56 protein-coding genes (1 of these 56 only partly in view) are annotated in these 55,163 nt (G+C 67.1%); 27 read left to right on the top strand and 29 right to left on the bottom strand.

Annotation, left to right across the window (positions count from 1 at the left end; genetic code table 11):
- Positions 1-135: 135 nt before the first annotated feature.
- The 3 genes from SB771_RS17730 to SB771_RS17720 all read right to left on the bottom strand — a co-directional run bounded on the left by SB771_RS17730 (position 136) and on the right by SB771_RS17720 (position 2,720).
- Complete coding sequence (locus SB771_RS17730; RefSeq protein ID WP_011659101.1) at positions 136-342, bottom strand: hypothetical protein; 207 nt, start codon at positions 340-342, stop codon at positions 136-138.
- A 326-nt stretch (positions 343-668) separates the two neighbouring features.
- Positions 669-1,274 (bottom strand): alpha-ketoglutarate-dependent dioxygenase AlkB family protein, encoded by a 606-nt coding sequence (locus tag SB771_RS17725; RefSeq protein WP_011659102.1) that lies wholly within the window; start codon positions 1,272-1,274, stop codon positions 669-671.
- A 294-nt stretch (positions 1,275-1,568) separates the two neighbouring features.
- Positions 1,569-2,720, bottom strand: coding sequence for a metallophosphoesterase (locus tag SB771_RS17720; protein ID WP_175659015.1), 1,152 nt, complete (start codon positions 2,718-2,720; stop codon positions 1,569-1,571).
- A gap of 472 nt (positions 2,721-3,192) precedes the next feature.
- Between SB771_RS17720 and SB771_RS17715 the strand changes: the two genes are divergently transcribed.
- From SB771_RS17715 to SB771_RS17695, 5 genes are all read left to right on the top strand, one after another.
- Positions 3,193-3,486 (top strand): hypothetical protein, encoded by a 294-nt coding sequence (locus tag SB771_RS17715; protein ID WP_041491666.1) that lies wholly within the window; start codon positions 3,193-3,195, stop codon positions 3,484-3,486.
- On the top strand, positions 3,483-4,532 hold the full coding sequence (gene mdtN / locus SB771_RS17710; RefSeq protein ID WP_126225647.1) for a multidrug transporter subunit MdtN: 1,050 nt from the start codon (positions 3,483-3,485) through the stop codon (positions 4,530-4,532). Before SB771_RS17715 ends, mdtN begins: the two co-directional genes overlap by 4 nt.
- Positions 4,513-6,600, top strand: a complete 2,088-nt coding sequence (locus SB771_RS17705; protein ID WP_410721809.1) for an FUSC family protein — start codon at positions 4,513-4,515, stop codon at positions 6,598-6,600. The genes mdtN and SB771_RS17705 overlap by 20 nt, the downstream gene beginning before the upstream one ends.
- Positions 6,587-8,146, top strand: a complete 1,560-nt coding sequence (locus SB771_RS17700; protein WP_175659013.1) for a TolC family protein — start codon at positions 6,587-6,589, stop codon at positions 8,144-8,146. The genes SB771_RS17705 and SB771_RS17700 overlap by 14 nt, the downstream gene beginning before the upstream one ends.
- A 353-nt stretch (positions 8,147-8,499) precedes the next feature.
- A complete protein-coding gene (locus SB771_RS17695; RefSeq protein WP_011659108.1) occupies positions 8,500-9,207 on the top strand; it encodes an MgtC/SapB family protein in 708 nt (235 codons plus the stop codon).
- Positions 9,208-9,264: 57 nt separating this feature from the next.
- Here the strand turns inward: SB771_RS17695 and SB771_RS17690 are convergent, their stop codons facing one another.
- Positions 9,265-9,984: an autoinducer binding domain-containing protein gene (locus tag SB771_RS17690; RefSeq protein WP_105833366.1), complete on the bottom strand. Its 720-nt coding sequence runs from the start codon at positions 9,982-9,984 to the stop codon at positions 9,265-9,267.
- Positions 9,985-10,057: 73 nt separating this feature from the next.
- Between SB771_RS17690 and SB771_RS17685 the strand changes: the two genes are divergently transcribed.
- The 4 genes from SB771_RS17685 to SB771_RS17670 all read left to right on the top strand — a co-directional run bounded on the left by SB771_RS17685 (position 10,058) and on the right by SB771_RS17670 (position 12,887).
- Positions 10,058-10,501, top strand: coding sequence for a DUF4902 domain-containing protein (locus SB771_RS17685; protein WP_105833365.1), 444 nt, complete (start codon positions 10,058-10,060; stop codon positions 10,499-10,501).
- A gap of 206 nt (positions 10,502-10,707) precedes the next feature.
- Positions 10,708-11,316, top strand: coding sequence for an acyl-homoserine-lactone synthase (locus tag SB771_RS17680; RefSeq protein WP_175659012.1), 609 nt, complete (start codon positions 10,708-10,710; stop codon positions 11,314-11,316).
- Positions 11,317-11,366: 50 nt separating this feature from the next.
- Positions 11,367-12,128: a hypothetical protein gene (locus SB771_RS17675; protein ID WP_175659011.1), complete on the top strand. Its 762-nt coding sequence runs from the start codon at positions 11,367-11,369 to the stop codon at positions 12,126-12,128.
- Between the two features lie 372 nt (positions 12,129-12,500).
- A complete protein-coding gene (locus SB771_RS17670) occupies positions 12,501-12,887 on the top strand; it encodes a VOC family protein (RefSeq protein WP_175659738.1) in 387 nt (128 codons plus the stop codon).
- A gap of 569 nt (positions 12,888-13,456) precedes the next feature.
- Here SB771_RS17670 and ribA read toward each other — a convergent pair.
- Positions 13,457-14,107 (bottom strand): GTP cyclohydrolase II, encoded by a 651-nt coding sequence (gene ribA / locus SB771_RS17665; RefSeq protein WP_011659115.1) that lies wholly within the window; start codon positions 14,105-14,107, stop codon positions 13,457-13,459.
- A 177-nt stretch (positions 14,108-14,284) separates the two neighbouring features.
- On the opposite strand from ribA, the gene SB771_RS17660 reads away from it, so the two are divergent.
- On the top strand, positions 14,285-14,746 hold the full coding sequence (locus SB771_RS17660; protein WP_175659010.1) for a CBS domain-containing protein: 462 nt from the start codon (positions 14,285-14,287) through the stop codon (positions 14,744-14,746).
- A 152-nt stretch (positions 14,747-14,898) separates the two neighbouring features.
- Here SB771_RS17660 and SB771_RS17655 read toward each other — a convergent pair whose 3' ends face one another.
- Positions 14,899-15,228, bottom strand: coding sequence for a DUF4148 domain-containing protein (locus SB771_RS17655; protein WP_105833350.1), 330 nt, complete (start codon positions 15,226-15,228; stop codon positions 14,899-14,901).
- A gap of 512 nt (positions 15,229-15,740) precedes the next feature.
- Here SB771_RS17655 and SB771_RS17650 point away from each other — a divergent pair.
- Complete coding sequence (locus tag SB771_RS17650; protein ID WP_006752579.1) at positions 15,741-16,139, top strand: GreA/GreB family elongation factor; 399 nt, start codon at positions 15,741-15,743, stop codon at positions 16,137-16,139.
- Positions 16,140-16,326: 187 nt separating this feature from the next.
- Here the strand turns inward: SB771_RS17650 and SB771_RS17645 are convergent, their stop codons facing one another.
- Entirely contained in the window at positions 16,327-17,445 is a 1,119-nt protein-coding gene (locus SB771_RS17645; protein WP_011659117.1) for a porin, read from the bottom strand.
- A 608-nt stretch (positions 17,446-18,053) separates the two neighbouring features.
- Between SB771_RS17645 and SB771_RS17640 the strand changes: the two genes are divergently transcribed.
- A complete protein-coding gene (locus SB771_RS17640) occupies positions 18,054-18,428 on the top strand; it encodes a YXWGXW repeat-containing protein (RefSeq protein WP_175659009.1) in 375 nt (124 codons plus the stop codon).
- 312 nt (positions 18,429-18,740) lie between these two features.
- On the opposite strand, the gene SB771_RS17635 is transcribed toward SB771_RS17640, so the two are convergent.
- Positions 18,741-18,953: a hypothetical protein gene (locus SB771_RS17635; RefSeq protein ID WP_175658688.1), complete on the bottom strand. Its 213-nt coding sequence runs from the start codon at positions 18,951-18,953 to the stop codon at positions 18,741-18,743.
- 79 nt (positions 18,954-19,032) lie between these two features.
- Between SB771_RS17635 and soxR the strand changes: the two genes are divergently transcribed.
- Positions 19,033-19,509 carry a redox-sensitive transcriptional activator SoxR gene (gene soxR / locus SB771_RS17630; RefSeq protein ID WP_006752588.1) on the top strand — a complete coding sequence of 159 codons (477 nt, stop codon included), beginning with the start codon at positions 19,033-19,035 and terminating at the stop codon, positions 19,507-19,509.
- 46 nt (positions 19,510-19,555) lie between these two features.
- Here soxR and SB771_RS17625 read toward each other — a convergent pair whose 3' ends face one another.
- Entirely contained in the window at positions 19,556-20,317 is a 762-nt protein-coding gene (locus SB771_RS17625; RefSeq protein ID WP_175659008.1) for an SDR family NAD(P)-dependent oxidoreductase, read from the bottom strand.
- 113 nt (positions 20,318-20,430) lie between these two features.
- Here SB771_RS17625 and SB771_RS17620 point away from each other — a divergent pair, with 113 nt between their 5' ends.
- Complete coding sequence (locus tag SB771_RS17620) at positions 20,431-21,342, top strand: LysR family transcriptional regulator (protein ID WP_175659007.1); 912 nt, start codon at positions 20,431-20,433, stop codon at positions 21,340-21,342.
- Positions 21,343-21,377: 35 nt separating this feature from the next.
- Here SB771_RS17620 and SB771_RS17615 read toward each other — a convergent pair whose 3' ends face one another.
- On the bottom strand, positions 21,378-22,031 hold the full coding sequence (locus tag SB771_RS17615) for a TetR/AcrR family transcriptional regulator (RefSeq protein ID WP_175659006.1): 654 nt from the start codon (positions 22,029-22,031) through the stop codon (positions 21,378-21,380).
- Between the two features lie 148 nt (positions 22,032-22,179).
- Between SB771_RS17615 and SB771_RS17610 the strand changes: the two genes are divergently transcribed.
- Positions 22,180-23,481: an NAD(P)/FAD-dependent oxidoreductase gene (locus tag SB771_RS17610; RefSeq protein WP_175659005.1), complete on the top strand. Its 1,302-nt coding sequence runs from the start codon at positions 22,180-22,182 to the stop codon at positions 23,479-23,481.
- Positions 23,482-23,512: 31 nt separating this feature from the next.
- Positions 23,513-23,902 carry a DUF3331 domain-containing protein gene (locus SB771_RS17605; protein ID WP_175659004.1) on the top strand — a complete coding sequence of 130 codons (390 nt, stop codon included), beginning with the start codon at positions 23,513-23,515 and terminating at the stop codon, positions 23,900-23,902.
- Here the strand turns inward: SB771_RS17605 and SB771_RS17600 are convergent.
- Positions 23,899-25,227, bottom strand: a complete 1,329-nt coding sequence (locus tag SB771_RS17600) for a dicarboxylate/amino acid:cation symporter (protein ID WP_011659127.1) — start codon at positions 25,225-25,227, stop codon at positions 23,899-23,901. The two genes, SB771_RS17605 and SB771_RS17600, sit on opposite strands and share 4 nt — an antisense overlap.
- Before the next feature lie 175 nt (positions 25,228-25,402).
- Positions 25,403-27,154, bottom strand: coding sequence for a gamma-glutamyltransferase (ggt, locus tag SB771_RS17595; protein WP_175659003.1), 1,752 nt, complete (start codon positions 27,152-27,154; stop codon positions 25,403-25,405).
- Positions 27,155-27,485: 331 nt separating this feature from the next.
- Here ggt and SB771_RS17590 point away from each other — a divergent pair, with 331 nt between their 5' ends.
- Complete coding sequence (locus tag SB771_RS17590) at positions 27,486-28,364, top strand: MurR/RpiR family transcriptional regulator (protein ID WP_011659129.1); 879 nt, start codon at positions 27,486-27,488, stop codon at positions 28,362-28,364.
- Positions 28,365-28,438: 74 nt separating this feature from the next.
- Here SB771_RS17590 and SB771_RS17585 read toward each other — a convergent pair whose 3' ends face one another.
- The 3 genes from SB771_RS17585 to SB771_RS17575 are packed head-to-tail and all read right to left on the bottom strand — an operon-like array spanning position 28,439 to position 31,741.
- Positions 28,439-29,785 (bottom strand): AAA-associated domain-containing protein, encoded by a 1,347-nt coding sequence (locus tag SB771_RS17585; protein ID WP_175659002.1) that lies wholly within the window; start codon positions 29,783-29,785, stop codon positions 28,439-28,441.
- 11 nt (positions 29,786-29,796) lie between these two features.
- Positions 29,797-31,551 (bottom strand): ABC transporter permease, encoded by a 1,755-nt coding sequence (locus SB771_RS17580; protein ID WP_175659001.1) that lies wholly within the window; start codon positions 31,549-31,551, stop codon positions 29,797-29,799.
- A 52-nt stretch (positions 31,552-31,603) separates the two neighbouring features.
- Positions 31,604-31,741, bottom strand: a complete 138-nt coding sequence (locus tag SB771_RS17575; RefSeq protein WP_175659000.1) for a hypothetical protein — start codon at positions 31,739-31,741, stop codon at positions 31,604-31,606.
- Positions 31,742-31,996: 255 nt separating this feature from the next.
- On the opposite strand from SB771_RS17575, the gene SB771_RS17570 reads away from it, so the two are divergent.
- The 3 genes from SB771_RS17570 to SB771_RS17560 all read left to right on the top strand — a co-directional run bounded on the left by SB771_RS17570 (position 31,997) and on the right by SB771_RS17560 (position 34,561).
- On the top strand, positions 31,997-32,941 hold the full coding sequence (locus SB771_RS17570) for a metallophosphoesterase family protein (RefSeq protein ID WP_175658999.1): 945 nt from the start codon (positions 31,997-31,999) through the stop codon (positions 32,939-32,941).
- 23 nt (positions 32,942-32,964) lie between these two features.
- The gene (locus tag SB771_RS17565; RefSeq protein WP_165753423.1) at positions 32,965-33,306 is read left to right on the top strand and encodes a cupredoxin family copper-binding protein; all 342 of its coding nucleotides are present in this window, start codon (positions 32,965-32,967) and stop codon (positions 33,304-33,306) included.
- Positions 33,307-33,421: 115 nt separating this feature from the next.
- The gene (locus SB771_RS17560; protein ID WP_175658998.1) at positions 33,422-34,561 is read left to right on the top strand and encodes a patatin-like phospholipase family protein; all 1,140 of its coding nucleotides are present in this window, start codon (positions 33,422-33,424) and stop codon (positions 34,559-34,561) included.
- 48 nt (positions 34,562-34,609) lie between these two features.
- Here the strand turns inward: SB771_RS17560 and SB771_RS17555 are convergent, their stop codons facing one another.
- A complete protein-coding gene (locus tag SB771_RS17555) occupies positions 34,610-35,314 on the bottom strand; it encodes an SDR family oxidoreductase (protein WP_175658997.1) in 705 nt (234 codons plus the stop codon).
- 121 nt (positions 35,315-35,435) lie between these two features.
- On the opposite strand from SB771_RS17555, the gene gcvA reads away from it, so the two are divergent.
- Positions 35,436-36,335 carry a transcriptional regulator GcvA gene (gene gcvA / locus SB771_RS17550; RefSeq protein ID WP_175705322.1) on the top strand — a complete coding sequence of 300 codons (900 nt, stop codon included), beginning with the start codon at positions 35,436-35,438 and terminating at the stop codon, positions 36,333-36,335.
- A gap of 88 nt (positions 36,336-36,423) precedes the next feature.
- Here gcvA and SB771_RS17545 read toward each other — a convergent pair whose 3' ends face one another.
- A complete protein-coding gene (locus SB771_RS17545) occupies positions 36,424-37,311 on the bottom strand; it encodes a LysR family transcriptional regulator (RefSeq protein ID WP_165753702.1) in 888 nt (295 codons plus the stop codon).
- Positions 37,312-37,452: 141 nt separating this feature from the next.
- Here SB771_RS17545 and SB771_RS17540 point away from each other — a divergent pair, with 141 nt between their 5' ends.
- From SB771_RS17540 to SB771_RS17525, 4 genes are all read left to right on the top strand, one after another.
- Positions 37,453-38,724: an MFS transporter gene (locus SB771_RS17540; protein WP_175705330.1), complete on the top strand. Its 1,272-nt coding sequence runs from the start codon at positions 37,453-37,455 to the stop codon at positions 38,722-38,724.
- Between the two features lie 64 nt (positions 38,725-38,788).
- Positions 38,789-39,682 carry an amidohydrolase family protein gene (locus SB771_RS17535; protein WP_175658995.1) on the top strand — a complete coding sequence of 298 codons (894 nt, stop codon included), beginning with the start codon at positions 38,789-38,791 and terminating at the stop codon, positions 39,680-39,682.
- Positions 39,683-39,869: 187 nt separating this feature from the next.
- Positions 39,870-40,178: an ArsR/SmtB family transcription factor gene (locus SB771_RS17530; protein WP_175658994.1), complete on the top strand. Its 309-nt coding sequence runs from the start codon at positions 39,870-39,872 to the stop codon at positions 40,176-40,178.
- 71 nt (positions 40,179-40,249) lie between these two features.
- Positions 40,250-41,311 carry an alkene reductase gene (locus SB771_RS17525; protein ID WP_175658993.1) on the top strand — a complete coding sequence of 354 codons (1,062 nt, stop codon included), beginning with the start codon at positions 40,250-40,252 and terminating at the stop codon, positions 41,309-41,311.
- A gap of 15 nt (positions 41,312-41,326) precedes the next feature.
- Here SB771_RS17525 and SB771_RS17520 read toward each other — a convergent pair whose 3' ends face one another.
- On the bottom strand, positions 41,327-41,854 hold the full coding sequence (locus SB771_RS17520; protein WP_175659737.1) for a GNAT family N-acetyltransferase: 528 nt from the start codon (positions 41,852-41,854) through the stop codon (positions 41,327-41,329).
- An 83-nt stretch (positions 41,855-41,937) separates the two neighbouring features.
- Here SB771_RS17520 and SB771_RS17515 point away from each other — a divergent pair, with 83 nt between their 5' ends.
- Positions 41,938-42,549 (top strand): LysE family translocator, encoded by a 612-nt coding sequence (locus tag SB771_RS17515; RefSeq protein WP_006753652.1) that lies wholly within the window; start codon positions 41,938-41,940, stop codon positions 42,547-42,549.
- A 93-nt stretch (positions 42,550-42,642) separates the two neighbouring features.
- Here the strand turns inward: SB771_RS17515 and SB771_RS17510 are convergent, their stop codons facing one another.
- Both SB771_RS17510 and SB771_RS17505 read right to left on the bottom strand, forming a co-directional pair.
- Positions 42,643-43,071 carry a hypothetical protein gene (locus tag SB771_RS17510; RefSeq protein WP_175658992.1) on the bottom strand — a complete coding sequence of 143 codons (429 nt, stop codon included), beginning with the start codon at positions 43,069-43,071 and terminating at the stop codon, positions 42,643-42,645.
- Between the two features lie 269 nt (positions 43,072-43,340).
- Positions 43,341-44,261: a phosphatidylinositol-specific phospholipase C gene (locus SB771_RS17505; RefSeq protein WP_175658991.1), complete on the bottom strand. Its 921-nt coding sequence runs from the start codon at positions 44,259-44,261 to the stop codon at positions 43,341-43,343.
- A 6-nt stretch (positions 44,262-44,267) separates the two neighbouring features.
- Between SB771_RS17505 and SB771_RS17500 the strand changes: the two genes are divergently transcribed.
- Positions 44,268-45,290: a LacI family DNA-binding transcriptional regulator gene (locus SB771_RS17500; RefSeq protein WP_175658990.1), complete on the top strand. Its 1,023-nt coding sequence runs from the start codon at positions 44,268-44,270 to the stop codon at positions 45,288-45,290.
- A gap of 9 nt (positions 45,291-45,299) precedes the next feature.
- Here the strand turns inward: SB771_RS17500 and SB771_RS17495 are convergent, their stop codons facing one another.
- The 9 genes from SB771_RS17495 to SB771_RS17455 form a co-directional block, all read right to left on the bottom strand.
- Positions 45,300-46,160 (bottom strand): carbohydrate ABC transporter permease, encoded by an 861-nt coding sequence (locus SB771_RS17495; RefSeq protein WP_175658989.1) that lies wholly within the window; start codon positions 46,158-46,160, stop codon positions 45,300-45,302.
- A complete protein-coding gene (locus tag SB771_RS17490) occupies positions 46,157-47,026 on the bottom strand; it encodes a carbohydrate ABC transporter permease (protein ID WP_105833311.1) in 870 nt (289 codons plus the stop codon). The genes SB771_RS17495 and SB771_RS17490 overlap by 4 nt, the downstream gene beginning before the upstream one ends.
- A 34-nt stretch (positions 47,027-47,060) precedes the next feature.
- A complete protein-coding gene (locus tag SB771_RS17485; RefSeq protein WP_175658988.1) occupies positions 47,061-48,299 on the bottom strand; it encodes an ABC transporter substrate-binding protein in 1,239 nt (412 codons plus the stop codon).
- 186 nt (positions 48,300-48,485) lie between these two features.
- Complete coding sequence (locus SB771_RS17480; protein WP_175658987.1) at positions 48,486-49,694, bottom strand: porin; 1,209 nt, start codon at positions 49,692-49,694, stop codon at positions 48,486-48,488.
- A gap of 171 nt (positions 49,695-49,865) precedes the next feature.
- Positions 49,866-50,804: a helix-turn-helix domain-containing protein gene (locus tag SB771_RS17475; RefSeq protein ID WP_175658986.1), complete on the bottom strand. Its 939-nt coding sequence runs from the start codon at positions 50,802-50,804 to the stop codon at positions 49,866-49,868.
- 60 nt (positions 50,805-50,864) lie between these two features.
- Positions 50,865-51,455 (bottom strand): DUF3156 family protein, encoded by a 591-nt coding sequence (locus SB771_RS17470; protein WP_175658985.1) that lies wholly within the window; start codon positions 51,453-51,455, stop codon positions 50,865-50,867.
- Entirely contained in the window at positions 51,452-52,954 is a 1,503-nt protein-coding gene (locus SB771_RS17465; protein WP_175658984.1) for an APC family permease, read from the bottom strand. Before SB771_RS17465 ends, SB771_RS17470 begins: the two co-directional genes overlap by 4 nt.
- A gap of 276 nt (positions 52,955-53,230) precedes the next feature.
- Positions 53,231-54,571, bottom strand: a complete 1,341-nt coding sequence (locus tag SB771_RS17460) for an aspartate aminotransferase family protein (RefSeq protein WP_175658983.1) — start codon at positions 54,569-54,571, stop codon at positions 53,231-53,233.
- Positions 54,572-54,643: 72 nt separating this feature from the next.
- Positions 54,644-55,163, bottom strand: the 3' end of a protein-coding gene (locus SB771_RS17455) for an aldehyde dehydrogenase family protein (protein WP_175658982.1). The gene runs 983 nt beyond the window's last position; the window shows 520 of its 1,503 coding nt (coding positions 984-1,503); its start codon lies beyond the right edge, outside the window; the stop codon is at positions 54,644-54,646.

Raw genomic sequence — 55,163 nt, 5'->3', positions numbered from 1 at the left:
GGCGAACGCGAGCGCACCGCACGCGATGTCGCATACGGATGGATTCGGGCAAGTCGGAAAGGAGGGAAAAGGAACAGGAAGACGCGTGAAAACGGACGACCACGCCGATCCGCGAACGGGATCGGCGCGACGGCGTCAGGCCGTCACGGTGTCGGCATACTCGGCGCGCGCGCGCTGACCGGCGGCATAGGCGTCGGCTTCACCGCGAAAGCCGTCCGTGCTGAATGCGACGACTTTCACGCCAACGCCGGACGCCCGCTTTACCGTCAGCGCCCATTGCCATCCGCCGTCTTGTTCAAAGACGTGCAGCGAGGATTCGAGGGATGAGTCCAGTACGGTCACGGGTTATGCTCCTGCCTTACGCGTCCCTTTGGCTACGCGTCGGGCATGTCGAAAAAATGCGCCGGTTCGCGGCGCGTTTCAGCTATTCGACAGTCTAGTCAAGGAATGTTGCGACGCACCATCAGGGCTTACACTCGCCTATCGGAACCAGGCGGTCGATCGAATCCGCCTGAAACCCTTATCGCACGGGCCTCTCCGGGATATTTTCGCCACCCGATACCCCACTCGTGCGGCAACGTGCCGCATGGACGACTGAGGGATCGTATCGGTCGAAAAACGGGTCACGATCGAACGCGTGCGCGTCACTCGGCCGACATGGCCGCCGATTAACGAGTCGCCGCCGCCGACACCACCCGCCGGAACGTCAGATTGATACGCTCGCCCTGCACGGCCGGCGCCTTCGGCACGCGATGCTGCCATTCGGCCTGCGTGCGGCCGCGCATCACGAGCAGGCTGCCGTGCGTCAGCCGGTACGCATGCACGACGCCGGTCGCGCGATGACGAAGATCGAACACGCGCATCGCACCCAGGCTGACCGACGCGATCACCGGGGCGTCGCCGAGTTCCGGCTCGTTGTCCGCATGCCAGCCGAGGCTGTCCTGTCCGTTGCGGTAACGATTGAGCAGCACGCTGTTGAAAGTCTCGCCGCACGTGAGCTCGACTGCACGCTTCAGATCGAGCACGGCCGCCGTCCACGGCGCGGGCACGTTGCGGATTCCCGAATACACGTAGACGGCGTCCGGTTCGCCCTGCCACGCGGTGAGCCGCGGCAGCGGAATGCGGCCGCGCGGCGTGCGGATCGTGTCCTGTTGCCATGCGACTTCATCGATCAGCGCGGCCAGCACGCGATCGGCGTCGGACGGCGCGAGCCAGTCCGGGTACCAGTCCACGTCGGGCGCGGGCGCATCGGCGAAAAGATCGGGCGTCGACATGTCGGAATCAGGCGGAAAGTGGGCGGTGCGGATGGAGCATGTCTGCATGGTAGACAACGGCGACACGCGCCGCCATGCGCTGTCATTCCGCCGCGTGACGCGGACGCCCGCGCGAGCGGCGAGCGGCGAGCGGCGAACGGCGAGCGGCGAACGGCGAACGGCGAACGGCGAACGGCGAACGGCGAACGGCGAACGGCGAACGGCGAACGGCGAAGCATTTGCAGCGTGTCATACCGTCATCGCGGCGCACGTCGATTTCGACGCTATCGCGCGCCCGTCACCCTGTCGCGCCCATCACCCAGTCGCGCGCGTCAACCGGATCAGCGTGATTTCGGACGGCACGCCGAAGCGATTCGGCGGCCCCCAGTAGCCGGTGCCGCGGCTCGTATAGAGCCACATCGCGCCGAACCGGTTCAGCCCGCCGATCACCGGCTGCTGCAGACGCACGAACGGCGGCCACGGCAGGAATTGGCCGCCGTGCGTGTGGCCGGACAGCTGCACGGTGAAGCCGGCGCGGCTCGCCGCTTCCGCGCTGCGCGGCTGGTGCGCGAGCAGGATCTTCGTCGCCACGTCGGGCGGCGCGCCCGCCAGCGCCTGCTCGGGGTCGCTGCGATGCGCGGGATCGAACCCGCCCGCCGTGAAATCGGTGACGCCCGCGAGCACCGCGCGCGCACCATCATGCTCGATCAGCACGTGCTCGTTGAGCAGCACCGTCAACCCGATTCGCCGGAATTCGTCGATCCACGCGTGCGCGCCGGCGTAGTACTCGTGGTTGCCCGTCACGAGGAAGCTGCCGTGCCGCGACTCCATGCGGCCGAGCGGCGCCGTGTGTTCGCGCAGCCGCTTGACCGAGCCGTCGACCACGTCGCCGGTGATGACGACCAGATCCGCATCGAGCGCATTGACCGCCCGCACGATCCGCTCGATATAAGGCCGCTTGATCGTCGGCCCGACGTGAATGTCCGACAGTTGCACGATCGTCAGCCCGTCGAGCGCGGCCGGCAGCCCGTCGAGCGGAATCGACACGCGCTTGACCGCCGCCGTGCGGCGCGCGCCGACGAAGCCGATCGCGGTGACCAGCACCGCGGCCACCAGCACGCCGAGCGCCGTGTCGGCGCTCGCGCCGCTCCACGCGCCGTCATGGCCGAGATGCCGCAACGCGACGACGCCGAGCAGCACCAGCTCGCGCAGGAACGTCAGCACCAGCAGCGACGAGAAGAAGCCCATCGCGAGCGCGCCGGCCCAGCCGACGAGCGTCGCGGCCCAGCCTTCGTCGAAGCGGCGCGAGAACATGCCGACCGGGATCAGCACGACGAAGCTCGCCAGGACCAGCGCCGCGATCGTGCGCGCGAGCGGCGACGCGAATGCGCCGGGAATGATCCGCATCCCGACATACAAATGGAACAGCACGCCGATTGCGATGAACCGGACAAAGAAACTTCGCATGGAACACTCATCCTCGTTGCGCTACCACCGTCGCGCGGCGCGTCGGCCGGGATCGTGACGTCAAGTCTCGTCATGCCCCGCGCCACGCACCGCGTCCTTCGCACGATGGTACACAGATACCGGCCGACTCGACCGGACGCGGATTCGCAACCGCTCGCACAGCAATCCGGCGATCCCTGCCGCGATTCCCGCCCATCGGCGAACAAACGTGGGCGGCGGGCTTCCGTCTGACGATGCTTTACAGTCCGTCGGCACCCATGCGAAAGCATGCGCTGGCAGAATCGCGGACCGCGCCACGACCGTCCCGAGCACCTGCCGGACGCCCGGCGCGTGCTGCGGGCGCGTGCCGCATCGCTGGCGGTCCGCATCGCGCTGATTTATGATCGGCTCCGTATCGCGGAATCGTCGTCGCGGCAACGAACCGCATTGCGCCGTGCCCGGCATCAACCCCAACGTCGAGCTCGTCCACACCATAAGAAAAACAACGCCGCGCGTACCCCTGCGCGCCGCCGCCGTCCTGGTGCCAGCCCTGCCGCTCGCGGGCTGCACGTCGCGCGGCGCACCGTCGTACGTCCTGTTCGGCGCGTATTTCCCGCTCTGGCTCGTCAGCGCGATCGTCGGCATCGTCGGCGCGATCGTCGCGCACCGCGTGTTCGTCGCGACCGGCTGGGCCGCCACGGTGCCCTACCAGCTCGCCGTCTGCACCGCGATCGGGCTCGTGGTCGCCGTGATCGTATGGCTCACCGGCACGGGGCCGTTTGCATGAAGGCCGCCGGCATCACCCGCCCCTCCACGAAAGGCCGCGTGATCGCGCTGGCGATCGTCGCGCTCGGCATCGCCGCGCTCGCGTACGCGTACCACCGCACATCGGCCTACCCGTCCACCGACGACGCGTCGATCGACGCGGACCTCGTCCACGTCGCGTCGCCCGTCGGCGGCCGCATCGTGCGGCTCGCCGTGCACGAGAACCAGCGCGTCGCGAAAGGCGATTTGCTGTATGAAATCGATCCGGTGCCGTACCGGCTGACGGTCGCGCAGGCGCAGGCCGATGTCGAGCTCGCGCGCGCATCGCTCGACACGCGCCGCCGGTCGCTGATCGGCGAGCATTCGAACGCGGCGGTCGCCGCCGAGCAGGTCAAGCGCGCGACGCAGAATTACGACCTCGCGACGCGCGACGTGAACCGCCTCGCGCCGCTCGCCGCGCAGGGCTACGTGAGCGCGCAGCAGTTCGACCAGGCGAAGGTGCGGCAGCGCGATGCGGCCGTGTCGCTCGCGCAGGCCAAGGAACAGCAGCGATCGTCCGCGCAGACGATCGGCGACGATGCCGACGCGATCGCGACGCTGCATGCGCGCGAAGCCGCCCTCGCCCGCGCGCAGCACGCGCTCGACGATACGGTCGTGCGCGCGCCGCACGACGGGCTCGTGACGGGCCTGACCGTGCTCGCCGGCGAAACCCTCGCGCCGAACCAGTCGATCTTCACGCTGATCGACGCAAGCGAATGGTTCGCGGTCGGCAATTTCCGCGAGACGTCGCTGAATCGCATCGCGGTCGGCGATTGCGCGACCGTCTATTCGATGATCGACCGCAGCCGTGCGCTGACCGGCAAGGTCGTCGGCATCGGCGCGGGCATCGCGGACAGCGATCGCATCAACCTGCCGCGCGCGCTGCCGATCGTGCAGCGTTCGGTGAACTGGGTGCATGTCGCGCAGCGCTTCCCCGTGCGCGTGAAGCTCGACGAACCCGACGGCAAGCTCGTGCGTGTCGGCGCGAGCGCGATCGTCGAGGTCCGGCATGGCTCAGCCTGCCGCTGACGTCCGCGCGCCGGGCCCGCGCGAAATCCTGCGACTGCTCGCGCCGTTTCCGGGGCGCACGTCGATCGCCGTGCGGGTCGCGCTGATCTGCGCGCTGACCGTGCTCGTGACGAGCGCGTACGGTACGCCCGAAGCCGCGCTGTCCGCCTACGTCGTGTTCTTCATGATCCGCGCCGACCGCGTGACGAGCATCGTGCTGGCGGCGGCGCTGCTGCTGATCGTCACGATCGTGATCGGGCTCGTGCTCGGCATCGCGATCTTCAGCATCGACTATTCGATCCTGCGGGTCGCGTGCATGGCCGTGCTGTCGGTCGGGCTGCTGTACCTGACGTCGGCCAGCAAGCTTCGCCCCGTGGGCGCGATCCTCGCGATGATCGTCGGCTTCGGGCTCGACCAGCTCGGCCTCGCGCCGTTCGGCGAAGCCGCGACCCGCGCGCTGCTCTATATCTGGCTGACGATCGCGATCCCGGCCGGCGTCGCGATCGTCGTCAACCTGCTGATCGCGCCGTCGCCGCGCCGGCTCGCGCTCGCGCAGATCGCCAAGCGCCTGCGGCTCGCCGCGCGGCGGCTGCGCGACGACGACGCGCGCGCAGCATTCGACGCCAGCCTGCGCGAAGGCGACAAGCAGTTGCTGACGTGGCTCAAGCTGTCGAAACTCGAAGGCTCGTCGAGCGCCGCCGACGTTGCGGCACTGCGCCAGACGATTGCGTCGAGCACGGCGCTGATGGTCGGCGTCGCGCTGGCCGATCGCGAACCCGACGCACGCCTGCCCGCTGCGTTCGCCACACCGATCGCGGCCACGCTCGACGAGATGGCGGCCATTCTCGAGCGCGGCGGCTATCCGGTCGACGTGACGCTCGCGCTGCCGCCTGCCGATGCGCTGCCGCCGCTCGCGCGCGTCGCCGCGACCGATCTCCATGCGGCGATCACGCGCTTCGCGGAACCGGGCGCGACGGCCGATACGACTGCAGCCGCGCCGGCGGCGCACGTCGGCGCGTCCGCTGCCGCTCGCCCCGAGCCCATCGCATCGCCCGCACCGGCGCCGCGCGGCGGCTTCTTCCTGCCGGATGCGCGCAGCAATCCCGATCACATCCGCTATGCGCTGAAGACGACCGCCGCGGCCATCTTCTGCTACCTGCTGTATTCGCAGCTCGACTGGTCGGGCATCCATACGTGCGTCGTCACCTGCTACATCGTGTCGCTCGGCTCGACCGCCGAGACGGTCGAGAAGCTCACGCTGCGGATCGTCGGCTGCATCGTCGGTGCGCTGCTCGGCACCGCGGCGCTCGTGTTCGTCGTGCCGGCGCTGTCGTCGGTCGGTGAGCTGATGGCGCTGGTGTTCGCCGGCGCGTGGCTGTCCGCGTGGGTCGCGTTCGGCTCGCCGCGCATCGGGTACGCGGGCTTCCAGATCGCATTCGCGTTTTTCCTGTGCGTGATCCAGGGCGCCGGCCCCGGCTTCGACCTGACGATCGCGCGCGATCGCACGATTGGCATCCTGCTCGGCAACGTCGTCGTGTATCTCGTATTCACGCGCATCTGGCCCGTCAGCATCGGCAAGCAGATCGACGTCGCGCTCGCCGCGCTGCTCGAGCAGTGGCGCCGCGTCGTGCAGATCGCGCAGCCGGCCGAACGCCGCACGCTCGCCGCCGAAGCCTTCGCGCGCCACGGCGCGATCGCGCAGGAGCTCGGCCTCGTCCACTACGAACCGTCGTGGGTACGCCCCGCCGCGACGTGGCTCGCCACCCGGCGCCGCGCGCTCGCCGAACTCGGCGCGCTCGAAGGCCCGCTGTTCCTGCTCGCCGAGCGCGCGCCGGGCGACGCGGCGATCGGCGCGCGGCTCGCGCGCGTGGCCGCGCTGCGTGACGGCGACCCGGCTGCCGACACCGCTGCGCCAGCGCCGCCGTCGACAGCAAGCGCGGCAACCATGCCGGCCGCGCCACCGGCCGCCGCACCCGCCGACCCTGCACGCGACGCGCTGCTGAACCTGATCGACATGCGGCTCGCGCACATCGCCGACGCCGCGCGTCACGCCACCCCGAAGGAGCCTGCCCCTCATGCGCGTCCCTGAACCGCCGGCCGCGTCGATCGCCGCCGCCGCGCTCGCGACCGCCGTCGCGCTGGCCGGTTGCGCAACGTCGTCGATCGATCTGGCGCCGGACGCACCCGATCGCCCGTGGCAGCCGCAAACGTCGGCCGCGGGCGACATCGTGCCGGCCCCGCCGCTCGCGTCCGCGCAACGCGCACCGCACGACTACACGCTGCCGGCCTCGCCCGCGCTCGCATCGGTGTCGCCGCCCGTCGCGCTCGATACCGCGCATTCGTACACGCTGCCCGAGTTGATCGATCTCGCCGAATCGACGAACCCGCTGACCCGCATCGCGTGGAACGACGCGCGCAACGCGGCGCTCGCGGTCGGCATCGCGAAGGCCGCGTACCTGCCGAACCTGTCCGCGACCGCGATGGGCGCGTACCAGACGAGCCACGGCTCGACATCCACGATCCTCGGTGACGCGTCGAGCAACACGACCGTGCACGGCACGATCTCGGCGCTGTCGCTGCAATGGCTGCTGTTCGATTTCGGCGGCCGCGCGGCGCGCGTCGAGGCGGCCGAGCAGGCGTCGGTCGCGTCGAACGTCGCATTCACGGCCGTGCATCAGCAGGTGATCCACGACGTGACGGTCGCGTACTACCGCTACGAAGCCGCCCGCTCGCGCGCGGCCAGCGCGCAGCAGGGCCTGACGAACGCCGATGCGATCCTCGCGGCGTCCCGCGCACGGCTCAAGCAAGGCGTCGGCACCGTCGTCGAACTCGCGCAGTCGACGCAGAACCGCGCGCAGGCGAATCTCGCGCTGGTGCAGGCGAACGGCGCGCAAAGCGACAGCTACCTCGCGCTGGTTTCCGCGCTCGGCATCTCGCCGCTGTCGAAGCCGTCGATCGCCGCGCTGCCGAAGCGGCTGCTGCCGCCCGCGCTCGCTTCGTCGGTCGACGCGATCGTGTCGGACGCGATCGCGCGCCGTCCCGACCTGCAGGGCGCGTATGCGCTCGAACAGGCCAACCGCGCGAAGATCAAGGCCGCGGAAGCCGCGTTCATGCCGAAGGTCTTCCTGTCCGCGTCGACGTCCTATGCCAGCGGCGGCACGGCGATCACCGCGCTGCCCGCGATCGGCGACCAGGCGCCGACCGTCAACCTGAACGGCAGCCGTTACGGCGGCGGCGTGTTCCTCGGCGTGACGATCCCGCTATACGATGGCGGCCTGCGCTCGGCAGTGCTGATGCAGGCGCGCAACGATGCGCAAAGCGCGTCCGCGCGCCTCACGCGGACCAAGGAGGAAGCCGTCCGCCAGATCGTCGCCGCGCAGAATGCGGTGCAGACGAGCCTCGCGTCGCACGATGCGGCGAAGGCGCTCGTCGATGCCGCGCAGACGAGCTACGACGCGGCGCTGACCGCGTACCGGAACGGCGTGGGCTCGGTCACCGATGCGACGATCGCGCAAAGTCAGCTGCTCGCGGCCCGCAACGCGGAGGTCGACAGCTACGCCGGCGCGCTGTCGGCCGCCGCCGCGCTCGCGCTCGCGACGGGGACGATCGGGTCGTCGCAGGCACCGTCGCAGTAACCGTCGCGGTAGCGTGCAGTCACCGTCGCAGTGAGGCGCCGGCCGTGCGCGGCCGGCCGCCCAGCCGGTTGACGGGTGCGCGGGCGGCCGACTAGAATGCCGCCCATTCTTCCTTCAGGAACCATCGTGGACAGTTGCAGCACTCCGTTGCGTGCGCCGCTTGCCGCCTGAACGCCTGTCCGACGCAGTTCTCCTGCCGCGGCTCGCGTTCCGCGAGCCCGCACGCCTCCCGTTTCACACTGAATGACGCATTCGCGCGGTACAGTGCCGCGCGATGACGGCCATCGTGCCGCGTTCGGCATCGCGCCGACGCGACGCGGGCCAGCATGCGCTCATTGCACGGCAGGACACTCATGACTCTCGATTTCGCACTCCGTCTTTTCGTCGCGTTCGCCTGCGGCGTCGCGATCGGCCTCGAACGCCAGATGCGGCAACGCACGGCGGGCCTGCGCACGATCACGCTCGTCGCGAGCGGCGCGTGCCTGTTCGTCACGCTCGGCGTGCTGACCGGCAACGGCGTGGCCGGCGTCACGCAGATCGCCGCCTACGTCGTGTCGGGCGTCGGCTTTCTCGGCGGCGGCGTGATCATGCGCGACAAGGGTTCGATCCAGGGCATCAACACGGCCGCGACGCTGTGGTGCTCGGCCGCCGTCGGCGTGCTGGCCGGCTCCGGCCACTTCGTGCCGGCGCTGGCCGGCACGGGCGTGGTGCTGCTCACCAACACGGTGCTGCGCGGCGTCAGCCAGGCGATCAACGCGACTCCCGTATCGAATGCCGATCTCGTGCGCGAATACCAGATCACCGTGATCTGCCTCACCGCGGACGAAGTGCACATCCGCACGCTGCTGTCGAATTCGATGTATGCGAAACCGCTGTCGTTCCAGAGCCTGACCAGCGAGGACGTGCCCGAGCAGCCGGACCGGCTGAAGGTGACCGCGACGCTGAAGCTGCATCCGAAGGATCAGCAGAAGCTCGAGCAGATCGCGAGCCGGATGAGCATGGAGAAGAGCATTTCCAGCGTGAGCTGGACCGCGAAGGAAGCGGAGCCGCTGATGGAGTGAGCGGCAGCAGCCGCGCGTGCGATCCGGCGGCAGGACCGCCCTGCCGCCGGTGCCACGTCAGGGCGTGTCGATGAGTCCGGCCCCGATCGCCTTGACGACCGCCTGGACCTTGTTCGTCGCGCCGAGCTTCTCGAGAATGTTGTTCACGTGGAAGTTGACCGTGCGCTCCGAGATGCTGAGGATCTGGCCGATCTCGCACGCGGTCTTGCCTTCGGCCGTCCAGCGCAGCACCTCGCGCTCGCGTGCGGTCAGCGTGACGCTCGACTCCGGCGACAGCTTCGGCACCATGAAGCGGCTCATCAGCGAATGCGACAGGTTCGCGAGCCAGTTCGTCTGCAGCGTCAGCATGTTGATCTCGGCCGGCGTGAGCCGGTCCGCATGACGGGCGATGCTCAGCAGCCCGAACGCGCCGCGCGCCGCCCAGCTCGACTGCGCAACGCCCACCGACAGCCCGTAGTCGCGCGCGTCCTGCCACAACGGGCACGGGTCGATCCGGTCGACGTCCGGCCACACGATCATGTTGGTGCTCATCGCGCCGTCGCGGACCGTCGAATCGATCTCGATGTAGTTCTGCGCCTGGTAGCGCGCCATCCAGCCGTCCGGATAGGTATTGAAGATCGCGACAGCCGGCTTCGATACGGGCAGCGGCACGCGAATGCCGTAACAGCAATATTCGAAGCCGAGGCGTTTAGAATAGGCAGCGATCCGCTGGAAGAGCTGCTGCTCGTCTTCCGCGGCACTGAATTGTTGGTAGGCATCCTGCCAGCGTAATTCCATTATTTCTCCGACAACGTCACGCTGTCATACCTGTCAGGTGCCAGCGCCGGTTCGGGGCTGATACATTCCGCGCATGACTTCACCTTTGTTGCACCCGGTCCGCGGCCCGTCTCCGGACGGCTACGTACGGCTGTCCGAAAACGCACTGGCCGCGCTTGCGCTCGACCATGTCGCCAGCGACCTCGATGCATCGCTGCTCGCGGAACTGCGCGACAGCGCCATCGACGCGCGCCTGGCCGGCTATACCGAATGGCACCGCCCGGCCAGTGCCGGCGTCGCATACCTGACGGTCGGCTGGGACTGGTATCTCGAACGTGCAACGGGCACGTTCGTGATCGCGGGCGGCGACGTCCGCAGCAACATCATGGCTGTGGACGCCAACGGCGCCGACCTCGGCATGTTCCGCACCGCCGCCGCGCTCGTCGCGCGGCTCGCTGGCATCGACTGGCCCGCCGCCGTCGCATCGTCGCTGCTCGGCCGCAATGACACCTATCATGCCGGTCCCACGCTCCAGTGACAATCTGCCACGCTTTCCTCTGACATTTCCTCAAGACTGGCGCTCTTTATAAGCAAAAGCCGCCCGTATTTCAATCCCGCCGATCAAGAAACCGTTACCACCGGTCAAATCGCGTCGGCGCACGTCTACCTGTAAGAGTTACCAGTTACCGCCTCCTCGGGACGCGCGCTGTAATGCGTGCATACAAAGATCAATCCGAGGACACCATGCGAACCTTCGTTCACGAGGAAGGGCGGTTGCCGCACGAACTTGCAGCGGATTTAGGGCGCTATCGGCGCCGTGTATTCGTCGAACAGCTCGGTTGGGCGCTTCCGTCGGCGAACGAGAGTTTCGAGCGCGATCAGTTCGATCGCGACGATACCGTCTACGTGTTCGCGAGAAACGCCGGCGGCGACGTGTGCGGATGTGCGCGCCTGTTGCCGACCACCCGCCCGTATCTGCTGAAGTCGCTGTTCGCCGACCTGATCGCCGAAGACGTCCCGCTGCCGCAATCGGCCGCCGTCTGGGAGCTGTCGCGGTTCGCGGCGACCGGCGACGAAGGCGGTCCGGGCAATGCCGAGTGGGCCGTCCGCCCGATGCTCGCCGCGGTCGTCGAATGCGCGGCGCAGCTGGGCGCGCGGCAGCTGATCGGCGTGACGTTCGCGAGCATGGAGCGGCTGTTCCGCCGGATCGGCGTGCACGCGCACCGGGCAGGACCGCCGAAGCAGGTGGACGGTCGTCTGGTTGTCGCGTGCTGGATCGACATCGATCCGCAAACGTTTGCTGCACTTGGAATCGAGCCGGGACGGGCCACCCGGCAAGCCATCGCCGCCTGAGCCGGAACGCGCGTAGTCCGGCCGCGGCATCGTAACGAAGGAGAACCACCTTGGACCAGTCTCAGGTCTTTCGCGCGATGATGCCCGGCTTGACGGGTGCCAGCGGCGCCCGCATCGCAGTCGCCTACCCGTCGTTCCCGCGGCCGCTGCCGCTCGTGCGGCTCGATCGCCGCGGCCTCGTGTTCCGGGCGGCCGGCGCCGCACCACTTGTCTGCGGGCTGCCGCGCGCGGCGACGCTGCTGGTCGCCGACGAGCCGCTCTGCTCGCTGCGCCTCGTGATCCGCGACATCGCCGCGGTCGGCGACAGTCGGCACGACCTCACGATGCAGCCGTCCGGGGCCGCCGGCGACGAACTGCTGTGGCACGCGTTACGCGAGCGCGAACCGTACCGGCAGATCGGGCAGCCGCTCGCGCCCGTCGATGCGGCGGTCGCACCGATCGGCGAGCCGCAGGCTGCGGGCGACACCGCGCAGCGTCCGTCGCGCAGCGCGGCGTTCCGTCTGCGCAGCCACAGCGATGCGCTGTTCTTCGCCGACTGGCTCGAATATCACTTCGACGAGCTGCGCGCGCTGTCGCAGCGGCATGGGCCACAACTGCAGCTCAACCAGTTGCAGCGGCAGGTCGCCGACGACGAGGTTGGCGTGCGCTTCCTCTACGACATCGATGGACACGCGACGCGGCACGCGCTGACCGACTGCGCGCGCGAAGCCTGCGCGTGGATCGAGATGGAAATGCGCGACAAGTACGCGGTGCCGGTTGCGCAGGAGCGGTTTAGCGCATTTGCTGCGCATGCGCGGGCTGGCGGCATGTGAGCAGGTGAGAGTGGCGGGAGCCCGCGGATACGCGTCGATCGGTGGGTTGAACGGCAAATGTGCCGGGCAGGACATGGCGGAATGCCGGATCGCGGGAAGAGCCGCGATACGCAGTGCTCTCCTCTTGCCCGGAAAGCAGTTCGCGCTGCGTTGCACAATTACAACTAGGGCTTGCCATCCCTCGGGTTTTCCCTTAAAGTTACATCTGTCTCCTCCATGTCTCCAAACATGGATTCAGCCCGCTCCCAGGAGCGGGCTTTTTCTTGCCTGCGTGGTTTAGCGGGGACATATCAAAATTCCGTGCTTGCGGCACATTCACCGTGGGCCCTGCGGCTTATCATCGGCGAACCGTTACGCACCGCCGACGTCGTCATGCACGCCCATCTGCGCATCGCCCGCCCCGTCGCCGATCTCGCCCGAACCGAGCGCATGTACCGCGACGCGTTCGAATTGTCGGTACTCGCGCGCTTCGACGATCACGACGGCTTCTCCGGCGTCATGCTCGGACGCGAAGGGCTCGACTACCACTTCGAATTCACGCGCTGCCCGGCGCATCCGGTCGCACCCTCCCCCACGCCCGAAGACTTGATCGTCTTCTATCTGCCCGACCACGGCGCCTGGGAAGCCGCATGCGCACGCGCAGCCGCGCACGGCTTCATGCGCGTGGCGTCGTTCAATCCGTATTGGGATGCATCCGGACAGACTTTCGAGGACCCCGATGGCTACCGGATCGTCCTGCAGAACGCGGAATGGCGTTGACGGGCAGGCATGCCAGAACCGTTACGCGCTGAGATCGGCGGCGGGACGAATAGTCAGCACGTGCGACAAACGCGAGCATATGCCGTCGCAGCGCATGTCCTTGCGGCTACGCAGGATGACTGCCGAGATTGCTCGCGTGCGTCGGATTGCGCTTCGAAGCGTGCGATGGTTGCCCGTGCATCGGCAGGCAACCCAGATCGGCCACGCGCGAGCCATGCGGTCACGGCGCGATCTGAACGCATCGCCACCAGCGCGCCAGCATCGTCCGAGCGTCGGCGACACAACGTCAAACGTTCGGTTTCGATCTTCGACGAAGCGGTCAACCGTGATCGGGATGTACAGGGAGCGCGGGATGCGTCAGCCCGCACGGGTGCGCTTTTGATAGCGCAGTAACGAGCCCGAATGCAAAGCGAAGGAGTGACGCAATCGCGATCGTTGCCTGAACCGGCAAGAAGCGTCGACGGCCACCAGCACCGACGACGAGAATTGAATGCAGCGGGACGCATCGCCCTGCCCGGCGCTCGCAGAATGCGCGCGGCGTCCGTCGGGGACCCGCGCGTCGAACACGCTTATTCGTTCTCTTCGAAGTAATGCCCGAACTTCGCCTGCTTGGTGCGGATATAACGCTCGTTTTCCTCGCGCATCGGCACCGCGAGCGCCACGCGTTCGCAGACGGGAATGCCGTGCTTCACGAGCGTGTCGAACTTCTTCGGGTTGTTGCTCATCAGACGCACCGACGTCACGCCGAGGATCCGCAAGATCGCGGCGGCCGAGTCGTATTCGCGGGCGTCGTCGGGCAGGCCGAGGTCGAGATTGGCCTCGACGGTATCGCGCCCTTGCTCCTGCAGCGCGTATGCGCGAATCTTGTTGCTCAGGCCGATGCCCCGTCCTTCGTGGCCGCGCAGATACAGCAGCACGCCGCGGTCTTCCGCCGCGATGTAGCGCAGCGCGAGATCGAGCTGCTCGCCGCAATCGCAGCGGTAGGAGCCGAACACGTCGCCCGTCAGGCACTCGGAATGCAGCCGCGCCAGCACGGACTGTTCGCCGGTGACGTCACCCATCACGAGCGCGAGATGTTCGGCATCGCTGCCCGATACGCGGAAAGCGTACGACGTGAACGTACCGTAGCGCGTGGGCAGCGACGCGGTGGCGACGAGCGTCACGCACTCGTCGGCCTGGCCATTGCCCGGCGTGGGCGATTGGGGACGCGAAGACATCATGAATTGAGTCGAAACGATCAGGAATGTAGGAGTTGTGTGGATAGTGCGTGACCGGAGTTTACCGCTAATCTGGAAACGTCACGCGACTGCCTCAGTCGGCCCGGCTATACTGGGCCCATCGGGTGCCGCGCATCACGCCCTGCCTTCCCTGCATCGTCCCGCACACGGAGAAAGCAAATGAGCACGACTGTCGCGCAAATTCTCAAGGCCAAGCCGGATTCCGGCCGCACGATCTACACCGTCACGAAAAACGATTTCGTCTACGACGCCATCAAGCTGATGGCCGAAAAGGGAATCGGCGCGCTACTGGTCGTCGACGGTGACGACATCGCCGGCATCGTTACCGAGCGCGACTACGCGCGCAAGATCGTGCTGCAGGAGCGTTCGTCGAAAGCCACCCGCGTCGAGGAAATCATGACGGCCAAGGTGCGCTACGTCGAACCATCGCAATCCACCGACGAGTGCATGGCGCTGATGACCGAACACCGGATGCGCCACCTGCCCGTTCTGGACGGCGGCAAGCTGATCGGCCTGATCTCGATCGGCGACCTCGTGAAGAGCGTGATTGCCGACCAGCAATTCACGATCAGCCAGCTGGAACACTATATCCACGGCACCCCGTCGGTCACGTCCGTCTGATCCACTCCAGCGAAAAAGGCCCAAACGCGCGAGCGTCTGGGCGGGAAAGCCGCCGGAGTGCGGCGACGGAGGTTCTGCTCTGCTGACGCGGACGCGCGCTAGCGGCGCGCGCCCCGTCGGTCACATGCTGTGCTCGGGCAGACCCGGGATGTTCAGTTGCCGAAGTAGACGGAGTTCACGGGATTCGGGGCTTCACGCGTGACGCGGCGGCCCGACTGGCCTGCGCTCATCGCCACCGCACCGTAGCCGCTCGTATCGGCTTGGGCGAGCATCGGCTGGCTCGGCTGAATCCGTCGTTCCGCGGCCTGGATGTCCTGCGGATATTGCGAATCGCTCGCGACCGGCTTGTAGCCGTTCTGTTCGAGTTGCACGAGATCGGCCCGGACCTGCTCACGGGTCAACCCCTGCTCGGACTGTGCGAACGATGCGATCGGGGCGGCAAGGACGGATGCAGCGATCGCTGCGTAGATGATCGACTTCATGATGGACCTCCGAAATATGTTCTCTTTTGGCGTCGCTCCCGGCAGGACTGTCTGAAGCGATGGAAACAAGTGTAGTGCTCGCGATACCAAGGGGAAACCCTTGGTTTGAACATACAGCGTTGCGTTTTTGGAAAAAATCCATCGATGTCGCGTCACTGCATCGCCATCACTTAAAGCATTTCCACAACAATGCCTGACGGAAGGCCGACAGCCTAATCGCCGATCCGAAGGTTGTGTTGTAGAATCGTAAGGCTTTATTCATCCGTCGGTACCCTATCCACCATGCACGCGCCCACGCCTCTTTCGGTTTTGCCGTCCGGCCCCGCCGGCGTGTGCATGCGCGCCGGTCAGCCGGCGCCCACCTGCGTTCGACGCACGGCCCAGGCACCGCTCGCCCCTGCCCGGCGCCTGATCTGACGGCACGGTCTCCTCCCGGAGCCAGGTCAGACAGGCTCCGGGCGATCCTCATAGGCATGCCACGCCTGCCCCCGCCGATCATTTGGAGAACTGCCATGAAACAACGCCTTTACCAGCTGAGCGAAGTCGACGTCGCTCGCCTCGAGAAGCACGCCGAACACAACCCGCGCTTCCAGGCGATGCTCGACACGCTGCTCGAGCGCGCGGACATCGTCCAGCCCGACGCCATCAAGGCGAACGTCGTCACGATGAACTCGCAGATCACGCTGCTCGACGAAGCATCCCAGGAACAGGCCACCTGGACGATTGTTTATCCGGATGCCGCTAATCTCGAACTCGGGCGCCTGAACGTGTTCTCGCCCGTTGGCATGGCGCTGCTGGGTACGCAACGAGGTCAACTGGTGAAGGTGCTGCAGCCGAGCGGCGCCGAAAAGCTGATGAAGGTTGCAGCGATCGTGTTCCAGCCGGAAGCCAACGGCGAATACACGCGCTGACGCCGCTGCGGGCCGGCAGCGTGCCTCGGCCATATCAAACAAAAAGCGAGGCCCTGAGCCTCGTTTTTTTGCGCCCGGACGATACGCACCGTCGTCGCGACCCGCATAGCCGCATTCGACAGGCGAAAAAAAGGCGCCCGAAGGCGCCTTTTCGATACTGCGAAGCGGGTTACCCCGCTTGTCACGCTTAGAAGCGGTGACGCAGACCAACCGTTGCTGCGGTTTGGTTGATCGACGAGCTCGGCAGGTTGTTGCTGAAGCTGTCGCCGTTGTAGATCGATGCGCCAATGCCGTTCTTCGCTGCACGCTGGTACACAGCTTGTGCGTAGACGTCCGTGCGCTTCGACAGCGAGTAGTCAGCTTGCAGGCCGAACTGGTTCCAGTGCGTGCTGCCGTTGTTGATCTTCGCGTTCGTGTACGTGTAAGCAGCACCCAGGCCGAGAGCCGGCGTCAGGTTGTACTTTGCGTTGACTTCGTAGTTGTCGGTGCGCAGCGTGCCCAGACCAACTGCGTTGTTGTCGAGACGTGCTTGCGTCCATGCAGCGCCGACTTGTGCCGGGCCGAATGCGTAACCAGCAGCAGCACCGTACGTGCGGACGCGGCCTTGGCTAGCAACGCCACCGATTGCCGACGACGTCGCGCCGTTTGCGTTCGTACCGTCACCCAGGTTCGCTTGCGAGTATGCACCCGCCAGCTTCAGGCCTTGGAACTGGTATGCAACGCCTGCGCTGTACGCACGGTTGTTACCGAAGTTCGTGTTGTTCGAGAACGAGTACGTGCCGCCGAATTGCAGGCCAGCGTAGTTCGCGCTCGTGAACTTGATGGTGTTGTTCGCTGCGACGTCACCGGTCGTGCTCAGACGGTCGAGGTTCAGCGGGTGCGCGAAGTACGTGCCGCCCCACGAGCCCGTTGCCGTCAGCGGCGCCAGGTAGTCTTGCGTTGCGTCATACTGCTTACCCAGCGTGACCGTGCCGTACTGGCTCGACAGACCGACAAATGCTTGACGGTTGAACATGCCGCCGTTGTTGCCCAGCTTGCCGTTACCGATGCCGAAGCCGCTTTCCAACGTGAAGATTGCCTTCAGGCCGCCACCCAGGTCTTCCGAGCCACGCAGGCCGAAACGGCTCTGGTCAATGCCCGAACCCATCGCCCAACGCGACTTGCCAGCTTGGCCGAGTGCCGGCTGGACGTTGCTCGTGTAGGTGATGCCTGCGTCCAGCACGCCGTACAGCGTGACGCTGCTTTGCGCGTGAGCGACGGTAGCGAACGATGCTGCAGCTGCTGCAACGATCAGAGTCTTGTTCATTCGTGGAGCTCCCTTCTAAAAAGAGGCAGGTCTCGCGACCTTGTTCATAAACGGTCTGCAACCGCCCGGGAGCGCCATCGGTCCTGCTGGCGGCGCCCGGATAGTTGCCCGTTTGGGAACCGTGAGTTTAGGGGTGTACCCTAGGGGCGCGATCTGCAAATAAAGAAATAAGCTTTTCCATAACTAGAAATAATGAAAGTGGGGACGAGTTATAAGTATTTGTTTTTACGTATTTTTTTGACTTCTTGACGACGGTTTTTTGGACCCTTCTATCCCACCATTCCTTCGTGTCAGCGTCTTGACGGTTGCATAGAAACAACAAGCGGAATCCGTAAATCGCCCGAAATAGGTAATTTTTACCTAAACAAATCTCAAATACCGGGCCGCGCCGCCTAAAAACCAACCGGCCAAACGGTAAACACACATCCGCGCGGCCGTTGCTGGTGCCTGCGCCGTCGGCACGGGGCTGCAACGGGAGATCGCCCGCTCCAGCGGACGAACAACGTGCCCTCGTGACATGCAGTAACAGCCTTAACGGCCTGCGTAACCCGGCCACGAGACCGGGAGGCTAATGTACGGCGGACCAACTACATATAAGAGGACCCGCCATGAATCGACGCTCGTTGTTGCGCGCCATCGGACTGACCGCCGCCGTCGCGGCCACCGGCGGCTGGCTGCGTACCGCTTCGGCCCAGCCAGCACCGCCGGGATACCGGCCGCCCGGACCGAACCAAGGGCCCGGCAGGCCGCCTTATCCCGATCGCCCGGGCTTCGCGCCGCCGGCCCCGCGGCACGATCGCCGTCCGCCGCCGCCGCGGCCGCACGGCTATGTCTGGACCGATGGCTACTGGCGCTGGCAGCGCGGCCACTATATATGGGTGTCCGGCCGCTGGGTCGCGCGACGCCCGGGGCGTCGGTGGGTGCCCGGCTACTGGCGGCGCCAAGGGCCGGTGTGGATCTACGTCGACGGCACGTGGCGATAGACGGACGCCCGCGCCGGCTTTCGGTCGGCGCAACGCCGTACGGCGGACGACCCGGCGGCGGTCGACGATAGAAAGACGGCGCGCCGGCGTGCGAGGTGGCTAATCGGCGCCCGAATCGGCCCCGGACCGCAGCCGATCTCAGTTGCCCCGCTCGCGGCGGATCGCTCGCCTCAAGTCCCGATCGTCCCGTGCTGTTCCTCGCATCCGACGAATCCGCGTACTGCACGGGCGCGGAATTCATCGTCGACGGCGGGATGCTCGCGGGCAGCACGTTTCACTGATCCGTACCGCAGCCGACATGCGACGCGGTGCTCAGTGCCCATTCGGCTGGATCACCGGGGCGCCGACACCGCGCGCCACCTGCTTGCCACCGCGCACAAGGAAGCGGCCGCGCGATGGGCTGTATACGCCTTGCGCTTCCGGGTACACCGTCAGGAGCACGAAATACAGCAGCCCGAATAACGCCAGCAGCAGTGCGCAGGCCGCACCCAAAGGCGACGTCCTGCGTAGGGATAAGAGAAGCATGACGCCTCGCGACGGGTTAAACTGCCGCGCAGCATAAAAGTTTAAGTTAACTTGAAGTCAAGCTTTCCCGGAGGGCATCATGGGTATAGACGAAACCCCGCAATGGCCGCTGATGTCGATCCGCGAAGTGGCCGCGCGCAGCGGCGTGCCGGCGTCGACGCTGCGCTTCTACGAGATGCGCGGGCTGATCAAGTCCCACCGTAACGGCTCGAGCCATCGCCACTATTCGCGCGCGGTGCTGCGGCTGATCGCATTCATCGTGTTCGCGCAGAAGATCGGCTACTCGCTCGACGAGATCGCCGAGCAGCTCGTGAGCCTGCCGGAAGACACCGCGCCGACCAACAAGGACTGGCAGCGGCTGTCACGCGGCTGGAAGCAGCGCGTCGCGAACCGGATCGAGGAGCTGCAGCGGCTCTACATCAACCTCGACGAATGCATCGGCTGCGGCTGCCTGTCGCTGAAGCGCTGCAAGTTGACCAATCCCGAGGATCGCGCGGGGCGCAACGGCCCCGGCGCGCGGCGCTGGCTCGGCGATACGCCGCCCGATCTCGACTGACGCATGCGGCCGGCGCGACGCCCCGCCGCCGCGCTGCCGTTCCGCGTCATCCGACGCGCCAGCCGCCGTTCACCGCGATCGTCGCGCCGGTGACGAACGACGCGCGCGGCCCGGCGAGCCACGCGACCGCGTCCGCGATGTCGTCCGGATGGCCGGCGCGGCCCACAGGCGTCTGCTCGCGGATCGTCGCCGCGATGGCCGGTGCGACGCCGGCATCGCCGAACAAGCGCGTATCGGCGATATAGCCTGGCGCGACCGTATTGACCGTGACACCGCGCGGCCCGAGTTCACGCGCCAGCGCGACGGTAAACCCTTCGACGCCCGCCTTCGCCGCCGCATATGCGAGGCCGCCCGGTAGGAGGCTGCCGGCGCGCGCCGCGATCGATCCGATGTTCACGATCCGCGCGGCGCGCTCGGCCAGGTGCGGCAGCACGGCCAGCGTCGTGATGAACGTGCTCTTGAGGTTCGCGGCGAGGACGGCATCCCATACGGTTTCGGCGTCGCCCGCTTCGGTGTCCGCGCCGACCCGCCCCGTCTGCCCCGCGTTGTTGACCAGCATGTCAATGCGCGGCCACTGCGCGACGATCGCCGCGACCGCCGACGCCGCGTCGCGCCGCACGCTCAGGTCGGCCGCCTGCCCGATCGCCGCGGTGCCGAGCCGCGCGACGGCCGCCTCCAGCCGCCCCGCGTCGCGCCCGACGATCGCGACGCGATACCCGTCCTCCACCAGCCGCCTCGCGATCGCGAAGCCGATTCCGCTCGACCCGCCCGTGACGATCGCCGTACGTTGCTGTTCGCTGCCTGTCATGTGCTGCCCTCCTTCCTCGGTGTTGACGATTGATGACATTGGCAGTCTGGACAATGCACGGCGATAGGTAAAATACGAATTCGATGACCATCCGATACGCGAAAGGTATCGCAATGATCGATTTGCGCCAGTTCCGGCAATTCATTGCCGTCGCCGAAACGCTCAGCTTCCGGCGCGCCGCCGAGCGCCTGCACATGGCGCAGCCGCCGCTCAGCGCGGCCATCCGCAAGCTCGAGGAAGAGTTGGGCGTCGCGCTGTTCGAACGCGACAACCGCGGCGCGACGCTCACGCCGGCCGGCGATGCCTTCCTGCTCGAAGCGCGCCGCGCGCTCGAGCAGGCCGAGCGGGCGGTCGCCGTGGCGCGACGCGCCGGCGCCGGCCTGGGCGGCACGCTGCGGCTGCGGTTCGTCGACAGCACGGTCAACGCGCTGCTGCCGCTGATCCTCCGCGCGTTCCAGGAGCGGCATCCGGACGTCGATTTCCAGCTGGAAGAAGGCACGACCGCCGAGCAGGTGCTCGCGCTGCGTCAGGACCGCACAGACGTCGGCCTCGTCGTGCTGCCGGTGGCCGATGCCGGCGACGTGCACGTCGAGCCGCTGCTGCGCGACCGGATGGTCGCCGCGCTGCCCGACGGCCACCGGCTCGCGCGCCGCCGCCGCATCGCGCTGGCCGAGCTGGCGGCCGAACCGTGGGTGCTGTTTGCCGCGCATCACGGGCCCGGCATGCATGCGCGGATCGTGACGGCGTGCGCGCAGGCCGGCTTCGCGCCGCGGGTGGTCCAGCAGCCGCGTCAGATGCAGACGACCGCCGGACTCGTCGCGGGCGGCATCGGTGTCGCGCTGATGCCGCGCCTGTTCGTGCCGATGCAGCCGCAAGGCATTACGTTCTGCGAACTGACGGGCGCGGGCAGCCCGCTCGCGTACGAACTGGCGATCGCGTACCGGACGCCGTCGCCGCTCGTCGACGCGCTGCGCGACAGCGCGCGGCACGCGGTTGGCACGCTGGGGCTGGTGGCTGCGACGTGACGGCGACGTGATCGCGCGCGTCGCGCCCACGGCGCTCAGTCGAGCAGGAAGTTGAGCGCGACGTCGAGCACGGCCTGCCGGAACGCATCCTGCCGCGTGGGCAACGACGTGAACTCGAGAATCAGGTGGCTATACGACACCGTCGTGCCGACCGCGCTCGCGATCATGAAGAACAGCACATCCGGATCGACCGGGCGGATCGCGCCGGCGTCGACGGCCTCCGCCAGCAGCGGAAACATCGCGTCGTGATACGGCCGCACGAGCCGCTCCCGCAGCCGATCGAGCCGCGCGCCCTCCTCGGTCGCTGCCGTCGAGAAGAACATGCCGATGTCCGGCTCGTCGAATTCGTGATCGACGCACAGCTCGATCGCGCGCCGCATGCGCTCGCGATGCGGCAATGACGACGCGCGCAGCGCACGCAATGCATCGAACATCGGCTGGGCCAGCTCGGCGATCTGCTCGACGACCGCCAGCCACAGCGTTTCCTTCGTGCCGAAATGATGGGCGATCAGCGCCGCGTCGATGCCCAGCTCGCGCGCGACCTCACGCACGCTCGTCGCATCGTAGCCGCGCTTCGCGAACGTGCGGCGCGCGGCTCGCAATATCACGTCCGGACCGACGGACGCGTCCGCCAGCGGCCGCCCGCGCGTGCGTCGCTTCGACGGCGCGCACTCAGTGACTTCAGCCACGTTTTCCTGCTCCTGTTGATTGATTCGAATGCCCATGTTCGTGCCCCGGTTTCGCGTCGCCCGGGCCGGGCCGCCTGCCCCGCTCCGTTGACACGCGAAGCCGGGAAGCGCTAGGATCATACCTTATTCATCACGTGATGATTTATCCATGACAACCCTTACTCGCCCTGCCCGCATCGTCATCGTCGGCGGCGGAATCGCCGGCTTGCAGCTCGCGACCCGCCTCGGTGAACGCCTCGGCCGTAGCGGGCGCGCGCAGGTCACTGTCGTCGACCGCAGCCCGACCCACGTGTGGAAGCCGATGCTGCACACGATCGCGGCCGGCACACGGGACGTGCAGCAACAGCAGGTGATCTTCCTCGCCCACGCGCGCGACCACGGCTACACGTACCAGCCCGGCGAACTGAAGGGGCTCGATCGCGCGCGCCGCCGCGTGCAGCTCGCCGAGATCCGCTCGCCGGACGGCGAACTCCTGCTCGACGCGCGCGAGCTCGAATACGACGTGCTGATCCTCGCGCTCGGCAGCCAAGCCAACGATTTCGGCGTGCCGGGCGTGCGCGAGCACTGCTACTTCATCGACAGCCAGCAGCAGGCCGAAACCTTCAACGAAGCACTGCGGATGCGCGTGTTCCGCAGCATCGCGCGCGACGAGCCGTTTCGCGTCGCGATCGTCGGTGCGGGCGCGACGGGCGTGGAGCTGGCAGCGGAGCTGAGCCGGCTGCTGGAAGTCGCGCAGGCGTATGGCGATGCGACGGTGCGCGAACGGCTTCAGCTGACGCTGCTCGAAAGCGGCCCGCGCATCCTCGCCGCGTTTCCGCCAAGGATTTCCGCGTCCGCGCAGCGCCGGCTCGAACAGATCGGCATGCACGTGCTGACGTCGACGCGCGTCACGTCGGCCGATGCGAACGGCTTCCACTATGGAGACGGTTCGTTTGCCGAAGCGGATTTGATGGTGTGGGCGGCCGGCGTGAAGGCGTCGGATTTCATGCAGGCGCTGGGCGGGCTCGATACGAACCGTGCGAACCAGATCATGGTCGGGCCCACGTTGCAGGCCACGGCCGATGAACACGTGTTCGCGATCGGCGATTGCGCGAGCCTGCAACCCGACGGCCAGGAGCGGCCGCTGCCGCCGACCGCGCAGGTCGCGACCCAGCAGGCCGAGCATCTCGCGAAACACCTGCCCGCATGGCTCGACGGCAAGCCGTTGCCGCCGTTCGCGTTCCACGATTTCGGCGCGCTCGTGTCGATCAGCGACTACGACGCATTCGGGACGCTCGGGCAATTCGGGTTCTTCCGCGGCGGCTTCATCCAGGGGCGTTTCGCCCAGTTCAGCCATCTGATGCTGTACCGGCGGCACCAGCAGGCGCTGCACGGATTCTCCAAGGCGACGCTGCTGTGGATCGCCGAACGGATCAACGGCTGCGTGCAGCCGCGCATCCGCCTGTCTTGATACATTGCGTAACGTTTCGAGGAAAGCAGACATGAGCAACAGTGCAGCCGCCTGGCTCAGGACCGTCGCCGCGATCGGCAGCTTCGACATGCCGTCCGTCTCATGGGCCGCGCCGCGCAGGCGCAGCGTCACGCGCGACCGCTTGCCGTCGTGGGACGCGACGAGCCAGCCGACCATCAGCGTGCTCGAGCGGCCCACCGCCGACACCGTGATGATTTCGTGGCGCGACGCGTGCACCGGTCACTACGGTTACCAGAAGTGGCGGCTGTTCACGACGCGCAAGCGCGGCGTCTGCGCGCTGTCGGGGCGGCCGATCGCGCCCGGCGACAGCGTCTATGCGCCGCAACTGCTCGGCTCGGCGCCGGGCAACGCCGCCGCGATGGTGCTGGCGGCGTCCCTCGACGCGGCGTACGCCGCTTAAGCGGACGTCGCCCGACCGGCGCCATAGGCCGGATCGCCGTTCTGCCGTTCCAGTTCCGCGTCGAGATGCGCGGCATGCGCCTTCGCTTCGGACTCCGACATCAGCTCGCCTTCCCACTTCGCGACCACCGCGCTGGCGATCGAGTTGCCCACCGCATTGGTGGCCGAGCGCCCCATGTCGAGGAACGTGTCGACGCCGAGAATCAGCAGCAGCCCCGCTTCCGGAATGTCGAACTGGTGCAGCGTCGCCGCGATCACGACGAGCGATGCGCGCGGCACGCCGGCCATCCCCTTCGACGTCAGCATCAGCACCAGCAGCATCGTGATCTGCGTGCCGAGCGACAGATGGATGTTGTACGCCTGCGCGATGAACAGCGACGCGAACGTGCAGTACATCATCGAACCGTCGAGGTTGAACGAATAGCCCATCGGCATCACGAAGCTCGAGATCTTGCGCCGCACGCCGAACCGGTCGAGCGCGTCGAGGATCTTCGGGTACGCGGCTTCGGAGCTGGCAGTCGCGAACGACAGCATGAACGCTTCCTTGATCAGCGCCAGCAGCTTGAACACACGACGGCCGAGGAACAGCAGGCCGGCGGCCACGAGCGTGCTCCACAACAGGAACAGGCTCACGTAGAAGTCGCCCATGAACACCGCGAACTTCAGCAGGATCGACAGCCCGTTGATCGCGACGGTCGACGCCATCGCGGCCAGCACCGCGAGCGGCGCGAGCTTCATCACGTAGCCGGTGATCTTCAGCATCACGTGCGCCAGTTGGTCGATCGCGGCGACGAGAATCTTGCCGCGCTCGCCGAGCGCCGACAGCGCGACGCCGAAGAACATCGAGAACACGACGATCTGCAGAATCTCGTTGTTCGCCATCGCCTCGGCGATCGACTTCGGCACCATGTGACTGACGAAATCCTTCAGCGTGAACTTGGACGTCGCGAGATGCGCGGATGCGCCAACATCCGGCAGCGGCAGGCCGAGGTTTTCCCCGGGGCGCAGCAGGTTCGCCATCAGCAACCCGAGCAGCAGCGAAATCAGCGATGCGGTGACGAACCAGCCGAACGCCTTCACGAACACGCGCCCCACCGACGATGCGTCGCCCATGTGCGCGATGCCGACGACCAGCGTCGAGAACACCAGCGGGCCGATCACCATCTTGATCAGGCGCAGGAACACGTCGGACACGAGCGAGATGTAGCCGGCGATTTCCGTCGCGGACTGCTTGTCCGGAAACTGCGTGTAGATCATGTAGCCGATGAAGATGCCGGCCGCCATTGCGAGCAGGATCCAGACTGCCGCGGACATTCGTTTGTTCATAACGGTACTCGACGCACGGTGCAGGAATGGAAGAAAACGCCGCGCCGGTGCCGTGCCACGGTGCGCGTTGCGGGCCGGTCATGCGCCCTGTCGCTGCTCCGGCGCTCGCGCGATGGCGAACGCCGGTTGCAACGGTTCAATGTGATGCGATCAAACCGGATCGGTGAGTACCCGATCAGTAGCCGATCGCCGACCCCGCCGGGCGGCGCGGATCGTTGACGCCATAGATGTAACCGACGCGTACATTGCCGGATACCGACGAGTCGTTACCGGAACTCTGGTGGCTCGTCGCTTCGGTGCCGGGCAGGCCGACCATGATCAGCTCGGCGGCGCCCCACGGCGTCTGCTCGACCATCTTGTAGCCCATCTTGTGCAGGATCGCGAGCGTGTCGGGCGACAGGCCGCGGGTCTCGTAATAGACCTGGTCCGGCAGCCATTGATGATGGACGCGCGGCGCGCCGACCGCATCCTGCGGCGTCATCCCGTAGTCGATCACGTTCAGCACGGTCTGCAGCGTGATGGTGATGATGCGCGAGCCGCCCGGCGAACCGACCACCATGAACACCTTGCCGTCCTTCTTCACGATCGTCGGCGCCATCGACGACAGCGGGCGCTTGCCCGGTGCGATCGAGTTGCGCGTGCCCTGCACGAGGCCGAACAGGTTCTGCGCGCCGACCTTCACGGTGAAGTCGTCCATCTCGTCGTTCAGGAAGAAGCCCGTGCCCGGCGCGATCACCACGGCGCCGAAGCGGCCATTGACGGTGTATGTGGTCGACACCGCGTTGCCGTCGTGGTCGACGATCGAATAGTGGGTCGTCTCCGGCTTCTCGTGCACGCCGACGCCCGGCTGCACGTCGACCGACGCAGTCGCCGTCTCGCCGCTGATCTGCTTGCGGATCTCGGCCGCATACGCCTTGCTCGTCAGCTTCGCGACGGGATTGTCGATGAAGTTCGGATCGCCCAGCAGCGTGTTGCGATCCTCGTACGCATGGCGCATCGCCTCGGTCATGTAGTGGACCACCGACGCCGACTGGTAGCCCATCTTGCGCAGGTCATAGCCTTCGAGGACGTTCAGCGTCTCGCACATCGTCACGCCGCCCGAGCTCGGCGGCGGCGCCGACACGAACTCGTAGCCGCGATACGTACAGGTCAGCGGCGTAACGTCCTGCGCGCGATACGACGCGAAATCGGCTGCCGTGATCAGGCCGCCGCCGCGCTTCGCGGCCGCTTCGACGATCTTCGGGATCTCGCCGTGATAGAACGCCTCGGGGCCCTGCTCCGCGATACGCTCGAGCGTGCGCGCCAGGTCCTTCTGCACCAGGCGGTCGCCCGGCTGCAGCGGCGTGCCGTCCGGGCGCAGGAAGATGCGCGCGGCTTCCGGATCCTTCTTGAAGCGCTCGATCGTCGTGTCGAGGATGTCCGTGTCGCCGCGCGTCAGCACGAAGCCGTCGCGCGCGAGCCGGATCGCCGGCTCCATCACCTGCTTGCGCGTCAGCTTGCCGTACTTGCGCTGCGCGAGGTCGAGACCGGCGACCGTGCCCGGCACGCCGACCGCGCGATAGCCGTACAGGCTGTCGTCCGGAATGACGTTGCCCTTCGCATCGAGATACATGTTCGCCGATGCCGCGGCCGGCGCCGTCTCGCGGAAATTGATGAAGCGGTCGCGGCCATCGGCCAGGTGCACGGTCATGAAGCCGCCGCCGCCGATGTTGCCGCAGCACGGATTGGTCACCGCCTGCGCGTAGCCGACCGCCACCGCGGCGTCCACCGCGTTGCCGCCCTTCTTCAGAATGTCGACGCCGATCTGCGACGCGTAATGCTGCGACGACACGACCATGCCGTTCTTCGCTTCCACCGCGGGTTCCGAAGCGGCGAGCACGCACGCGCTCATGGCAGACAACAGGGTGAGTACTACGAGCCGCCTCATGACGGAATCCTCCAGACAATAACCGGGCCATGCGGATGCGATCCGACATGTAATGAACAGTACATTCCAGCGAGGCCGCGATCATATCACCGGGGTTTTTATTCAAAAACCTAGGGTTATCACTGAATTATTCCGCTATATCGGAAGGATTCGCCGTCGCTTTGAATGTTTGTTTTATTACACATGTGAATGATCGGAGCGGAGGCGATGCGGCCCTCTAATCTGGAGTCGCACACGGCCCGCGGGCCGTCGATCGGCTAACATGCGTGGAGTCGCCGGCAGACACAGGTCTGCCGTTTGTCATTCAGATACGAGCAAGCCGGAGTGCCCGATGGGGACAAGCATCAGGGCGTTGCTGCTATCCCAGATGGATAGCTTCACGCCGTCGGAACAGAAGGTCGCGCATGCGCTGCTGGATCGCTATCCGAGCCTCGGTCTCGGGCCGATCGCCAGTTTTGCGAAGCAAGCCGAAGTCAGCGACCCGACCGTGTTTCGCTTCGTCGTGCGGATCGGCTTTCCGAACTACTCGTCGTTCCAGCAGGCGTTGCACGACGAGATCGACACCGCGATGAATTCGCCGCTCGCGCGGATGGATGCGTTCCACTCGGAATCGGGAATGCGCGACAGTCATTCGGCGATCTTCCAGCGGCTCTCGCAAGCGCTCGCCACGACGATCGACGAGCTCGACGCGGCGGCGTTCGACGAAGCGGTGACGCTGCTGGCCGATCCGGATCTCCGCGTGTTCTGCGGCGGCGGGCGTTACACCGCGCCGCTCGCGTCGCTGTTTTCCTTCACGCTCGCGTATGCGCGCCCGCATGTACAGTACGTCGAGCCGAACGTGAATCTCGCGTCGGTCACGCTGACGGACATGGGGCCTGCCGACGTGCTGGTCATCTTCGATTTTCGCCGCTATCAGAAGGACAGCATCCGGTTCGCGCAGGCTGCGCACCAGCTCGGCGTCAGGGTGCTGCTGATCACCGACGAATGGCGCTCGCCGATCAGCGCGTTCGCCGAGATCGTGCTGCGGATCCAGGGACGCCCGTTCGCGATGCTGCAGACGAACGTGCCCGCGCTCGCGCTCGCCGAAGCGCTGGTGATCGGCGTGACGAACCGGCTTCCCGAGCTGGCGCGGCAGCGGATGGAGAAAATCGAGCGGCTGAGTACGGGTGGGGTCGAGCGGGATGCGAATCAGTGGGATTTGCCGGAGTGACGGTGATCGTCATTCGGGCATGAGCTTTCAGCTATCGACGTCGTCGGGCACCCGTACGTGTCTACTCGCAGTCTTCACGACTCCACATCCTCAAGACTAAACACCTCCGTCTTGTCGTTATACGAAAAGACTTCGCCGTAACGCCCCCAGTCGATCACCGCGTCGAGCGTCTCCTCGGCCGCACCGTCCGACAGAAAATCCTCCAGCTCCTGCTCGAAGCGCACGCGCGGCGCGCGATGGCCCGGGCGCTCGTTCAGCACCTTCTTGATCCGCGCGGCGAGCGGCACGTGCTTGAGCAGGTGATCGGCGAACATCAGCTTGCGCTCCTGCGTGCCGAACTCCGCGAACACGCGTGCAGGCGGCGTCAGGAACACGTCCCCTTCCCGCACATCCGCAAAACCAAGGTACTGCAGCACTTCGGCGATCGGGAACAGCTCGTCCACTTCCAGATGCAACGTACGCGCGATTTCCGGCATGTCGGCGCGGCCGTGGTACGGCGCCATCGCGAGCGTCTCGATCAGGCCGGCCATCAGGTTGGTCGACACCCGCGGCAGCCAGCTGCCAAGCTCCAGCCCCTTCTTCGTCGCCTCGCCGGTCTGGCGCGCGGTCATCTTCGCGTAGATGTCGTCGACCAGCTTGCGGAACTCGGTGTCAAGCCGGTTGCGCGGATGCTTGAACGGCACCTTGATCTCGGCGATCACGCGGCCCGGGTTCGACGACAGCACGAGGATCCGGTCGCACATGAACACCGCTTCCTCGATGTTGTGGGTGACGATCAGCACCGACTTGATCGGCATCCGGCCTTGCGTCCACAAATCCAGCAGGTCGGTACGCAGCGTTTCGGCCGTCAGCACGTCGAGAGCCGAAAACGGCTCGTCCATCAACAGGATCGTCGGATCGACGACGAGCGCGCGCGCGAAACCGACGCGCTGGCGCATGCCGCCCGACAACTCGCGCGGATACGCGTTCTCGAAGCCGTCGAGACCAATCAGGTCGATCGCGGCGAGCGCGCGTTCGCGCCGCTCGCGTGCGCCGACACCCAGCGCCTCCAGCCCCGCTTCCACATTCTGCAACACGGTCAGCCACGGGAACAGCGCGAAGGTCTGGAACACCATCGCGACGCCTTCGGCCGGGCCGCGCAGCGGCTTGCCGAGATAGGTCACTTCACCGCCGGTCGGCTCGATCAGCCCGGCGATGATCCGCAGCAGCGTCGACTTGCCCGAGCCCGAACGGCCGAGCAGCCCGACGATCTCGCCTTCGCGCAGCGACAGGTTCGCATCGTCGAGCACGAGCAACTCACCCTGCGTCTTGTTGAAGCCGCGGCAGACGTGATCGACACGCAGGATTTCCTCGCCGAGGCGCGGCGGCTGCAACGGCTGGGACGTCTTGACGGGGGCGTTGATAACGGTCGAATTTTGCATCGCGCTTACTCTCAATCGAGACGGAGCCGGGATTCCGCATAGGCGTACATCGGACGCCACAGCAGACGGTTGAACAAGGTAACGAACAGGGACATCACGGCAATGCCCAGGATGATCTTCGGGAAGTCGCCAGCGGCAGTAGTCTGCGCGATGTACGAGCCGAGGCCGTGCGCGACGACCTTCGTGTCGCCCCACTGCACGAACTCGGACACGATGCTCGCGTTCCACGCGCCGCCCGACGCGGTGATTGCGCCGGTCACGTAGTACGGGAAGATGCCGGGCAGGATCGCCTGGCGCCACCACTGCCAGCCGCGGATGCGGAAATTCTTCGTCGCTTCCTTGTAGTCGTTCGGATAGGACATCGCGCCGGCGATCACGTTGAACAGGATGTACCACTGCGTGCCGAGCACGATCAGTGGCGACAGCCAGATGTCCGCGTTCAGGTGGAAGTGGACGATGACGATCACGAACACCGGAAACAGCAGGTTCGCCGGGAACGCGGCGAGGAACTGCGCGAGCGGCTGGATCTTCTCGGCGAGCGCGGGGCGCAGCCCGATCAGCACGCCGAGCGGCACCCAGACCACCGACGCGATCGCGATCAGCACCAGCACGCGCAGCAGCGTGATGAGACCGAGCACGAGTACGTGGCCGACGTCGGCCATCGTCACGCCGGTCGCGACGAAGCTGACGACGCGCCATGCGACATACACCGTGATCAGGATGACGAACGTTCCCCACACGATATCGCCGATGCGCGACGAACCGCGCATCGACGCAGCGCGCGAGCGAGCGCCGTTCCGCGACGGCGCGCGCAACGGAATCCGCGCGGCCTGCGACAGCAGCCAGCCGGCGGGCACCAGCAACTGATGGATCAGGTGCGTACGACGCATCATGTCGAGCAGCCACGATTGCGGCGCATCGCCCGACGCGGTGTTCTCCATCCGGAACTTGTCGGCCCACGCGACGAGCGGACGGAACAGGAACTGGTCGTACGCGAGAATCACGACCGACATCGCGACGATCACCCAGCCCACCGCGCCGAGGTTCTTGTCCGAGATTGCCTGCGCGAGATATGCGCCAATTCCCGGCAGCGTGATCGTCTGGTTGCCGACGGTGATGGCCTCCGATGCGACGACGAAGAACCAGCCGCCCGACATCGACATCATCATGTTCCAGATCAGCCCGGGCATCGAGAACGGCACCTCGAGCTTCCAGAAGCGCTGCCACGACGTCAGGTGAAAGCCGCGCGACACTTCGCTCAGGTCGCGCGGCACCGTGCGCAGCGACTGGTAGAAGCTGAATGTCATGTTCCACGCCTGGCTCGTGAAGATCGCGAAGATCGCCGCGAGCTCGGCGCCGAGCACGCGGCCCGGGAACAGCGCGAGGAAGAACGTGACCGTAAACGAGATGTAGCCGAGCACCGGCACCGACTGCAGGATGTCGAGGATCGGGATCAACACCATGCCGATGCGGCGGCTTTTCGCGGCGAGCGTGCCGTAGACCAGCGTGAACACGAGCGAGGCCACCATCGCGGCGAGCATGCGCAGCGTGGTGCGCAACGCGTATTCGGGCAGGTTCGACGGATCGAGCGAGATCTTCTGGCTCTGCAGGGTCGCGATCGGCGCCAGCGTCTGATGGAAGCCGACGATCGCCATCGCGAGTATGCCGATGATCAACGGAAATGCGACCGCATCCCAGCGATTGGGGAGCACGCGCCACGCGGATGCGTTGGCGGTGCGATTCGGGTCGAAGAAACGGATATCCATCGGTAGCGTCTTGGTCGAATTGAAAATCGATGGGGGGCGGCCGACCGCCGCGTCAGCGCGTGCGGCCCGGAACAAATTCCCAGGCGTCGGGCGGACGATTGCCGGCAACCTGACAAGGCAGCGCCAGGCTGAGGATGCGCGTGCGATGACTGGCCGCACCGCTGGCTTCCGTAGCCGCGAGATTCAGCATGAGGGGCTCCGGAGAAGGTGATTCGGTGTCGCAGGCTATCGGGCGCGGATGACGCAACTGTGACGTGTCACTTACAAGACATTGACACGTCATGCGCCGGCGCTTCGTCATCGCGCCGCAAGCCGTAAGCAGCGGCGCACAACGTCGTAACACGCGGGAATAAATCCGTCGCCGCGCCGGTATGGCATGCGAATGCGCCGGCATATTCCAGGACGATCCGGCCGTCCGGTTACGTCATACGATTGCGAGGCTCCCATGTCTTCATCGACCCCAACCCGCCCGTCGCGCCGCAAGGCCCTGCAATGCATGGCGTTCGGCGGACTCGGCACGCTGTTTACGTTGTCGGGCGGCATCCTGACGCCGTTCGATCTCGCGCTCGCGCAAAACGGCGCCGTCGTCCCCGCGAAGGCGGGCCGGCCACTGTTCGTCCAGATCAGCGACACGCATATCGGCTTCAACAAGGACGCGAATCCGGACGTCGCGGCCACGCTGCGGCAGACCATCGATCTCGTCAACGGAATGTCCACCGCGCCCGCGCTCACGATCCATACCGGCGACATCACGCACTTGTCCAAACCGGAGGAATTCGACCATGCGTCGCAGTTGCTGTCCGCGCTGCGCGTGCCGGAACTGCACACGGTGCCCGGCGAACACGACGTGACCGACGGTTCGGGCGCCGAATATTTCAGCCGGTTCGGCAAGGCGTCGGACAACCGCGGCTACTACAGCTTCGATCATGCGGGCGTGCACTTCGTCGCGCTCGTCAACGTGATGCACTTCAAGCCGAACGGGCTCGGCAGCTTCGGCGACGAACAGCTCGCATGGCTCGCGCAGGACCTGAAGGGCCAGTCGTCGAGCACGCCGATCGTCGTGTTCTCGCACATGCCGATGTGGACGATCTACGAGCCGTGGGGCTGGGGCACCGGCGATGCGCCGCAGACGATGGCGTTGCTGCGCCGCTTCGGCTCGGTCACCGTGCTGAACGGGCACATCCACCAGATCGTGTCGAAGGTCGAGGGCAACGTGACGTTCCATACCGCGCGCTCCACCGCGTTCCCGCAGCCGACCGCCGGCAACGGCCCGGGCCCGGTGCCGCTCACGGTGCCGCGCGACCGGCTGCCCGCGATGCTCGGCGTAACGACCGTCGATTTCGCCGGCCATCCCACGACAGCATCACTGCGCGACACGACGCTCGCCTGATCCGGATACGCAAGGAGACCGACATGACCTTCTTCAAGCCCTCGATGCTGCCGGCCGCGCTGATCCTGTGCGCGGCCGCCGCCGGCACGCCGCTCGCCGCGTTCGCGCAAACCCCGGCCGGCCCGCTCGTGACGATCCGCAATTTCATGTTTTCGCCGATGTCGACCACGATCAAGGCCGGCGCGACGATCACGTGGAAGAACCTTGACGCGGAACCGCACACCGTCGTCAACGACGCGGGCATCTTTCGTTCGAAAGCGCTCGACCAGGACGAGACCTACTCGTTCCGCTTCGACAAGCCGGGCGTCTACAAGGTGTTCTGCGGGATTCATCCGTACATGAAGGAGACCATCACCGTGGAATGACACGGCGCGCCGCGGCACGCGCAACGATCCGGCATGACGGACGGTGCGCGTCGATCGCCTACACTGGTTCCATTCGGCCGGAACCCGCCGGCCGTCACCGACTGCGAGGAAAGCGATGACGGCAAGTCAACCCGCACATCCGAAACTGCCGGGCCAGGTCGTGCTCGTGCTTCAGGGCGGCGGCGCGCTGGGCGCATACCAGCTCGGCGTATTCGAGGCGCTGGACGCGTCGGGCATCCAGCCCGACTGGGTCATCGGCACGTCGATCGGCGCGATCAACGCGGCGCTGATTGCCGGCAACGCACCCGGACACCGCGCGCAGCGGATGGCCGAATTCTGGCGCCACGTGACCGAACGGCCCGCCGTGAACGTGCCGGGCTTCCCGACGACCTGGGACAAGATCGGCGCCGAACTCGCGGTCATCAGCGCCGGCATCCCGGGATTCTTCCGGCCGAATCCTGCCGCATGGCTGGGGCCGCTCGCGCGCGTCGGCGTGGAGCACGCGTCCTACTACCTGGTCGAGCCGCTGCGCGACACGCTCGCGTCGCTGGTCGATCTCGACCTGCTGAACGCGCGCCGGCCACGGCTGACCGTCGGCGCGGTCAACGCGTGCACCGGCACGATGCGCTATTTCGATTCACGCGACCGGCCGCTCGACCTCGACCACGTGATGAGCTCGGGTGCGCTGCCGCCCGCGTTCCCGGCCGTGCGGGTCGACGGCGCGCCCTACTGGGACGGCGGCATCTATTCGAATACGCCGGTGGAGGTCGTGCTGGACGACGCGCCGCGCCGCAGCTCGATCATCTTCTCGGTGCAGATGTGGAATCCGGTCGGGCCCGAGCCGCAAAGCATCTGGCAGGTGTCGGAGCGGCAGAAGGACATCCAGTATGCGAGCCGCACGGACAGCAACATCGCGCGGCAACAGCAGATTCACGGGCTGCGCCACGTGATCAAGGAACTGGTCATGCGGCTGCCGGAGGCCGAACGCAAGTCGCCCGACGTGCAGGCGCTCGCCGCGTGGGGCTGCCAGACCACGATGCACGTGATCAAGCTCGCGGCGCCGCGCCTCGACGGCGACGATCAGTGGAAGGACATCGATTTCACGCCGGACGGCATCGCGGCGCGCCGCCAGGCCGGGTTCGACGCGACGATGCAGGCGATCGCCGCGCGCCCGTGGGAGCTGCCGCTGGACCCGACGCAAGGGCTCAGCGTCTGGAGTCCGGAGGAGAACAGGATCGGCGAACGGCACAACTGATGCCGCGGGCGGCCATCTGCCCGCGCATCGTCCCGCCGTGGATCCGGCTTACAGCGCGCGCACGATGCCGCCGTCGACCCGAATGTTCTGCCCGGTGATGTAGCCGGCGCCGTCCGACAGCAGGAACCTCACGGTCTGCGCGATCTCCTGCGTCTTGCCGAAACGGCCGACCGGAATGCGGGCAACGATCTCGGGCGTCTCCGGCCAGCTGTCGATGAAGCCCGGCAGCACCGAATTGATGCGAATGTTGTCCTTCGCATACCGATCGGCGTACAGGCGCGTGACCGAACTCAGCGCCGCGCGCAGCGCGGACGACACCGGCATCGCCTGCTCGGGCGCGTCGGCCGCGAAGCTCGAAATATTGACCACCGCGCCGCCGCCCTGCTTCAGGAAGACGGGCGTCACGCGGCGCAGCACGCGAAGGACGTTGAGCACGATCAGGTCGAGCCCTTCGTGCCACTTGTCGTCCTCGATGGCGAGCAAGTCGCCCTTCGGCGGATGTCCGGTGTTGTTGACGACCGCGTCGATACGGCCGTACTTCGCGAGCGTCTCGTTGACGAAACGCTCGATGTCGGCGTCGTCGGTAACGGACCCGGCAACGCCAAAACCACCCAGTTCCTGCGCCAGCTCGACCGCGCTGCCGGACGGCGACATCAGCGCGACGCGATAACCGTTGTTCGCGAGGTCGCGCGCGATTGCAGCGCCCATGCCCTTCCCCGCCGCCGTCACCAAAGCCACTTTCTCTACAGTCATGCCGCTCTCCCGGATAGGTCGGCTTGCGCCGCGATCATCGTTCCAAAGCGCCCACTCTAGGGCCCTATAATCGGCTTGTCGAACGATGATTTCTCCATCCACCCTGCAGAATTTCTACTGAATGACCGCTCTGTTGCGTACCCGCCGGTTCCCGCCGCTCAATGCGCTTCGCGCGTTCGAGGCCGCCGCGCGCCACCTCAATTTCCGGCTGGCCGCCGACGAACTCGGCGTGACCCAGGGTGCGGTCGCGCAGCAAGTCCGGCATCTGGAGGACGTCGTGGAGGTTCAGCTGTTTCGGCGCTTGCCCAGGGGGCTTGCGCTGACACGCGAAGGGCTCGAGTATTTTTCGTCGGTCCAGCGCGCGCTGCAGATCATCTCCGACGCCACGGACGCCCTGGGCGAGCGCCCGACGGTGCTGGCGGTCAGCACGACGCCGTCGTTCGCGTCGAAGTGGCTGATTCCGCGCCTGGCGGACTTCGGCCGGCTGCACCCCGACATCGAGGTTCGCGTCATCGCCGACGAAAGGCTTGCGTCGTTTCGGGCCGACGGCGTCGACATCGCGATTCGCCTCAGCAAGCCGCCATTCCCGGCCGGCCTCGCCGCGGAGTTGCTGGCTCCGCTCGACATCTTCGCCGTCGCCAGCCCCACACTGCTCGACGGCGGCCCGCCGATCCGCACGCCCGCGGACTTGTCGACGCATGCGCTGTTGCACGACGCGCACGATCTGTGGCCCGAGTTCATCGAGAAGCTCGGTGGAAAGGGTCAGGCCGATCCGACGAAAGGGCCGAGATTCAGCCAGTCGCTGCTTGCGATCGACGCCGCGGTCGCCGGTCAAGGCATCGCGCTGACCAGCGAGCCGCTCGTCGAGCGCGACATCGCGGAAGGCAGGCTGCGCCGCGTGTTCGATTTTTCGTTTCCGATGTCGCTCGGGTTTTACGTCGTCTTCCCGCAGGCCAATGCGCATTCGGAAGCGTTGCAGGCGATGCGGCGCTGGCTGTTTGCGCAGTACGGGAAAGCGTGATCGGCGGGCACCCGCAGCGATTGACGAACGACAAGGAAGCATCGCATGCGATAGCGCCGATCCCGCGCCTTCCGGCCGCGAGCCTGCATCAACCGCTGTTCAGCAGCGCCGCAAACTTGTCGGCCAGTGTCGGACGCGAACGATGCGGCCAGATCGCGCTGAGTTCGAAGAGCGGCAGCGCGTCGCCTTCGCGCACTTCGCACACGCGCACGCCCGCAAACTGGATCGCCTTGACGGATCGCGGCAACAGTGACGCGCCGCAACCGGCGGCCACGCATGCGAGCACCGTCAGCGATCGATTGGCATCCTGAACGACATTGGCTTCGCAACCGAACTTGCGAAACGCACTGAGGATGCCGGCCCGCACCACCGGCAGCTGTCCGTGCGGAAACCATACCAAACCCATGCTCGCCAGTTCCGCGAGGCCGAGCTTGCCATCCTCGCCCAGCGGATGCGACGCCGGCACGACCGCGTGCAAGCGTTCGCGGACGATCAGCTTTTCGCGCATCCGGCCTCGGACCGCAACAGGCGTATGCAGCAACCCGATATCTATTTCGCCGGATTCCAGCGCGCTGGCCTGCTCCGCGTTGCTCATTTCCCGCAACGTCAGCTCGACATCGGGAATCGCGTCACGCAATGCGGCGATCGCGCGGGGCATGACCTCGAACAGCGCCGCTGACGCGAAACCGATGGTCAGCCTGCCGCCACGTTGCGCGCCGATATCGCGGGCCCGCTTTTCCGCCGCCTCGATCCTCGACACACTCAGGCGAATGTCCTCCGCGATCGCTTCGCCCGCGGGCGTCAGCGCCGCGCCGCGACGCGTGCGCGCGAGCAGCTTCGTGCCGAGATCCTTCTCCAGCCGCGTCATGGCCTGGCTGAGCGCCGGCTGCGCTATCCCGAGCTGCGCCGCCGCGCCGGTGACGCTTCCCGCATCGACGATCGCGAGAAAGTATTTGAGCGTGCGAATCGATTCCATGATCGCCTTCCATATCAAGATGCTATGAATGAACAACGTTTTCATAGTATGCACGCGTTCCTGACGTTCATAGAATGGCGTCAAATCGATCAACAGCGGCCGCCCGTCCAACTTCGCAGCGGCCTGCACCAGGAGACGACCATGCGCTGGTATGAGGAAATCACGCCCAACGAGCGGCGAACACTGTGGAGCTGCTTCGGCGGATGGGCGCTCGACGCCGTCGATACGCAGGTCTTTTCCCTCGTGATCCCGGCGCTTCTCGCCACGTGGGGCATCAGCAAAGGTCAGGCAGGATTGATCGGCGGTGCGACGCTCGTGGCCGGCGCGCTCGGCGGATTGCTCGCCGGCATCCTGTCCGATCGCGTCGGCCGGGTTCGCGCACTGCAGATCACGGTGATCTGGTTCTCGCTCTTCACGTTTCTGAGTGCGTTCGCGCAAACCTTCGAGCAGCTGCTTGTGCTGAAGGCGCTGCAAGGCATCGGCTTCGGCGGCGAATGGACGGCGGGCGCCGTCCTGCTCAGCGAAACGATGAACCCGCGGCATCGCGGCAAGGCGATGGGCATCGTGCAGAGCGCGTGGGGATTCGGCTGGGGCGCCGCGGTGCTGCTCTATATGGCCGTGTTCTCGCTCGTTTCGCCGCAATGGGCCTGGCGCGTTCTGTTCGCGATCGGTCTCGTGCCGGCCCTGCTCGTTCTTTACCTGCGCCGCAACGTGGCCGAGCCGCCGCGCGAGCCGCAAACTGAAACCGACGATTCCGCGCGCCGCGGCGTATTCAGCATTGCCGCCGGCATTTTCGATCCTGCGGTGATACGCACGACGATCGTCGGCGGCCTGATCGGACTGGGCGCGCACGGCGGCTACCATGCGATCACGACGTGGCTGCCGACGTATCTGAAGACCGAGCGCCATCTCTCAATCCTGGGCACCGGCGGTTATCTCGCGGTCGTCATCGTCGCATTCATCATCGGATGTTTCGTGAGCGCCTGGTTGCAGGACCGCATCGGACGACGCTGGAACGTGATCCTGTTTGCCGTCTGCTGTGCGGTGATGGTCAACGTCTACACGTTGCTGCCGATCAGCGACACCACGATGCTGCTCCTGAGCTTTCCGCTCGGCCTCTTTTCAGCCGGCATTCCCGCGACGCTCGGCGCGCTCTTCAACGAGTTGTATCCGCAAGGCGTGCGCGGCACCGGTGTCGGCTTCTGCTACAACTTCGGCCGCATCGCATCGGCTGCATTTCCGGTGCTGATCGGTCACATGAGCGGATCGATGTCGCTCGGTGCGGCGCTGGGCATCGACGCGGGCGCCGCGTACGGCCTCGTCGTCGTCGCCGCGCTGATGTTGCCAGACACTCGGCGCCGGCTCGTCGCGTCGCCGCACGAGAACGGCGCGCAGGCCATCTCGCGCCACTGAGCGCGCGGCACGCGTACGTCGATGCATCGCTCCAACGTCAATTTGATTTCACGCACCCGACACGATGGACCGCTTCCCGCCCGCACCCCCGGCCGCTCCCTTCGACGGCCTGTCCCCCGCGTCCCTGGCTTGGCTCGACGAAACCGCGACAGGCATCACCGGGGTCGACGCGCACGCGCACATCTTCGTGCAAGGCCTGCCGCTCGCGGCACACCGCCGTCACGCGCCCGACTACGATGCAACGCTCGATCAATATGTCGCGCAGCTCGCGGCGCACGGTCTCTCCCAAGGCGTGCTGGTGCAGCCGAGCTTTCTCGGCACCGACAACGGGTTCCTCCGCGCGGTATGCGAGCGCTATCCGCGACGCTTTCGCGGTGTTGCCGTTGTCGCGCCAGAGGTCACGGATGCCGAGCTGGAAGCGCTGGACGCCGCACATATCATCGGTGCGCGGCTGAATTTGATAGGGGTTGCACTGCCGGATTTCCGCGATGGCCGATGGTCCGCGCTCCTCGCACGCTTGAACGCACTACGTTGGCATGTCGAAGTTCAAGCGAATGCGGATGCTCTGCCGGTCGTGCTCGATGCGCTGCTTCGACACGATTGCACGGTCGTCGTCGATCACTTCGGGCGGCCCGATGCGCGGCTGCGCGCCGCGGATGCCGGCTTTCGCCATTTGCAGTCGACGGCCGCCTCCGGCAACGTTTGGGTCAAGCTCTCCGCCGCCTATCGCAGCGCCGAAAATTCGAACGGCATCGAGCACGGACGCGCGCTTGCCACCGCGCTGCTCGATTCGTTCGGCCCCGAGCGCATGGTCTGGGGTAGCGACTGGCCTCACACGCAGCATCGTCATCTGATCGACTATGACGGGGCCCTGAACGCATTGGAATACTGGATTCCCGACCGTGCTGCCAGAGACAGAGTGATGACGACCTCCGCGGCGGAGCTTTTCAGGTTTTAGCGTGCACGAATACGCACCCCGCAGTAGAAGGACGCCGCTCGACGGGCCGTGCCCGGAGACCGATAAACAACCCCACTCGCGGCAGTGCCTTCCAACGTATCGTCTTTTCCCGATATATGATTCGCCCATCGACGATACCTGTTTGCGCCGGTGTTCCCAACGAACGCCGAAACACCACGCCCTTTCCATGCCGACCGAACTCGACATCGACGCGATCCTGAAAGCGCTTTCGAACCCGCTGCGCCGGGAAATCCTCGTCTGGCTGAAAACGCCGGGCGCGCATTTCCCCGAGCAGACGCTGCCGTACGACCACGGCGTCTGCGCCGGGCAGATCGACGCGCGCTGCGGGCTGTCGCAGTCGACCGTCTCCGCGCACCTCGCGACGCTGCAACGCGCGGGGCTCGTGACGTCGACGCGGATCGGCCAGTGGGCGTTCTTCCAGCGCAACGAGGCCGTCATCGACGCATTTCTCGACGCTCTGCGCCGCGAACTCTGACCCAGGCCATGCGGGCCACCGCCGCGCACGACGCGACGGCCACCCCGCCTTTCGTGAAGAGGTTATTTGCCATGCCCACCCTGTTCGACCCCGTTACCCTCGGCGACCTGACCCTGCCGAACCGCATCGTGATGGCACCGCTCACCCGCTCCCGCGCGGGCGCGACGCGCGTGCCGAACGACCTGATGGCCCGCTATTACGCCGAGCGTGCGTCGGCCGGCCTGATCATCAGCGAAGCGACCTCGGTCACGCCGCAGGGCGTCGGCTATGCGGACACCCCCGGCATCTGGTCCGACGAGCAGGTCGAAGGCTGGAAGCGCGTGACCCAGGCCGTGCACGCGGCCGGCGGCCGCATGGTGCTGCAGCTGTGGCACGTCGGCAGGATCTCCGATCCGATGTTCCTGAACGGCGACCTGCCGGTCGCGCCGAGCCCGATCGCCGCGGGCGGCCACGTCAGCCTCGTGCGCCCGCAGCGTCCGTACGTGACGCCGCGCGCGCTCGAACTCGATGAAATCCCCGGCATCGTCGCCGCGTACCGCAAGGGCGCGGAGAACGCGAAGAAGGCCGGTTTCGACGGCGTCGAGATCCACGGCGCGAACGGCTACCTCCTCGACCAGTTCCTGCAGGACAGCACCAATCACCGCACCGACGCGTACGGCGGCCCGATCGAAAATCGCGCGCGCCTGCTGCTCGAAGTGGTCGACGCGGCGATCGACGTGTGGGGCGCGGGCCGTGTCGGCGTGCACCTCGCACCGCGCGGCGATGCGCACACGATGGGCGATTCCGATCCGGCTGCAACGTTCGGCTATGTCGCGCGCGAACTCGGCCGCCGCAAGATCGCGTTCATCTTCACGCGCGAGTCGTATTCGGGCGACCACCTGAGCCCGCGGCTGAAGGAAGCGTTCGGCGGCCCGCTGATCGCGAACGAGCAATTCACGCTCGAATCCGCGCAGGACGCGCTCGCCAGCGGCAACGCCGATGCGATCGCGTGGGGCAAGCTGTTCATCGCGAACCCGGACCTGCCGCGCCGCCTCGAAATCGGCGCACCGCTGAACAAGCCGGTGCCGGAGACGTTCTACGCCGAAGGCGAAACGGGTTACACCGACTACCCGGCGCTCAGCGACGCGGCCTGACGGCCGGCGACACGTTCATGCGCGCACGTCGGCGCGCATGAACACGCGCTGCGTCTCGTCGAGGCCGCGTGCAACGTGATGTGCGCGAATCGCGTGCAGTGTGTGGTCGAGCGCTGCGTCGTCGACGATGTGGAAACCGAGGCGCGCGTAGTACGGCGCATTCCACGGTGCATCGCGGAACGTCGACAGCACGACCTCGACAATGCCGTCTTGCGCGGCGCGCGTCATGATCCGTTCGATCAGGCGCGCGCCGATCCGCTGCCCCGCATGCGACGGCGCGACATCCAGTTCCTCCAGATACAGCCGCTGCGCATCGAGCAGCCGGTAGAACGCGAAGCCCACGCACGTCCCTTCATCGTCCGTTGCGACATACGCGCGACCGTCGTCGATGCGCGCGAGCACGTCGGCCGCATCGGTCGGTTCGCCTTCGGCGATATCGACCATGCCGATGGCGCGAAAGCGCTGGGCGGCGGCCACTTCCACGGCGGCCATGGCGGCCGCGTCTTCCCGCGTGGCGGGACGAATCCGGATCGATGCTGTCATCACGACGAGATAGGCGGGGGAAACGGCCGTCACTATAATCGAAACTTCATACCTTTCGAACGTCCCTGCCTACGAGGTTCGTCATGACGCTGTCCGCGCTCGCCGTATTCGCCATCGCCCTGCTCGTCACCGCCGGCACGCCCGGCCCGAGCGTCGCCGCGCTCGTCGCGCGCGTGCTGACGAACGGCGTGCGCGACGTGCTGCCGTTCCTCGCCGCGATGTGGATCGGCGAGGCGCTGTGGCTCACGCTGGCCGTCGCCGGGCTGTCCGCGTTCGCGCGCACGTTCGCGACGGGCCTGCTCGTGTTGAAGCTGCTCGGCGTCGCGTATCTGCTGTTCCTCGCGTGGAAGATGTGGACCGCGCCGACCGATACGCAGGCCGACGACCTGCCGCGCGGCCAGTCGCCGTGGCGCATGTTCGTCGCGGGCACGCTAGTCACGCTCGGCAACCCGAAGATCATGCTGTTCTATCTCGCACTGCTGCCGACGATCGTCGACCTGACGCATGTCGGGGTCGTCGCGTGGGCCGAGCTCGTCGGCACGATGCTCGCGATCCTGATCCTCGCTGATTGCTTCTGGTCGCTGCTCGCTTCACGTGCGCGCGCGTTCCTCACTTCGGCCCGCGCGAAGCGGATTGCGAACCGCACGAGCGCGACCGCGATGGCGGGTGCGGCGGTGGCGATCGCGACGCGTTGAGCGGCGCATTCGCACGACATTTCGTCGTCGCGGAACGGGCCGGGCGGGCGGCGAGCCGCCACGCCCGCCGCCGCCGCCGCACACCACAGCACGTTACGGCGTTCCGGCGCTGCAGCAATAGGCCAGCAGGAACGTCGCGGTGCCCGCGTCGCCCTGCACGATCGCGCGCATGTCACCGTTCAGCTTCGCCATTGCTGCGGTCACGTAATCCGGCGCGGGCAGCTTGGCCGTATTGAAGTCGTGCACCGCAACCGCGACCGGCCTGTTGTCCTTCGTCTTCGGCGAGGCCAGCGCCCGGTCTTCCGCGGCGAATCGCTGATCTCGCGTGGCGACCGCGCCGACCTGCCCCGCGCAATAGCCGTGCGTTCCCGACATGATGTGAATCGTGTGCCCATCGCCGCTCAGCCCGGCCGCGATGGTATTGAGTGCCGCTGCGACGTCCCTGACGGTGCAGCGGTCGTGAAAGCCCCAGATCTGCACCGCATTCGGGGTGTCCTTCGTGATGTTGACGAGCGTTGCCATGACCTCTCTCCTTGCAGTCTGCGTGGCGGAAGGTTCGCGTAGCCGCCGGCGCGGCTTTCCACGAAGCCATTCCCGAGCCGGCGCGAGCCTGGCACGCGGTGCCCGTCGCGCCCCGCCGAGTTGAAAAACATGCGGATATCCGCCGACGGGCTCGATCGAACCGCGCACGCCCACGGACGGTTCAACCTTATCCGTCGGCATCGGTTCGCAACATGGACCGCGCGTCACACATTCGGCAACGGGCCGATCTTCACGGGAGCCGGTCGGTACTAGCAGCCCATCGACCTGCACCGCTCGCCCGACGCAGGCGCGTGATCGTTGCACGCCACCAGCGCCCGCACCAACGCCCAGTCATCGTCGTCGCAGAAATCGAGCAGCACCGCGCCACACGGGCCACGCAGCTCGCGCAACCGCTCCGCGAGCCGCGCGTGAATCCCCTGCACCCTGCCATCGCCGCGCGCGACCACCGAAGGGTTCGCGCCCATCCCCGTACCGCTGCAGAAATTGATCGCCCAGCGGCCGCTCTCCGGCGACGGCATGCCGGTCAGCAGCGCGTCGATCACGCGCCACTTGTAGTGGATCGACCCGACGACGGGCACACGGTATTCATCCTGAATCACGAACGCCGCATCGGGATGATCGATCGTGAAGGTCGCATTGTCGGGCCACGCGGTCAGGTCAATGCCGAGCGGCCGGCGGCTGCGAAACCGCCGCAACAACACCACCGCGCCGCGCACGGCGCCGAGCGCTGGCAGCGCGCCGCCTGCGTGCCAGCGCAGCTGCGGATGCCGCGCGCAATGCGCATCGAACGTTGCCTCGAAACCGCGCGTGCATGCGTGCGCGGGCCACTCGTCCTTCACCGACATCACGATGCATTCGCGCGGATGCGCATCGAGAAAGCGCGTGCAATCCGCGAGCACGTCGTCGAACGACATGCCGAGCGCGATCCCGCCGTGATGAATGTCGAACGTATCGCACCGATGCCGGCACCGGATGTCGAGCAGGCGCACGCCGTGCGCAAGCTGCGCGTCGAGCGGCGCGCGCTGCGTGCGCACGAGCGGATCGTCGACGGTATACGCACAGGTGTCATGGCTGCCCGGTAGGGTCAGCGTAGGCAGCGGCCGCGCGTCGTCGAGCGCCGACATCCAGTCGGCCAGCGGCGTGGGGGCTTCGAGTCGCGAAGGGATCATGAATCGATGACTGACAAGGAAAGAAAAACGTGGGTGACGGCATCGGATGTCGCCGTGCGGGCCGGCGTGTCGCGCTCCGCTGTGTCGCGCGCGTTCTCGCCGACGGCAAGCATCGCGCCCGAAACGCGCGAACGCGTGATGGTGGCCGCGCGCGCGCTCGGCTACCAGGTCAACCTGATCGCGCGCGACATGATCACGCAGCGCAGCAGCATGATCGGCGTCGTGACGGCCGGGTTCGAGAATCCGTTCCGTGCGCGGCTGCTGTCGGACCTGATGGCGGCGCTCGGCCAGCGCGCGTTCACGCCGCTCGTGACCAACGCCGACGACCCGCATCAGGTCCGCCAATCGCTCGAACGTTTGCTCAGCTACCGGATCGCGGGCCTCGTGATGACGTCCGCGTCGCCGCCGCTGTCGGTCGCGCGGCAGTATCTCGACCACCGGATTCCCGTCGTGATGATCAATCGCGACGCGAACCTGCCGGGCGCGGATGTCGTCGTCAGCGACAACGCGGCGGGGGCCGCCCACGCCGCGCAACGGCTCGTGCGGGCCGGCGCGCGCCGGCTCGCGTTCGTCGGGCCGCGTACCACGAGCTACAGCGCGCGCTCACGCGCGGATGCGTTCGCGCAGGGGCTGCAACGCGGTGACGCATTCGATGCGGCGCTCGTCCGCGTGATCGATACGCGCTCCGACACGCATGCGTGCGGCATCGATGCCGCGCGGCAACTGTTCGCATCCGGCGAGCGCCCGGACGGCGTGTTCTGCTCGTCCGACCTGCTCGCGCTCGGCGTGGTCGACGCCGCACGCGACGCATTCGGCCTGCGCGTGCCCGACGACCTGCGCGTGATCGGCTTCGACGACATCCCCGCCGCCGCATACGATGCGTATCGGCTCACGACATTGCGCCAGGATACGCAAGGCCTCGCGCACGCGGCCGTCGACCTGCTCGCCGACCGGATCCAGAGGTTCGACGGTGCATCGCGCACGCGCGTCGTCCCGGTTACGCACGTGGTCCGGCATAGCTGCGCGTAACGCGTCGGGTCACTTCAGCCCGCCGGCGAAGCCGCGCAACAGATAGCGCTGCACGTAGCCGGCCACGGCGAGCGTCGGCAGCGACGCCAGCAGCCCCGCGCTCATCAGGTCGCCCCAGTCGATGCCGTTCTCCGTCACGTAGCCGGCAATCGCGAGCGGCAGCGTGAAGCGGCTCGGCGTCGATACGAACAGCAGCGCGATCAGGAATTCGTTCCACGCGGCGATGAACACGAAGATCGCGGTCGCGATCAGCCCCGGCGCGCACAGCGGCAGCACGATCTGCACGAGCCGCCGCGCGAGCCCCGCGCCGTCGATGCACGCGGCTTCCTCGTATTCGACCGGCACGTCGCGCACGAACGCGAGCAGCATCCAGATCGCCATCGGCAGCGCATAGATCTGGTAAGCGAGCATCAGCCCGAGCGTCGAGTCGAGCAGATGCAGCCGCTTCGCGAGCGCGAACAGCGGCACGGCGATCGTGATCGGCGGCATCAGCTTCAGTGCCAGCACGAGCATCAGGAACAGTAGGTCGAGCCGCGCGGGAAACCGCAGCCGCACGAGTGCATACGCGGCCGGAAACGCGAGCGTCAGCGCGAGCAGCGTCGTGCCGAATCCGACCAGCAGCGAATTGGCGAGCGGCGCGCCGATGCCGTTCGACCACACCGACACGAAATGCTCGAGCGTCGGCGCGGCCGGCCAGATCCGCAGCGGATGATCGAGGCGCTCGAGCGTCGGCATGAACGCCGCGCCGGCCATCCACAGGCACGGCAGCAGCAACAGCGCGAGCGCGACGACGCGCAGCGCCCACGGCACCGCGCGACCGAATGCGGCGCCCGTTCGCGCGTGCGCGATGCCTGCGGATCGCGCCGTCATGCGCGCCGCTTGCGAACCGTCTGCCATACGTACCCCGAAACAAGCAGCGCGGACGCCGCGAGCATCAGCACCGACGCGGCACTCGCCGGCCCGACGTTGAAGAAGCGGAAGCCCGTGTCGTAGATGTAGGTCGACAGCGTCTGCGTCGCGTTGCCGGGGCCGCCGCCCGTCAGCGCATAGACCTTGTCGAACAGCTTGAACGTGTCGATCGAGCGCAGCAGCAGCGCGAGGCCGATCTGCGGCGCCGCGAGCGGCAGCGTGATGTCGCGCAGGCACTGCCATTCGCTCGCGCCGTCGGTGCGCGCGGCTTCGTACAGTTCCTGCGGGATCGATTGCAGCCCGGCCAGCACGATCAGGAACGCCATCGGCGTCCACTGCCACACGTCGACGAGCGCGAGCGACCACAACGCAAGATGCGGATCGGACAGCCAGCGCACGCCTTCGATGCCGAACGCGGCGAGCAGCGCGTTCAGGAAGCCGTCGAAGTTGAGCCAGTTGCGCCAGATCGCCGAGCACACGAGCGTGGACAGCATCATCGGCAGGATCGCGAGCGGCAGCGCGATGCGCCGCCCCGGAAACGCGCGCACGAACAGCAGCGCGAGGCCGAAGCCGAGCGCGACTTCGGCGAGCGAGGCCACGATCGTGAAGCGCAGCGTGTTGCCGAAGCCGGCTGTGAACGCATCGTCGCCAAGCACCGCGCGATAGTTCGCGAGCCCGGCGAACGTGCGCCGGCCGGCCGCATAGTCGACCCGGCAGAACGAGTCGACCAGCACCTGCGCGACCGGGTACAGCGCGAGCGCGGCCAGCACCAGCAGCGCGGGGCCGAGCAGCGCGACGAACGGCAGGCTGCGGCCGAGGGCTTTCATGCGCGGATTCCGGGCGATGCGCGACGGCGGGCCGTCACTTGCCGGCCGCGGCCATCGCCTGCGCGATCTTCTGCTGCGCCTGACGCAGCGCGGCGTCGGGTGCGGCCTGCCCGGTTAGCGCGAGCTGCAGCTGGTCGCCGAGAATGCTCTCGACCTGCTGCCAGTCCTTCACGCGCGGCCGTGCACGGCCGGCCTCGAGCGCCTTCAGCTGATCGGGATACCAGCGGTATTGGCGCACCAGCGCAGGATCGGCGAACACGCTGCGGCGCGTCGGCGGAATGCCGATTCCGGCGAGGCGCGTCTGCGTGTCGCGCGAGCTCAGGTAGCTCAGGAATTCCTGCGCGAGCTTCGCGTGCGGCGCATCCTTCGGAATGCCCATCTGCCAGATGCCGAGCATCGGTGCGGGGCCCGCCGTCTGCCCGGGCGGCGGCTGCAGCGCGATCTGCCCGACCACGCGCGACTGCTTCGGATCGTCGAGCGCCGGAATCCACGCCGGCCACACTTCGATCGACTGCGCGGCGGTGCCGCGCTGCAGCGCGTCGCGCACTTCGGCGGCGCCGTACACGTCGACGTCCTTCGGCGCGGACGCCTTCAGCGCGAGGAAGGTCTTCAGCGCGGCCTGCGACTCGCGCGAATCGATCGTCACGTTGCCGGCACGGTCGAACACGTCGCCGCCGTAGGCCCACAGGATCGGCAGGAAACCCGTCACGACCGGGTTGCCCTTCGTGCCGCGGAACACGACGCCGGACACGCTTTTGTCCGCCCCGCCGACGGTCTGCGCGATCTTCAGCACGTCGTCCCAGTTGCGCGGCGGCTGCAGCTTGTACTTCGCGAGCAGATCCTTCCGGTAAGCGAACATCTCGACGTTGCCGACGATCGGCAGCGCGTACAGCGCGCCCGCCGCGTTGCGGCCGAGCGCGACCGCGGACGGCACCAGATCGGCATCGGCGAGCGACGCCGGCAGCGGCTTCAGCCAGCCGTTGCCGATGAATTCGTGCGCCCACGTGTCGTCCATCATCACGAGGTCGTACGTGCCGGTGCCTTCGCGCATCGACAGCTTCAGCTTCTGGTACAGGTTCGCGTTCGGCAGCTTGAGCAGCTCGATGTCGGTGCCCGGATGCAGTTTGGTGAAGCCGGCGACGGCGTCGGCCAGCCCCTTGCCGTAGATGTCGTCGCGGCCCGCGATGACGAGATCCGCCGCGAAGGCGTGCGAGGCGGCAAAGGACAGCGCAACAGCGGCGGACAGCGCGCGCAGGCGGCTCAACAGGGTCATGAGGTCTCTCTCGATCGGCGTGGTGGCGGGTCGGCCTTGCGTTGCACACGTGTGCAACGCGGGCGACGCTTCGGGCGGCCTGAAGCGAACGCCATTGTTCACGTCGATCGTTAAGAATTTGTGGCACAGGGCGGGACCGGCCACCGGCGCGGCTCGCCGCGTCCGCCCGGGCCGCCGCGCGCGCCGTCAGAAGTTCACGCGGATCCCCGCCATCACCGCGAGCTGGCGGCTCGAATTGCTGTTCGCGAGCACCGGGATCTGCGCGTAGTTCGCGGCGTTGCCGTTCGCGTCGGTGCCGAGCCCCGCGCCGCTCGCGATCTGGCCGATCGCGAGCGCGTACAGCGCGGTGCGCTTCGACAGGCTGTAGTTCGTGCCGACGTTGAGCTGATGGAAGCGCGTCGTGCCGCGCCCGTCGGTGTGCGCGGCGTTGAAGATATACGCGACGCCACCCTGCAGCGCCGGCGTGAACATGTACGTGACGTTCAGCTCGCCGATGTCGAACGTGAACGCCTGCGTGCGCGGCTGCGCGTCGGTCGAGAAATAGCGGCTGTCGCCGACGCGCGTGTGCGTATAGGTCAGCGCGAGCGTTGCCGCGCCGAGCGTCACCGAGCCGCCCGCGCCGAACGCGCGCATCGAGCCGGCATCCTGCAACAGGCAGTACATCGCGCCCGGGTTGCTGCACGCGAAGTCGCCGATATAGCCGCTCGCGCCGCCGAGCGCCGCGTCGAGCGGCTGGTGCAGGTCGAGATAGCCGACCGAGAACGCGATCGGCGCGCGGGTATAGGTCGCCGCGACCGCATAGCCGCGCTTCGCGGAAAAGTCGCCGGCCTGCCCGCCGAAGCTGAACGTGCCGCCGACCGTCAGGCCGTGGAAGTCCGCGCTGGTGAACTTCACCGCGTTGTTGAAGTTGAACGCGGCATTCAGGTTGTCGACGTCGCCGAGGTGCGAGCCGTACGGCGTCGCCCAGTTGTTGCTGGAGACATACGCGCCGAGCATGTCCGTGTACGAGTCGTATTGCCGGCCGAGGCCGAGCGTGCCGATCCCGTCCTGGCGCAGCCCGACCCATGCCTGTCGGCTGAACGCGGTGCCGCCCTGCAGCGCCTGCCCGTTCGCGGACAGGAACTGCTGCTCGAGCGAAAACACCGCGTCGAGCCCGCCGCCCAGCGGTTCGGCGCCCTGGAAGCCGAAGCGGGACGGCACGAGGTTGCCGCCGCCCATCTGCCACGCATGGCCGCCGCCCGTGCTGCCGTCGGCGCGCGTGAACTGCTGGTTCGTCGAATAGATGATGCCGGTGTCCACGGTGCCGTACAGCGTCACGCTGCCGGAGGTCTGCGCGTGTGCGTGCATGCAACCCAGCGTGGCCGCGGCCGCGGCCAGTCGTCGTCCGATCTTCATGTCCCGCCCCTCTGTTGTCATCGATTCGCAGTGCAGATCGATGGAGTTGTCGATATGGGTGACAGGACTCTATCCAGCGAAAATTCGGGACCTCTATCCCAAATCAGCAAACGGTGAAGCGATCGGGTATCCCACGAGGGCGCGCGGCGTCACCGTCGCGGCGCGAAGACGTCATTCGGGACGCAAGGTCTGCGACGGCAGCTCGCCGAACAGGTCGCGATACTCGCGCGCGAAATAGCCCAGATGCGTGAAACCCCAGCTCGCGGCGGCCTCACCGACGCCCAGCTGGTGCGCGCACGTGGTGCGCAGCAGGCGCCGCACCGCGTTCAGCCGGATCGTGCGCAAATAGCCGACGGGCGTGACGTCGGCGACGCGCTGGAAGCTCGTCTGCAGCGTACGTCGGCTGCAGCGCAGCGCGCGGCACAGTTCGAGCACGGTGACGGGTTCCTCGGGCCGGTCGCGCAGATGCTTCTCGCAACGGCTGACGATATCGCTGTAGGTCGCGTGGGTGATGTCGCGGCGCTCGACGCCGATGCCCTGATCGAGCGCATCGAGGAACATGCCGAGCATCGCGTCGCGGAACATCTTGCGGGTGGCCGCGTATTCGAGGCAGCCGGGATTGCGCTGCGCATCGTCGATCAGCGACGACAGCCGCGCGCCGAGCGCGACGCCCTGCTCATCCGACAGCCGCGTGACGTGCCGCAGCTTGCGCGCGCCAGCCGCGCCGAACTCGGCTTCGCACAGCTCGTCGATCATGTCCGATGCGGCGCTGATCCCGACCAGCCCCATCCCTTCCGGCGTATGGAATTCGAAATCCTCGCCGGCGCGCAGCGCGAGCAGCGCATAGCCGTCGACCGGCTGGCCCTGGAACGTACCGGCGAGCGGCACCGACAACGGCACCGCGAGCGACGTGCGCTGGGCCGGCGCGAGGCCGGTTTGCGCGACTCGCCGGTTGGTCGTCTCGCGGAAGAAATGGAAGTCGTCGTACAGCACCTGCGTGACGGTGCCCCTGAACCGGCCCGGCGTCATCTGGCGGTAGACCTGATGCCAACCGGCGATCGCGAGCCCGTGGTCATGCACGTCTTCGTGTGAGCGTGACTGGAACAGCATCGGCGTCTCCGGTAAAACCCTGAATCCACGTTGCGGCCGTACGGGTCGCAACGGCACAGCTTACCCCCGCAAAATTCCGCGCAGTGCGGCTTCGAATGCAAGACAGGCCGCCGACAGCGCGGTGGCCTGCTCGCCGGTGAGGCGGACATAGCGGCGAAACGACGGCATCCGGTTCACGACCTCGCTGCCGCCGAACGGCACGACGGCAAGCGTCCAGCGTCCGTCGTGCGCGACGATCGTGCAGTCGGTCAGGTGCAGCGGGCGCAGCGCGTCGGCAAGCGACGGCTGCGCGACGAGTGCGGCCACCGCGCGCGCGAATCCGGGGTCGCATCCCGGCTCGGGTTCGGCCGCGACGCCGGTGCGCCGCAGCCAGCCGGTCTGCAGCACGCGTGCGCGGCCCTTCCCGGCCGGACCGCGCGCGGCGACCATCACCCGCACGCTGACCGTATGCATCAGGAACTGCCGCTCGACGCGCTCGTCGACGCGCACGTGCACGCCGTTCGGCAGCCGGGCCACGGTGTCGGCCGCGGCGCCGTTCGCCGCGCGTACCGCACCGAGGTCGGCCAGCACGCGCGCGACGATCGCGCCGGGCCGGTGACCGGGCGGCGGGGTATCAGGCGCCGTGCGCCACCGGGCGAACGCGAGCTTCACGACGCGACGTGCTCGCGGCGCAGCACTTCCTCGACCGGCACCGGCTTGAACGGATGCCGGCGCTGCACGACGACCGTCCAGAACAGCGCATACAGCGCGGTGAGCCCGAGCATCGCGCCGAACGGCACGTAGATGTCGCGCGCGTTCATGCCGGGCGGCGTGATGTACCAGATCGCGAGCACGATGCCGACGCTCGACACGATCTGCGGCAGCGGGAACAGCGGCGAACGGTACGGGCGCGGCAGGTCGGGACGGCGGATGCGCAGCATCACGACCGACGCGGTGACGAGCAGGTACGCGGTGCCCCATGCGCAGGTCGCGGCGAGCACGAGGTGCAGGATGCTGTCGAGGTTGCCGTGGATCAGCCATGCGTGCGCAATCGGCACGATCGCCGCCGCGACGATGCCGACCACCGGCGTCTTGAAGCGCGGATGCAGATACGCGAAGCAGCGCGGCAGCGCGCCGTCGATCGCCATCCCGTACAGGATGCGCGGCAGCCCGGCCATCAGCGTGTTGATCGTCGCGGCGCCCGCGCACAGGAACGCGATGCCGAACCACACGCGGCCGAACGGCCCAAGCACCTGCAGCGCGAACGCGGGAATCGCGCCCGGCGTGTCGAGCAGGTGCGTCAGGCCGTCGGGGCTGACCGGCACGTTCGCGACCTGGCGGCGGATCGCCGCGCCGTACAGGAACATGCAGATCGCGACGCCGACGAGGCCGAGCGCCATCGCGCGCGGAATCGTGCGGCCCGGCGCCTTCATTTCCGGCGCGAGCGGCGTGACGAACTCGCAGCCGACGAACATGAACATCGCCATCCCGACCAGCGACAGCACCGCCGGCACCGACGTGCCGACTGCCGAGCCGCCGAACCAGCCGTCGAGATGCACGGCGGGCGCCGCGACGAGGCCGAGGATCCCGAAGATCATCAGCGACAGCCACATGCCGGCCGTCAGCACGATCTCGAGCTTGCTGAACACCTTGATGCCGATGATGTTGGTGATCGCGAACGTGACCACGAGGCCGACGCCGACGAGCCACGAACTGTTGTGCTTCTCGAGCGCGGCGTTCAGCGACTCGAAGTTCACGAGCGCCATGATCCCGCTCAGGATCGTCTCCGCCGTGCCGGCGAACACGTGGACGAGGAAATACGCGGAAATCGTGCCGGTGATCGCCCAGAAGCGGCCGAGCCCGCACGACAGGTAATCGTAAACCGAGCCGGCCGTCGGCAGCATCGCGGCGGCTTCGGAGAACGTCGTCGCCTGCGCCTGCATCATCACGAACGCGATGATCATCGCGACCGCGAACGCCCAGCCGCCCATCCCGAAGCCCGACGTCGCGGTGAGGATCACCGGGCTCGCCATGATGAGGCCGACGGCGCTCGCCAGCGCGGTCGGAAAACCAACCGCGCCCGCCGTCAGCACCGTGCCGCCGCCCGCTTCAGCCGGCGCACCGGCGGGCGTTTCGCCCGCGGCGCCCGTCACTCCAGACCATCCCGACATCGTCGTCTCCTTCCTGTTTCGGCCGGCGCCGCCGCTGCGGCGGCCGTTCCGTTCCGTGCTTCGCGGCCGGCCCGGGGCAGCGCGTCAGCGCTTCGACCCCGGGCCACTGTCGATCAAACTCGATCCGATGTCGAAAAAATACGCAGGCAAAATTGTTCGGTCATAGCGCAAATCGGCAAAACGGCGGTGGGGAGCGGGTTATCCCGCCCTCCACCGCCGGTTTGTCGTCATGCGCTCACGCGGTCACGACAGCACGCCCTTACGGCCCTTACACCCTCACGCGAACGGCACGCCCTCGAAGCCCGCCGCGAGCGCGTCGACGATCCGGTCGAGCGGCTCGCGCTGGATCACGAGCGGCGGCGACAGGATGATCTTCGTGCCGACCGGACGCACCAGCACGCCGTGCTCGCGCGCCACTTCCGCGACCGCGTTCGCATAGCCGGACAGCGGGTCGATCGGCTCGCGGGTCTGCTTGTTCGCGACGAGATCGAGCGCGAGCATCAGCCCCTTGCCGCGCACCTCGCCGACCGCCGCGAAGCGTTCCGGAAACGACCGCAGCGCTTCGAGCAGATACGCGCCCTGCTTCGCCGCGTTCGCCGGCAGGTCCTCCTTCACGACGATGTCGAGGCTCGCGATCGCGGCTGCGCACGCAACCGGGTGCCCGGCGTACGTGTAGCCATGCATGATCGCGCCGCCGAAGTCCGCGTTCGCGGCGAATGCGTCCTCGATCCGCGCGTTCACGGCCGTCGCGCCGAGCGGCACGTAGCCGGACGAGATCCCCTTCGCGAGACACATGATGTCAGGGCGCACGCCCCAGCCGCGGCTGCCGAACATGCTGCCGCTGCGGCCGAAGCCCGTCACGACCTCGTCGGCGATCAGCAGCACGCCGTAGCGGTCGCACACCTCGCGCACGAGCGGCCAATAGTTGGCCGGCGGCACGATCACGCCGCCCGCGCCCTGCACCGGTTCGGCGATGAACGCGGCAACCGTGTCGGGGCTCTGGAACTGGATCTCGCGCTCCAGCATTTCCGCGCAGATCCGGCCGAGTTCCTCCGGATCCTGCGTGAACGGGTTGCGGTACAACCACGGCGTCTCGACGTGGAAGCAGCCGGGCAGGTTCGGCTCGTAGTTGCGGCGAAACACCGTATTGCCGTTCACCGACGCGCCGCCGAAGTGCGTGCCGTGATAGCCCTGCTTCAGCGAGATGAACTTCGTGCGGTCGGCCTGGCCGCGCACCTTCCAGTACTGGCGCGCGATCTTCAGCGCGGTCTCGATCGAGTCGGAGCCGCCCGAGCTGTACAGCACGCGGCGCATCCCTTCCGGTTCGAGCATGTCGATCAGCTTCTTCGACAGCTCTTCCGCGCGCGGATGCGAGATGCCGTCGAACAGCTGGAAGTATTCGAGTTCGTCGAGCTGACGCACGATCGCGTCCTTCACTTCCTGGCGGTTGTGCCCGACGTTCACGTTCCACAGGCCCGCGACGCCGTCGACAAGCTTGCGCCCCTCTTCGTCGAACACGTAGCAGCCGTCGCCGCGCGCGATGCGGATCGGCTTGCGCTGTTTCATTTCGTTCGGGTGCAGCATCGGGTGCCAGAACTTCGCTTCGTTGTAGCTCATTGCAATCTCCACTTTCGGATCGGTTGAACCTCGATCGCCCGGGTTCGAGGTGGTCGGCGTTCGCGCCGCGCGTCAGTGCGCGATGCAGACGGATTTGGTTTCGGTGAAGCCTTCGATCGCGTATTGCCCGAACTCGCGGCCGATGCCCGACTGCTTGTAGCCGCCGAACGGCATCGACGGATCGAGCGGAATGTGACAGTTCACCCACACGGTGCCGGCCTCGATCTGCGGCACGAGGTTCATCACGCGCTTCAGGTCGTTGCTCCAGATGCTCGCGGCGAGGCCGTACGGCGACGCGTTCGCGAGCCGCACCGCGTCGGCCGCATCATCGAACGGCACGACGACGATCACCGGTCCGAACACCTCGTCGCGCACGATCGCGCTGTCCGGATGCGGATCGGCGATCACGGCCGGCTTCACGTAGTAGCCGGGCAGATCGTCGGCCGGCGTGCCGCCCGCGAGGAACGTGAGGCCTGCGCGGCGCGCGCCTTCGATGTGCTGGACGACCTTGTCGCGATGGTGCGCGGAGACCAGCGGGTTGATCTGCGCGGTCGTGTCGAGGCCCGCGCCGAGCTTCATCGACTGCGCGACG

The sequence above is a fragment of the Burkholderia sp. SIMBA_051 genome (assembly GCF_046534915.1).
Taxonomy (GTDB): Bacteria; Pseudomonadota; Gammaproteobacteria; order Burkholderiales; family Burkholderiaceae; genus Burkholderia; species Burkholderia ambifaria.
This window is presented reverse-complemented; position numbering and strand designations above follow the sequence as displayed.

Excerpts from the sequence above, each read along its gene's own strand:
- SB771_RS17565 (WP_165753423.1), top strand. The coding sequence starts at position 32,965 with ATGACCTTCTTCAAGCCCTCGATGCTGCCGGCCGCGCTGATCCTGTGC.
- SB771_RS17525 (WP_175658993.1), top strand. The coding sequence starts at position 40,250 with ATGCCCACCCTGTTCGACCCCGTTACCCTCGGCGACCTGACCCTGCCG.
- SB771_RS17605 (WP_175659004.1), top strand. The coding sequence starts at position 23,513 with ATGAGCAACAGTGCAGCCGCCTGGCTCAGGACCGTCGCCGCGATCGGC.
- gcvA (WP_175705322.1), top strand. The coding sequence starts at position 35,436 with ATGACCGCTCTGTTGCGTACCCGCCGGTTCCCGCCGCTCAATGCGCTT.
- SB771_RS17505 (WP_175658991.1), bottom strand. The coding sequence starts at position 44,261 with ATGATCCCTTCGCGACTCGAAGCCCCCACGCCGCTGGCCGACTGGATG.
- SB771_RS17510 (WP_175658992.1), bottom strand. The coding sequence starts at position 43,071 with ATGGCAACGCTCGTCAACATCACGAAGGACACCCCGAATGCGGTGCAG.
- SB771_RS17545 (WP_165753702.1), bottom strand. The coding sequence starts at position 37,311 with ATGGAATCGATTCGCACGCTCAAATACTTTCTCGCGATCGTCGATGCG.
- SB771_RS17645 (WP_011659117.1), bottom strand. The coding sequence starts at position 17,445 with ATGAACAAGACTCTGATCGTTGCAGCAGCTGCAGCATCGTTCGCTACC.
- SB771_RS17650 (WP_006752579.1), top strand. The coding sequence starts at position 15,741 with ATGAAACAACGCCTTTACCAGCTGAGCGAAGTCGACGTCGCTCGCCTC.
- SB771_RS17670 (WP_175659738.1), top strand. The coding sequence starts at position 12,501 with ATGCACGCCCATCTGCGCATCGCCCGCCCCGTCGCCGATCTCGCCCGA.
- SB771_RS17610 (WP_175659005.1), top strand. The coding sequence starts at position 22,180 with ATGACAACCCTTACTCGCCCTGCCCGCATCGTCATCGTCGGCGGCGGA.
- SB771_RS17560 (WP_175658998.1), top strand. The coding sequence starts at position 33,422 with ATGACGGCAAGTCAACCCGCACATCCGAAACTGCCGGGCCAGGTCGTG.
- SB771_RS17725 (WP_011659102.1), bottom strand. The coding sequence starts at position 1,274 with ATGTCGACGCCCGATCTTTTCGCCGATGCGCCCGCGCCCGACGTGGAC.
- SB771_RS17625 (WP_175659008.1), bottom strand. The coding sequence starts at position 20,317 with ATGACAGGCAGCGAACAGCAACGTACGGCGATCGTCACGGGCGGGTCG.
- ggt (WP_175659003.1), bottom strand. The coding sequence starts at position 27,154 with ATGAGGCGGCTCGTAGTACTCACCCTGTTGTCTGCCATGAGCGCGTGC.
- SB771_RS17640 (WP_175659009.1), top strand. The coding sequence starts at position 18,054 with ATGAATCGACGCTCGTTGTTGCGCGCCATCGGACTGACCGCCGCCGTC.
- SB771_RS17495 (WP_175658989.1), bottom strand. The coding sequence starts at position 46,160 with ATGACGGCGCGATCCGCAGGCATCGCGCACGCGCGAACGGGCGCCGCA.
- SB771_RS17620 (WP_175659007.1), top strand. The coding sequence starts at position 20,431 with ATGATCGATTTGCGCCAGTTCCGGCAATTCATTGCCGTCGCCGAAACG.
- SB771_RS17690 (WP_105833366.1), bottom strand. The coding sequence starts at position 9,984 with ATGGAATTACGCTGGCAGGATGCCTACCAACAATTCAGTGCCGCGGAA.
- SB771_RS17635 (WP_175658688.1), bottom strand. The coding sequence starts at position 18,953 with ATGCTTCTCTTATCCCTACGCAGGACGTCGCCTTTGGGTGCGGCCTGC.
- SB771_RS17475 (WP_175658986.1), bottom strand. The coding sequence starts at position 50,804 with ATGCTGTTCCAGTCACGCTCACACGAAGACGTGCATGACCACGGGCTC.
- mdtN (WP_126225647.1), top strand. The coding sequence starts at position 3,483 with ATGAAGGCCGCCGGCATCACCCGCCCCTCCACGAAAGGCCGCGTGATC.
- soxR (WP_006752588.1), top strand. The coding sequence starts at position 19,033 with ATGGGTATAGACGAAACCCCGCAATGGCCGCTGATGTCGATCCGCGAA.
- SB771_RS17570 (WP_175658999.1), top strand. The coding sequence starts at position 31,997 with ATGTCTTCATCGACCCCAACCCGCCCGTCGCGCCGCAAGGCCCTGCAA.
- SB771_RS17680 (WP_175659012.1), top strand. The coding sequence starts at position 10,708 with ATGCGAACCTTCGTTCACGAGGAAGGGCGGTTGCCGCACGAACTTGCA.
- SB771_RS17585 (WP_175659002.1), bottom strand. The coding sequence starts at position 29,785 with ATGCAAAATTCGACCGTTATCAACGCCCCCGTCAAGACGTCCCAGCCG.
- SB771_RS17695 (WP_011659108.1), top strand. The coding sequence starts at position 8,500 with ATGACTCTCGATTTCGCACTCCGTCTTTTCGTCGCGTTCGCCTGCGGC.
- SB771_RS17700 (WP_175659013.1), top strand. The coding sequence starts at position 6,587 with ATGCGCGTCCCTGAACCGCCGGCCGCGTCGATCGCCGCCGCCGCGCTC.
- SB771_RS17515 (WP_006753652.1), top strand. The coding sequence starts at position 41,938 with ATGACGCTGTCCGCGCTCGCCGTATTCGCCATCGCCCTGCTCGTCACC.
- SB771_RS17485 (WP_175658988.1), bottom strand. The coding sequence starts at position 48,299 with ATGACCCTGTTGAGCCGCCTGCGCGCGCTGTCCGCCGCTGTTGCGCTG.
- SB771_RS17705 (WP_410721809.1), top strand. The coding sequence starts at position 4,513 with ATGGCTCAGCCTGCCGCTGACGTCCGCGCGCCGGGCCCGCGCGAAATC.
- SB771_RS17500 (WP_175658990.1), top strand. The coding sequence starts at position 44,268 with ATGACTGACAAGGAAAGAAAAACGTGGGTGACGGCATCGGATGTCGCC.
- ribA (WP_011659115.1), bottom strand. The coding sequence starts at position 14,107 with ATGATGTCTTCGCGTCCCCAATCGCCCACGCCGGGCAATGGCCAGGCC.
- SB771_RS17720 (WP_175659015.1), bottom strand. The coding sequence starts at position 2,720 with ATGCGAAGTTTCTTTGTCCGGTTCATCGCAATCGGCGTGCTGTTCCAT.
- SB771_RS17660 (WP_175659010.1), top strand. The coding sequence starts at position 14,285 with ATGAGCACGACTGTCGCGCAAATTCTCAAGGCCAAGCCGGATTCCGGC.
- SB771_RS17530 (WP_175658994.1), top strand. The coding sequence starts at position 39,870 with ATGCCGACCGAACTCGACATCGACGCGATCCTGAAAGCGCTTTCGAAC.
- SB771_RS17480 (WP_175658987.1), bottom strand. The coding sequence starts at position 49,694 with ATGAAGATCGGACGACGACTGGCCGCGGCCGCGGCCACGCTGGGTTGC.
- SB771_RS17460 (WP_175658983.1), bottom strand. The coding sequence starts at position 54,571 with ATGAGCTACAACGAAGCGAAGTTCTGGCACCCGATGCTGCACCCGAAC.
- SB771_RS17555 (WP_175658997.1), bottom strand. The coding sequence starts at position 35,314 with ATGACTGTAGAGAAAGTGGCTTTGGTGACGGCGGCGGGGAAGGGCATG.
- SB771_RS17535 (WP_175658995.1), top strand. The coding sequence starts at position 38,789 with ATGGACCGCTTCCCGCCCGCACCCCCGGCCGCTCCCTTCGACGGCCTG.
- SB771_RS17590 (WP_011659129.1), top strand. The coding sequence starts at position 27,486 with ATGGGGACAAGCATCAGGGCGTTGCTGCTATCCCAGATGGATAGCTTC.
- SB771_RS17575 (WP_175659000.1), bottom strand. The coding sequence starts at position 31,741 with ATGCTGAATCTCGCGGCTACGGAAGCCAGCGGTGCGGCCAGTCATCGC.
- SB771_RS17580 (WP_175659001.1), bottom strand. The coding sequence starts at position 31,551 with ATGGATATCCGTTTCTTCGACCCGAATCGCACCGCCAACGCATCCGCG.
- SB771_RS17655 (WP_105833350.1), bottom strand. The coding sequence starts at position 15,228 with ATGAAGTCGATCATCTACGCAGCGATCGCTGCATCCGTCCTTGCCGCC.
- SB771_RS17520 (WP_175659737.1), bottom strand. The coding sequence starts at position 41,854 with ATGACAGCATCGATCCGGATTCGTCCCGCCACGCGGGAAGACGCGGCC.
- SB771_RS17490 (WP_105833311.1), bottom strand. The coding sequence starts at position 47,026 with ATGAAAGCCCTCGGCCGCAGCCTGCCGTTCGTCGCGCTGCTCGGCCCC.
- SB771_RS17600 (WP_011659127.1), bottom strand. The coding sequence starts at position 25,227 with ATGAACAAACGAATGTCCGCGGCAGTCTGGATCCTGCTCGCAATGGCG.
- SB771_RS17465 (WP_175658984.1), bottom strand. The coding sequence starts at position 52,954 with ATGTCGGGATGGTCTGGAGTGACGGGCGCCGCGGGCGAAACGCCCGCC.
- SB771_RS17685 (WP_105833365.1), top strand. The coding sequence starts at position 10,058 with ATGACTTCACCTTTGTTGCACCCGGTCCGCGGCCCGTCTCCGGACGGC.
- SB771_RS17540 (WP_175705330.1), top strand. The coding sequence starts at position 37,453 with ATGCGCTGGTATGAGGAAATCACGCCCAACGAGCGGCGAACACTGTGG.